Genomic DNA, 42,633 nt, shown 5'->3' with positions numbered 1-42,633 from the left:
TGGCAGGTTACAGGGCAGAAAGGCAGTGTTTACACTGGCACTATCAGGCAAGCAGCATCAGGCACAGACGGGTTCTGTCATACCTGAGTCTGGCAGAAGAAGTCATCCGGCATGAGCCCGGGAAAGTGAGACGCCTGAATATAGTTAACGAGATGAAAAAGCTGGGAAAAGAGTACAGTAATATGGTCATGGTGGCATGACCATATTACTGGGGATCCCTCAGCCCACAGGGAGAGGGAGCAAACACTAAAAACGGCAACGGGTTGCCGTTTTGCTTTTACCTAGAATCGGGTATTCACGCTCATATACCACGTGCGGCCTGGCTCATTATAGGTATAAGCCCCTGCGCCGTACATATAGGCACCCGTCGAGGTATTCCCGGTGGTCTGGGCATTACCCGCACGCCACTGACGTTTGTCGAAGACGTTATCCACGCCGCCGGTCAGGCTGACGTTTTTGGTCACGTCCCACGTCGCGCTCAGGCCAAGGATGCTATACGGGCTGACCTCGTCTTTCTCAGACCCGCTCACCGGCTGACCTTTGTAGTTATACTTCTTCGGCTGCTGCTTGCCGTACCAGGTGAAGGTCGATTGGAGCGACACATCCTGATGCACCTGCCAGCTCAGGGTAGAGTTCAGCGTATACTCCGGGATGATCGACAGACGGTCGCCGGTCTCCTTGTTCTTGCTCTGCAACATGTAGGTGATGTTGTTGGTCCAGTTGATGGTATCGCTGACCGGCACGTTCAGGGAACCTTCCAGGCCTTCAACCACCGCTTTCGGCACGTTCTCCCACTGGTAGATATCGGTGGTGACTTTGCTGGTGGAGGTCTGGCCGATTGGCGCATAGCCCGCTTCAATCTTGTTGCGATAGTCGTTGCGGAACCAGGTCACGCCCGCCAGCCAGCCGTCGCGTTTCCACTCCAGACCAATCTCTTTGTTGATGCTGGTTTCGGCTTTCAAATCGTCGTTACCCATCATGTAGCAGCCCACGCCGTCAGAGCTGGCGTAGCAGCCCTGGCCCTTGCTGTATAACAGGTAGTTCGGGTTGGTCTGGTACAGGCTCGGTGCTTTGTAGGCACGCGCAATACCCATCTTCAGGGTGAAATCATCCCCCAGACCCTGCGACAGGTTCAGGGACGGGCTCCAGTTGTTACCCACGATGGTGTGATGGTCGAAGCGCAGCGCCGGGGTCAGCATGGTGCTGTCGGTCAGCTCCATATTGTTTTCTGCGAACAGGGAGAAAATCTCTGCGGAGGTATACGGGCTGCGATCGTCGCTCATCCCTGGAATGGTCCCGCCCTGCAGGGTTTGCGAGAAGGAGGTTGAATCCTTCATGCGCTGCTGGTTCCATTCGGTGCCCAGCGTCAGGTTCTGGTTGACGATGAAATCAATCGGCAGGTTGATCTCACTGTGCAGCATGACGTCGGCCAGGTCGGTATCGGTGAATTTATCGCTGTTGAACAGCCCCTCGGTTCCTCCGGCCAGCCCTTCACCCAGACGCGAGTTGCGGGTGTGTTCGTACTGCGCCCAGTTGCTGGTGGTAATGCCGTTATCCCAGCCGCCATTCCACGTGACGGCGAAGTTCTGACGATAGATACGGTTGGTCTCTTTACCGTAGTTCTTCTTCACCAGCGCATTGTCGTTGTTGGTGTTCTGGGTATCCCCGGCGTAGAGGTTGTTCTGGCGGCTGTAACCCGCTTCAAACTCCAGAGACTGCATTGGCGCAAAGTCCCAACGCACCACGCCATTGATGTCTTTGTTTTCTACCCCTTCACGGCCTGCAGGCAGGGTGTTGGCATAGGCGCCGGTACGCTCGGACTGATGGCCCTGGTTGATGTCCCACGCATCGGCCTGGGTTTTGTCGAGGTTACCGTACATGCGGAAGCTGAAGTCGCCGCCCAGCGGGCCGCTCAGGCTGAAGTTGGTGCGTTTTGTGGAACCTTCATCCTTGTGTTCAGGCGCGTTCAGATAGGTGTTCCAGGAGCCGTGCCACTGGTCGTCGAATTTTTTGGTGATGATGTTCACCACGCCGCCTGCCGCACCGTTGCCGTAACGCGCGGCGGCCGGGCCACGGATCACTTCGATACGCTCGATCATCTCAGGCGGCACCCAGCCGGTATCACCGCGGGTGTCGCGCTCGCCGCGCCAGCCCAGACGAATCGAGTTGCGGCTCGTGACCGGCTTGCCGTCGATCAGGATCAGCGTGTTTTCCGGGCCCATACCGCGGATATCAATTTGGCGGTTGTTACCGCGCTGGCCGCTGGTGGAGTTACCGGTCAGGTTAACGCCTGGCATGGTGCGGATGATTTCAGACACGTCACGCGCGGGCGGATTTTTACGGATCTCATCGGCGGTAATGGTGGAAACCCCCGGCGCCTGCAAATTCTGCTCGGCGGCGGTGATCACCATGGTGTCTTCATGCTGCGCGGAGGCGGTATTGTCGTCTGCCATGGCAGGCAGCGCGACGCCATAAATCCCTAAATTGACCAGCAAGGCCAGAGAGTGAATCTTCTTATTCATTGGATGTCCCGCTTTTATGGTTTCTTATGAACGCGCTTCCCACAGCGCGGGCATTACGCTATTGCAAATGCAAATAGTTATCAATAATATTATCAATAAAATTTGTCCTGAAACAAAAAAGACTGTTAAACATGAGGTTAGAAGGGTGACGGTGTTAACAACGGGAAGTGAAGCCTGGTGGCAGTCGAAAAACGGCCCGGAATGGGTGCGTGAACAGGGGAAATATCGGGTCACCTTCTGGTGGCGCGATCCGGCGGGAACGCAACACACCTCGGCGGTGAAACGCGTCTGGCTGTATATCACCGGCGTAACCGATCACCATAAAAATGCCCGCCCACAATCCCTCGAACGCATCCCGGATACCGACGTCTGGCAATGGCAGGGCGAGTTCAGCCCCCAGTGGCGTGGCAGCTACTGCTTTATCCCCTCAGAGAATACAGACGATTTTGCACCCGATGTGTTTCACGGTGAGCAGCCGGATCGCCTGGCGCTGCGCGAAGGCTGGCGCAAGCTGTTGCCGCAGGCGATATCCGACCCGCTTAATGCCCAGAGCTGGCGAGGCGGGCGAGGGCATGATGTCTCTGCGCTGGAGATGCCCGACGCTCCGGTGCAGCCCGGCTGGGATCGCCCCAATACGTCATACCGGCAGCCGGTCTGCATTGACTGGCAGAGCAAGCGGCTGGGCAATCGTCGTCGCGTCTGGATATTTACCACCGGCGATGACGATCCGGAACGCCCGCTGGCGGTGCTGCTCGACGGCCAGTTCTGGGCCGAGAGCATGCCCGTCTGGCCAGCGCTGACGGCGCTTACCCTCGGACGCAAACTGCCGCCTGCCGTCTACGTTTTAATCGATGTGATAGATATGGCGCATCGCAATAACGAATTGCCCTGTAACCCCGATTTCTGGCTGGCGGTGCAGGAAGAACTTCTCCCTCTTGTAAAACAATGCACGCCATTCAGCGACCGCGCAGACCGTACGGTGGTCGCAGGCCAGAGCTTCGGCGGTCTCTCCTCGCTTTATGCCGCACTAAACTGGCCGCAGCGTTTTGGCTGCGTGCTGAGCCAGTCCGGCTCTTACTGGTGGCCGCATCGCGGCGGGCAGCAGGAAGGGCTGCTTATCGCGCAACTGAAAGCGGGTGAAAAAACCGCACGCGGCCTGCGCATCGTCCTTGAGGCCGGGCGCAACGAGCCGCTGATTTACCGCGCGAATCAGGCCATTTACGACGAACTGCACACACAGCAGCAGGTTTACTGGCGTCAGGTTGACGGCGGACACGACGCGCTTTGCTGGCGCGGTGGGCTGACGCAGGGGCTGATGACCCTCTGGCAGCCGCTTATTCACTAACGGAGTCTGTATGGAATTCAGCAATCCTTTCGATAATCCGCAGGGGCAGTTTGCTATTTTGCGTAACGATCAGGGGCAGTACAGCCTGTGGCCGCAGCAGTGCGAATTGCCCGCAGGCTGGCGCGTGGTATGCGACGCGCAATCGCAGGACGCATGCCAGCAGTGGCTGGCCGAACACTGGCAGACGCTCAGCCCCTCTAATTATGCGGGGGAGCATGCATGAACCGTCTGCCGCTTGTTGCCGCCCAGCCGGGCATCTGGATGGCGGAGCAGCTTTCCAGCCTGCCGAACGCCTGGAGCGTGGCACACTACACCGAACTGAAAGGCGATATTGACGCACCGCTGCTGGCAAAAGCCATTGCCGAAGGCATGATGCAGGCCGACACGCTGCGCATGCGCTTCACCGAGGATAACGGTGAGGTGTGGCAGTGGGTGGATGCATCAATGACGCTGCCTGAACCGGAAATCGTGAATGCCGGTTCCCATGACGCCGCCGTGGCGCTGATGGACGCCGACCTTAATCAGAACCTTCGTGTCGACAGCGGTCAGCCCCTGGCGTTTCACCTGCTGATTCAGATCGGTCCGCAACACTGGTACTGGTATCAGCGCTATCACCATTTAGTGGTCGATGGCTTCAGCTTCCCGGCGATTACCCGCCAGATCGCCGCGATTTATGCCGCGTGGAAGAGGGGCGAGCCCACGCCTGACTCCCCGTTTACGCCGTTCGCCGGGGTGGTGGAGGAGTATCAGCGCTACCGCGACAGCGAGGCGTATCAGCGCGACGGTGCTTTCTGGGCTGAGCAGCGCAAACAGCTTCCTTCTCCGGTCTCGCTTTCCTCTGCGCCGCTGCCGGGGCGTGCCGCCACCACCGACATCCTGCGCCTGAAAATCGCCGCCGATGGCCGCGCCTTCAGCCAGCTTGCGCAGGCCGCAGGACAGGTACAGCGCACCGATCTGGCGCTTGCGCTGGTGGCGCTGTGGCTGGGCCGTCTCACCGGACGGCTGGACTACGCCGCCGGGTTTATCTTTATGCGCCGCATGGGCTCCGCTGCGCTGACCGCGACCGGCCCGGTGCTCAACGTGCTGCCGCTGGCGGTGAACATTCATCCGCACGAGAGCCTGCCGGAACTGGCGCAGCGCCTGGCAAACCAGCTGAAAAAAATGCGTCGCCACCAGCGCTACGACGCCGAGCAGATCGTGCGCGACAGCGGGCGTGCCGCGGGTGATGAAGCCCTGTTCGGCCCGGTGCTCAATGTCAAGGTATTCGATTATCAACTGGACATCGACGGCGTGGAGGCCACCACCCACACGCTGGCCACCGGCCCGGTGAACGATCTGGAGCTGGCATTGTTCCCGGACGAGCAGGGGGGGCTGAGCATTGAGATCCTCGCCAATAAACAGCGCTACGATGAAACCACGCTGGCCCGTCACGTGGCGCGCCTGAATGCGATGTTGACGCAATTTGCCGCTAACCCGGACCTGCGCTGCGGCGAGGTTGAAACGGTCTCAGAGCAGGAATACCAGCAGCTTACACGCATCAACGATACCGGGCTGGCGCTACCGTCCACCACGCTTGCGGAACTGGTGGCGGAACAGGCGAGCAAAACGCCGGACGCGCCCGCACTGGCGGATGCGCACATCGAGCTCAGCTATCGCCAGATGCGCGAGCAGGTGGTGGCACTGGCGCATCTGTTGCGTGAGCGCGGCGTGAAACCGGGCGACAGCGTGGCGGTGGCGCTGCCGCGCTCGGTATTCCTGACGTTAGCACTGCACGGCATTGTGGAGGCGGGGGCCGCGTGGTTGCCGCTGGATACCGGCTACCCGGACGATCGTCTGCGGATGATGCTGGAGGACGCGAAGCCGTCGCTGCTTATCACCACCGACGAACAGCGTCCGCGCTTTAGCGATCTGTCCGTCGGGACGTTTAGTTACAACACACTATTACCGGCTGCAGAGGCTGAACCGCTGCGGCTGGCGAAGCCGGAGCAGACGGCGTACATCATCTTTACGTCGGGCTCGACAGGGCGTCCGAAAGGGGTAATGGTCGGGCATACCGCCATCGTTAACCGTCTGAAATGGATGCAGGATCACTACCCGCTTACGGCGTGTGACGTGGTGGCGCAGAAAACACCGTGCAGCTTTGACGTGTCGGTCTGGGAGTTCTGGTGGCCGTTTATCGCCGGGGCGAAGCTGGTGATGGCCGAGCCGGACGCGCACCGTGATCCTCAGGCCATGCAGCACTTCTTTGCGCACTATGGCGTCACCACCACCCACTTTGTGCCGTCGATGCTGGCGGCGTTTGTCGCCTCGCTGACGCCGGAAAACGCCGACTGCTGTAAGAGCCTCAGGCAGGTATTCTGCAGCGGGGAAGCACTGCCGACGGAACTTTGTCGCGAATGGGAGCGGCTCACCCACGTGCCGCTGCATAACCTCTACGGCCCGACGGAAGCGGCGGTGGACGTTAGCTGGTATCCGGCATTTGGACCAGAGCTGGCGGCAGTTGCAGGTAACAGCGTGCCGATCGGTTTCCCGGTATGGAACACCGGGTTGCGGATCCTGGATGCGATGATGCGCCCGGTACCGTTTGGCGTGGCGGGCGATCTCTATCTCACCGGCATTCAGCTGGCGCAGGGGTATCTGGGGCGTCCGGATCTCACCGCCAGCCGCTTTATTGCCGATCCGTTCGCGCCGGGCGAGCGGATGTACCGTACCGGTGACGTCGCCCGCTGGCTGGACAACGGCGCGGTGGAGTATTTAGGCCGCAGCGACGACCAGCTGAAAATTCGCGGCCAGCGCATCGAGCTTGGCGAAATCGACCGGGCGATGCTGTCGCTGCCCGACGTGGCTCAGGCGGTGGCGCACGCCTGCGTGTTCAACCAGGCGGCGGCCACGGGCGGCGATGCCCGTCAGCTGGTGGGATATGTGGTTTCTGAATCCGGTTTACCGCTGGATCGCGACGCGCTGCTTGCCTCACTCAGATCGCAATTGCCGCCGCATATGGTGCCGGTGGTGTTACTGCAAATCAGCGCGCTGCCGTTAAGCGCAAACGGCAAACTGGATCGCAAGGCGCTGCCGCTGCCGGAGCTGACCAGCAAAACCAGCGGACGCGCACCGGAAAGTGCAACCGAAATTGCCGTCTCGCAGGCGTTTGCGTCTTTGCTGGGCTGTGCGGTGAACGACATCGAAGCCGATTTCTTTGCCCTCGGCGGCCACTCGCTGCTGGCGATGCGCCTGGCCGCACAACTCAGCCGTACGTTCGCTCGCAAGGTGACGCCGGGGCAGATAATGGTCGCCTCTACGGTCAGCAGGCTGAGTGCTCTGCTGGATTCGCCGATAAGCGACGAGCAGGCACAGCGTCTGGGTTATGAAACCTTGCTGCCGCTGCGCGAAAGCGACGGCCCGACGCTGTTCTGCTTCCATCCGGCTTCCGGTTTTGCCTGGCAGTTCAGCGTGCTGGCGCGCTACCTTAGCCCGCGCTGGTCCATTACCGGAATTCAGTCGCCGCGCCCGGAGGGGCCGATGCAGCAGTGTGCGGATCTGGATGGGGTGATTGAACATCATCTGACTACGTTACGTGGCCGGCAGCCCCATGGGCCGTATTACCTGTTCGGCTACTCGCTTGGCGGCACGCTGGCGCAGGGGATTGCTGCGCGTCTGCGTGAACAGGGCGAAACCGTCGCCTTCCTGGGTCTGCTGGATACCTGGCCACCGGAAACCCAGAACTGGGCGGAAAAAGAGGCCAACGGACTCGACCCGGCGGTGCTGGCCGAAATTGAGCGCGAGCGACAGGCGTTTATCGCCGCCCAGCAGGGGCAGGGCTCCAGCGCGCTATTCAACGCCATTGAAGGTAACTACGCCGACGCGGTGCGGCTGCTCACCACGGCGCACAGCTCGCGGTTTGACGGGAAAGCAACGCTGTTTGTTGCCGAGCGCACGCGAACGATAGATCCGCAGGTGGCGTGGTCGCCGTGGGTAAATGAACTGGAGGTATACAGCCAGGATTGCGCCCATGTGGACATCATTTCGCCGCAGGCGTTTGAGAAGATTGGGCCGGTGTTGCAGAAGATGTTGGGGGAGTGATTTCCCCTCACCCTAACCCTCACCCACGGCGAGGGGGATGGTTTGCGCCCTCTCCCTGTGGGAGAGGGCCGGGGTGAGGGCATCAGCGCGCATGCTTTCCAAGCGGCACCACCAGCGGCGTGCCCGCCACCGGGTCGTCAATAATCATGCAGCGCATGCCGTAGATCCGCTCGATAAGCGCTGGCGTCACAATCTCCTTCGGCGCGCCCTGCGCCACAATTTCGCCGTCGCGCAGTGCAATTAAATGCGTGGCATAGCGGCAGGCCTGATTCAAATCATGCAGCACCGCCGCCAGGGTGTAACCTTGCGTGCGGTTGAGCTCGCTCAGCAACTCGAGCAGATCGATCTGATGGCTGATATCAAGCCAGGTCGTCGGTTCATCCAGCAGCATAATGGAGGTCTCCTGCGCCAGCACCATCGCGATCCACGCCCGTTGACGCTGGCCGCCGGAAAGCGTGTCCACGCTCTGCCGGGCGAGGTCCGTAATGCCCGTTGCCTGCATCGCGCGGTTCACCGCGTCTTCATCTTCCTTGCGCCAGCGGGTAAACAGCGGCTGGTGCGGATAGCGTCCGCGTGAGACCAGCTCCTGCACCGTGATGTCTCCCGGCGTGGTGGCGTTTTGCGCCAGCAGCCCGATGCGCCTGGCCACCTCTTTACTGGCAAAGCGCTGGATCTGCTCGCCGTCGAGGAATACGTGGCCTTCAACCGGCGTCATCAGGCGACTGAGGGTGCGCAACAGGGTCGACTTGCCGCAGCCGTTCGGGCCGATAATCGCCGTGAAATGGCCGTCAGGAATGTTGACGGTTAAGTCATGGGCAACGATTTTTTTGCCGTAACTGAGAGTAAGGCTTTCGCCGCGCAAGCGGGTGGTTGAATCGGTCATTTCTTGCGTGACTCCTGAACGAGCAAGACGATGAGGTAAATCCCGCCAAGGCTGACGGTGACAACGCCCACCGGAAGTTGATAAGGCATAAACAGCCGCTGGGCGCAGAGATCGGCGGCCAACAGTAACATTGAGCCGCACAGCGCCGCCTGGGTTAAGCCCCAGCGGGCCGTACCGCTAAGACGACGCGCAATGTGCGGGGCGACAAGGGCGATAAAGGAGATGGGTCCGGCAATCGCGGTGGAGGCCGCGGTGAGCAACACGGCGACCAGCATCAGCATCAGACGCGAACGCTCAACGCCGACCCCCAGCGCACAGGCGCTGTCGTCACCCATTTCCAGCAGCCGCATGCGCCGCACCAGCAGCAGCGCGGCGATAAACATCAGCAGAATCAATGGCGCGGCTGGCCAGACTTTGCCCCAGGTCAGGCCGTTGAGGGAACCGGCATACCACAGCCCGGCCGACAGCGCCGTTTCCAGCGAAGCCTGCAAGAGCAGCCAGGTATTGAACGCCATCAGCATGGCACGCACGCCGATACCGATAATGATCAGGCGGAAAGTGTCGATACCGTTGCGCCAGGCAAGCAGCCAGATCACCAGCGCGGTCAGTATCCCGCCGGTCATCGCCGTCACGGTGATGGCCGTCAGATGCTGACCAAACAGCACCATCGCGACCAGCACGCCGCTCCAGGCACCGGTGTTGAGACCCATTACATCCGGGCTGCCGAGCGGATTGCGCATCAGCGACTGGAAAATCGCGCCGCTGACGCCAAGCGCGGCACCCACCAGCATCGCCATTGCCACGCGCGGCAGTCGCCACTCCGTCACCACCATCGTGACAGCGCGCGGGGCGCTGCCGGTGAGCGCGTTAAACACCTGGGCCAGATCGAGCGTCACCGCGCCGCTGCACAGGCTTGCGATCGCCAGCATCAGAATGGCGATAACCAGAAGCGAAACGCTGAGGATCAAACGACGAGAGGGGGCCATCATGCGTCACCTCCGCGTTTACGTCGTACCAGGAAGATCAGGACCGGCGCGCCGATAAAGGCGCTTACCACCGAAACGCGCAGTTCGCCGGGAACCAGAAGACGCCCGACAACATCAGCGAACAAGAGCAGGGCCGGGGTGGCCAGCAGCGTCACCGGCAGCGACCAGCGGTGATCGGCCCCCACCAGCCAGCGCGACAGATGCGGCATCATCAGCCCGATAAAGGCAATCGGGCCGACCACCGCCGTCGCGCTGCCGCACAGCACGGTGATGACCACTAATCCCGTCAACTGGGTTCGCGCCACGCGGTTGCCGAGCGCGGTAGCGGTGTCGCTGCCAAGGCTCAGGCTGTTCAGCGCCCGGCTTAAACCGAGTGCCACGGCGGCGGCAATCATCACCGGGATGACCACCACCTTAAGCGTCTCCAGCGTGCGGATATCCAGCGAACCGGCCTGCCAGAAGCGGAGCTGATCGTAAACGTCCGGGTTAAGCAGGGCGATGCCGTTAGATAACCCTTCCAGCACGGCGGCAAGCGCCACGCCCGCCAGCGTCAGGCGTACCGGGCTAAGCTGCCCGCCGCCCTGGCTGCCGGTAAAGGCGACAATCAGCGAGGCCGCCAGCGCGCCGCAAAAGGCCATAACCAGTTGTTCTGAGGGAGAGGTAAACCCGAACAGCGCCGCACCAAGCACAATGGCAAAGCTGGCACCGCTATTCACGCCAAGAATGCCGGGGTCAGCCAGCGGGTTGCGGGTGAGGGTTTGCATAAGTGCCCCCGTAAGCCCCAGTGCGCCACCGGCAAGTAATCCGGCCAGGGTTCGGGGCAGGCGGGCATCCAGCACGATGGTGCAGTCGGCGCTCTGACAGGTACCAAAGAGCGCATCAACAATCACGGAGGCGGGCAGCGGTTTCGCACCAACCAGCAGACTGAGCGCCATCGCAAGGATTAACAGCAGCAATAACACGGGCACGGCAACCGCGCGCACCGCAGAAGAAGAGGAAAACGACATAGCAACATCCATGATTTGATAATGATAGTGATTATCGTTATCTATCTTATTTGGCTATGTTAGCATGTGCGCCCATGGAATGGGTAGAAATAGACTCAAGGTCTTGTCATGAATCAAAAATCCTGGCTGATTAACCTCAGCCTGCTGAAGACGCATCCGGCGTATCGCGCCGTGTTTATCGCGCGTTTTATCTCCATTTTGTCCCTTGGCCTGCTCGGCGTTGCCGTCCCGGTACAGATCCAGACGTTGACGCACTCAAGCTGGCTGGTCGGGCTGTCGGTCACCTTAACCGGCGGGGCGATGTTTATCGGTCTGATGATCGGCGGCGTGCTGGCCGACAGGTACGAACGCAAGAAGCTGATCCTGCTGGCGCGCGGCACCTGCGGGGTGGGGTTTGTCGGATTGTGCCTGAACGCAATGCTGCCAGAACCCTCCTTACTCGCCATTTACGCCCTCGGGCTGTGGGATGGTTTCTTTGCTTCGTTAGGCGTGACGGCGCTGCTGGCCGCCACGCCCGCGCTGGTAGGGCGCGAGAATCTGATGCAGGCGGGGGCAATTACCATGCTCACCGTCCGTCTTGGCTCGGTGATATCGCCGATGGTGGGCGGCCTGCTGCTGGCCACCGGTAACGTGGCGTGGAACTACGGCCTCGCGGCGGCGGGGACGTTTATCACCACCTTAACCCTGCTGCGTCTGCCGCTTCTGCCACCGCCACCGCAGCCGCGTGAGCATCCGCTGAAATCGCTGATGGCGGCGATCCGGTTTCTGTTCAGCAACCCGCTGATTGGTGGTATTGCGCTGCTCGGTGGTCTGCTGACGATGGCGAGCGCCGTACGCGTGCTGTACCCGGCGCTGGCGGGAGAGTGGCAGATGAGCGCCTCAGAGATTGGCGTGCTGTACGCCGCCATTCCGCTCGGCGCGGCGTGTGGTGCGCTAACCAGCGGCAGGCTGGCGCAGAGCGCGCGTCCGGGGTTGATTATGCTGTTGACGACGCTGGCGTCGTTTATCGCGATGGGGTTCTTCAGCCTGATGCCGGTCTGGGCGCTGGGTGTGCTGTGTCTGGTGCTCTTCGGCTGGCTGAGCGCCATCAGTTCTCTGTTGCAGTACACCCTGATCCAGACCCAGACGCCGGAGGGAATGCTCGGGCGCATCAACGGCCTGTGGACCGCGCAAAACGTGACGGGCGATGCCATTGGCGCGGCGATCCTCGGTGGGCTGGGGGCCGTCATGACACCGGTGGCTTCGGCGAGCACCAGCGGGTTTGCGTTAGCCGTTGTAGGTGGGATCCTGTTAATGGTATTAGCAGAATTGCGCCGGTTCAGGCAGGAGGTTGTATTGAACGACGGTGCGGCCTGATGCCCTCACCCCGCCCCTCTCCCACGGGGAGAGGGAGGGAAAATGCCTACTTAAACAATGCATTTAATCTCTCTAACACCAGCATCGCGCTGTAATAATCCAGGCGGAACGTCTCCGTTCCCAGTGCCCATACGCGTTTATTCTTCACCGCAGGCAGGTGAGCCAGCAGCGGGTTGGCGTAAATCGCCTCGACGTCTTTTTGATCGCCGGCAAACAGGAACAGGCCTTCACCGTTCAGCCCGGTAGCCAGATTTTCACCGCCTAACTGGATGATGTCGTGACGTTTGCCCTGACTTTTTGATGTGTGCAGCCCGGCAGGCAGTTCGGCCAGGGTAAAGCCTAACTGGTGCAACAGCTGGCCCTGGGCAGACTCCGCGGTCCACAGGTTAGCGCTGTGCGCGGCGGCAGTGTACACAATGGCGTTCACCGGCTGCGGCGGCAGCGTCATCTGCTGTTTCACCTGCGCGAGTTGTTTATCGAATGCTGCAATGCGTTCGGCGGCCTGTTTTTCCTGTCCGGTTATCGTGCCTAACTGCTTCAGCAGTTCCTGCCAGCTTTTGTCGTCGTAGTTGATGATGAGCGTCGGCGCGATGGCGGAGAGCTGATCGTACAACGCCAGGGCCGAATCTCCGCCGGTCGCGCTAATCAGAATCAGATCCGGCATCTGCGCCGCCACCGCTTCCGCACTCGGCTCGCCAATGTACAGGCGCGCCACGTTGCGCTGTTTCGCAATATCACCCCACTGACGTAAAAAGCCCTGCGCATCCGCCACGCGGTTATTGGGCGTGGTCGCCCCGCTGGCCACTACCGGAGCGTCAATCGCCAGCAATGAGCCGGTCAGGGTCACGCTGGTGGAGACAATGCGCGTGGGTTTGCTCTCCAGGGTATGCACGCCGCGGCTGTCGGTTATCTGACGCGGCCAGTCGGCGGCGATGGCTGAGGTTAGTCCTAAAACAAAACATCCCGTTAAAAGAAGGGCATTACGGCAAACGGCGGGGAATTTCACAACGCGGCATCCTGTTCTCTTTGAAGTTAATGCTTCTCATTTTCATGATTGCGGCGAGGGGATGCAAGCGATACTCGCACAAGATGTTCGCTCTGCGGTTGACACCGGCGCGATGTGGGATTAGGTTAGCCAACGAAAATATAAATGATAATCATTATTGCTTCTTTTATCATTTTATGGAGGATGATATGGATACGTCCCTGGCTGAGGAAGTTCAGCACACCGCGACCACGCTGCCATCAGACAGCTTTTTCTTTATGTCGCCTTACCGCAGTTTTACCACGTCAGGCTGTTTTTCCCGTTTCTCTGAACCCGCCGAGGGCGGTGATAACCCGTCGGGGGCCTTCCAGCAGAAACTGGCTCAGGCTTTCCGCAACGCGAAGGCCAGTGGCATTGCCCATCCCGTGATGGTGGGAGCCATCCCGTTCGATACCCGCAAGCCCTCATCCCTGTTTATTCCGCAGCACTGGCAGACCTTTTCGCGCCCGGCGCGTCAGCAGTCCGCGCGCTATTTTTCCGCTTCCCAGGCGTTGAGCGTGGAAACCCGCACTGAGATCCCGCCGCAGCCCGTGTTTGAAGAGATGGTTGCCCGTGCGGCAGCGCTCACCGCCACGCCACAGGTGAACAAAGTGGTGCTGTCGCGGCTGATTGATATTGCGACGGATAAAACGATTGATAGCGGCGCGCTGATGGAGCGACTGATCGCCCAGAATCCGGCCAGCTTCAACTTCCATGTGCCACTGGAAGATGGCGGCGTGCTGCTGGGCGCGAGCCCGGAACTGCTGCTGCGTAAAGAGGGGACACACTTTAGCTCTCTGCCGCTGGCGGGCTCTGCGCGTCGTCAGCCGGATGACGTGCTGGATCGCGAGGCGGGTAATAAGCTGCTGGCCTCCGAGAAGGATCGCCACGAGCACGATCTGGTGACCCAGGCGATGAAAGCCATTCTGGCACCGCGCAGCCATCATCTCAGCATGCCAGCTTCCCCGCAGCTGATCACCACCCCAACGCTCTGGCATCTGGCGACGCCGGTGGAAGGGGAGGCCCGTGAAAATGAGAACGCCCTGACCCTGGCCTGTCTGCTGCACCCGACGCCTGCGCTGAGCGGTTTCCCGCATCAGGCGGCAAAAGAACTGATTGCCGGGCTGGAGCCGTTCGACCGCGAACTGTTTGGCGGCATCGTTGGCTGGTGTGATAGTGAAGGCAACGGCGAGTGGGTGGTGACCATCCGCTGCGCGCGTCTGCTTAAAAATCGCGTTCGCCTGTTTGCCGGTGCGGGCATTGTGCCAGCCTCCTCCCCGGTGGGCGAGTGGCGCGAAACCGGGGTGAAGCTCTCCACCATGCTCAACGTTTTTGGTTTGCACTGAGGAATCATCATGACCATCCCCTTTACCCGTTGGCCTGAGGAGTTTGCCCGGCGCTACCGTGAAAAAGGCTACTGGCAGGATCTGCCGCTGACCCACATTCTGACCGACCACGCGGAGAAAGATACCGTCGCCATTATTGACGGTGAACGTCACCTGACCTGGCGCGCGTTCAACCAGGCGGTGAATAACCTGGCCTCCGTCCTGCAGGAGCAGGGCGTGCGTCGTGGCGAGACCGCGCTGGTTCAGCTCGGCAACGTGGCTGAGTTTTACATCACCTTTTTCGCGCTTCTGCAGGTGGGTGTGGCTCCGGTGAACGCGCTTTTCAGCCACCAACGTAACGAGCTGAACGCCTACGCCGCACAGATCAAACCCACGCTGCTGATTGCCGACCGCGAGCACGCCCTGTTTGCAGGCGATGATTTCCTGAACCGTTTTGTGGATGAACATCGCTCAGTGCGTGTTGTCCTGCTACGTGGCGATAACGGCGCACATGCCCTGGAGGCGGCCATCGCCCACCCGGCGGCCCATTTCATCCCCAACCCCACGCCTGCCGACGAAGTGGCGTTCTTCCAGCTTTCAGGCGGCAGTACCGGCACGCCAAAACTGATCCCGCGTACGCATAACGATTACGACTACAGCATCCGTCGCAGCAACGAAATTTGCGGTATTACTGCGGATACCCGCTATCTGAATGCGCTACCGGCGGCCCATAACTACGCCATGAGTTCCCCGGGTTCGTTAGGGGTATTCATGGCTGGTGGTTGCGTGGTGCTGGCGCACGATCCGAGCGCCACGATCTGCTTCCCGCTGATTGAACGCCATCAAATTAACGTCACCTCGCTGGTACCCCCGGCGGTCAGCCTGTGGTTGCAGGCGATTGCCGACGGCGCGGGCAATGCGCAGCTTAAATCGCTGAAGCTGCTGCAGGTGGGGGGCGCACGCCTCTCCGCCACGCTCGCCTCGCGTATTCCGGCGGAAATTGGCTGCCAGCTACAGCAGGTGTTCGGCATGGCGGAAGGGCTGGTGAATTACACCGCTCTCGACGATACCCCGGAGCGCATCATCCACACCCAGGGCCGTCCGATGTGCCCGGATGACGAAGTGTGGGTGGCGGACGAGCAAGGCAACCCGCTGCCGCGTGGCGAAACAGGGCGTCTGATGACCCGTGGGCCGTACACCTTCCGCGGCTATTTCAACAGCCCGGAACACAACGCCAGCGCCTTTGATGCCAACGGGTTTTACTGCTCCGGCGATCTGATTGCCATCGACGAGCAGGGGTACATCACCGTGCAGGGGCGCGAGAAAGATCAGATCAACCGCGGCGGGGAGAAGATCGCCGCTGAAGAGATCGAAAACCTGCTGCTGCGCCATGAGGCGGTGATCCACGCCGCGCTGGTGAGTATGGAGGACAGCCTGTTGGGCGAGAAAAGCTGCGCGTTTCTGGTGGTGAAACAGCCGCTGCGCGCGGTTGAGGTGCGACGCTTCCTGCGCGAGCAGGGCGTTGCCGAATTCAAACTGCCGGATCGCGTGGAGAGCGTGGATGCGCTGCCGTTAACGCCGGTCGGCAAAGTCGATAAGAAACAGTTGCGCCTGTGGATCGCTGAACGCGCCCGGGCCTGAGGAACAGAGTATGGCTATTCCAAAATTAACCGCTTATGCGCTGCCAACTGCCGCAGAGTTGCCGACAAGCAAAGTGAACTGGGCGTTTGAGCCTGAACGTGCCGCGCTGCTGATCCACGATATGCAGGAGTATTTCCTGAACTTCTGGGGCGAAAACAGCGCGATGATGCAGCAGGTGGTGGCGAACATCGCCAGGCTGCGCGCGTACTGTAAAGCGCACAACATTCCGGTTTACTACACCGCTCAGCCGAAAGAGCAGAGCGACGAAGACCGCGCCCTGCTGAATGACATGTGGGGCCCGGGCCTGACCCGCTCCCCGGAGCAGCAGCGCATCGTCGCTGAACTGACCCCGGATGAAGCGGACACCGTGCTGGTGAAGTGGCGCTACAGCGCGTTTCATCGCTCGCCGCTGGAGCTGATGCTGAAAGAGACAGGCCGCAATCAGCTGCTGATCACCGGCGTGTATGCCCACATCGGCTGCATGACCACCGCCACCGATGCGTTTATGCGCGACATCAAACCCTTCTTTATTGCCGACGCGCTGGCAGATTTCACCCGCGAAGAGCACCTGATGTCGCTCAACTATGTGGCGGGGCGTTCCGGCCGCGTGGTGATGACCGATGACCTGTTGCCGTCGGTTCCGGCCTCAAAAGCGGCGCTGCGTGAGCTCATCCTGCCATTACTCGATGAAACCGACGAACCGATGGATGATGAAAACCTGATCGACTACGGCCTGGATTCGGTGCGCATGATGGCACTCGCCGCACGCTGGCGTAAAGTCCACGGCGATATCGATTTCGTGATGCTGGCAAAAAATCCGACCCTCGACGCCTGGTGGGCGCTACTCTCCCGCGAGGTGCAGTAATGGTTTTTGATTTCACCAGCAAAACCGTCTGGGTGACAGGGGCGGGTAAGGGGATTGGTTATGCGACGGCGCTGGCCTTTGCCGACGCGGGCGCGAAGGTGACCGGATTCGATCTGGCCTTCCCGCAGGGGAATTATCCGTTTGCTACCGAAACGCTGGACGTATCTGACGCGGCGCAGGTGAGCGATGTCTGCGGGCGCTTGCTCGCCGTAGAGGAACGTCTGGACGTACTGGTCAACGCCGCCGGCATTTTGCGCATGGGCGCCACGGACCAGCTTTCGCAGGAGGACTGGCAGCAGACGTTTGCGGTCAACGTTGGTGGGGCGTTTAACCTCTTTCAACAGACGATGGGCCAGTTCCGTCGTCAGCAGAGCGGGGCGATTGTCACCGTGGCGTCCGACGCGGCCCACACGCCGCGCATCGGGATGAGTGCCTATGGCGCCTCGAAAGCGGCGCTGAAAAGCCTGGCCCTCACCGTCGGGCTGGAGCTGGCGGGCAGCGGCGTGCGCTGTAATCTGGTGTCGCCGGGGTCAACGGATACCGATATGCAGCGCACCCTGTGGACCTGCGACGATGCGGAGCAGCAGCGCATTCGCGGTTTTGGCGAGCAGTTTAAGCTGGGGATCCCGCTCGGGAAAATTGCCCGTCCTCAGGAGATTGCCAGCACGATCCTGTTCCTGGCCTCCGATGCTGCCAGCCATATCACCCTGCAGGATATCGTGGTGGACGGCGGCTCCACGCTGGGGGCGTAATGATCTGGAAACGCCATTTATCGTTAGATGCGCTGAACGCCACCAGCCAGAACACGCTGGTGGCGCATCTGGGCATCGTTTATACCCGCCTTGGCGACGATACGCTGGAAGCGGAAATGCCGGTGGATGCGCGCACCCATCAGCCGTTTGGCCTGCTGCACGGTGGCGCGTCGGCGGCGCTGGCGGAAACGCTGGGCTCGATGGCCGGTTTTCTGATGACCCGCGACGGGCAGAACGTGGTGGGAACGGAGCTGAATGCCACCCATCATCGTGCGGTAGCGCAGGGGACCGTGCGCGGCGTGTGTCAGCCGCTGCATCTGGGTCGATCCAGCCAGAGCTGGGAGATTGTGGTGTTCGACGAGCAGGGACGGCGGTGCTGTACCTGCCGGTTGAGTACGATGGTGCTGGGGTAATTTTGTGCGGGCTGTTGCCCTCACCCTAACCCTCTCCCACAGGGAGAGGGGACGGTGTAGTACAAAATTAGAGCATTGAGACGACGCGTTTAAGTAACCGAATTCGCGGCGCAATGGACGCTTTGTCCAGCCACTCCGCCGGGCTGTGGAAGCCCGCGCCAATCGGCCCTAAGCCGTCAAGCGTGGGGATACCCAGCGCAGCGGTGTGGTTGGCATCGCTGCCGCCGCCAACCGCCTGCCAGGTAATGGCGATGCCTTCCGCTTTACCTGCCGCTTCAACCTGCTGCATCAGTGCCTGAGTCGCAACGCTTGCTGCCATCGCCGGTTTGTGATTGACCCGCGTCAGCGTCGTCGTCACGCCGTCTAAAAAGCCTTTTTCACATAAGGCTTCCAGCGCCTGATTCACCCGGTCGTACTCGTCGTTTTCCCAGAAGCGAACGTCGAGCTCGGCCACGGCGTGGTCCGCCACCACGTTTGCCGCGCTGCCGCCGCTAATCACCCCTACGTTGAGCGTGGTGCCGCGCGACCCGTCGCTCAGCGCATTCAGGGCAACGATGCTGTTTGCCAGCGCAGTGATTGCCGAACGGCCTTTTTCCGGGTCGTTACCCGCGTGTGCCGCCACGCCCTTGAAGGTAAGGTGATAGCCCGCCATACCTTTACGGGCTTTCACCAGAGAGCCATCAGCACGGGCAGCTTCGCACACCAGCACGCAGCGGGAGCGTTGTGCCAGTGCACCGATCCATTCGTGGGAGTATACCGAGCCCGTTTCTTCGTCCGGATTCATCGCGACCGCGATTGCCAGGCGATCTTTATCCGCAGGATCTAGCTCGCGCATTGCCCACAGAATATTGAGCAGTCCGCTTTTCATATCAGACACGCCGGGGCCGTAGAGACGCGTATCGTCCTCGCTCATCGGGCGTTCGGCCACGGTGCCGGGGGCAAAAACGGTATCAAGATGGCCGACCAGCAGCACGTCGAACTGCTCTGCCTGCGGCTTGTTGCTGACGAAGAGGCCCGGGCCAACCTTCTCGCCCAGGTTTACCTGCCCGGTATGCCAGCCTTCGCGTTGCCAGAGTGATTCTAAAATGCCAGCCACGGCAGCAACGCCCGCGATGGTCTGGGTGCCGCAGTCCACGTTCACCAGGCTTTTCAGCTCTTCAATGTAGCGATCCAGATTCATTTCCTTTTCCTTGTAAGCGGTAAGCGCGCGATCGCGCAGGGTCATTCTGGCGAGGTTGAGCGTAAAAAAAATGATACAAATCATCCCGTAAGGTTGAGCCAGGACGAAAAACGCAGAAGTGTGACCGATGACAGCGACGGGGTTGTTTCAGCCTGAAAGTGATCGACTTAACACTGTGGTGTAAATCTCTGGTTTGACCACGCATTATTGCGTTTCAAAGTTGTTAAATTTTACGCGTTGTTCTAGAAACAAAATGTAACATCTCACTGTTCCACAACAACGGACAACAACTATGAACAACTCAGGGAAATACCTTACATGGGCACTGCTTTCCGTTGTGGGAGCTTTTGCCCTGGGCTATATCGCCCTCAACCGGGGGGAACAGATCAATGCGCTCTGGATTGTCGTTGCCTCCGTCTGCATTTATCTGATCGCGTATCGTTTTTATGGTCGCTATATCGCCAAAACGGTGCTGGCGGTTGATGGCACGCGCATGACGCCCGCCGTTCGTCATAACGACGGGCTGGATTACGTTCCGACCGATAAGAAAGTGCTGTTCGGTCACCACTTTGCGGCGATTGCCGGGGCAGGCCCGCTGGTGGGGCCGGTGCTGGCGGCGCAGATGGGCTATCTGCCAGGGATGATCTGGATCCTTGCCGGCGTGGTGCTGGCGGGGGCCGTACAGGACTTTATGGTGCTGTTCGTCTCCACCCGTCGCGACGGCCGTTCGCTTGGCGAGCTGGTGAAAGAGGAGATGGGCGCGACGGCCGGGGTGATTGCGCTGGTGGCGACCTTTATGATCATGCTGATCATCCTTGCGGTGCTGGCGATGATTGTGGTGAAAGCGCTGACCCACAGTCCGTGGGGGACGTACACCGTCGCGTTCACCATTCCGCTGGCCATTTTTATGGGGATCTACATTCGCTACCTGCGTCCGGGACGCATTGGTGAGGTGTCGGTGATTGGTCTGGTGCTGCTGGTGTTCGCCATTATCTCCGGCGGCTGGGTGGCAGAGAGCCCAACCTGGGCACCGTTCTTCGACTTTACCGGCGTACAGCTGACCTGGATGCTGGTGGGGTACGGGTTTGTGGCGGCAGTGCTGCCGGTATGGCTGCTGCTGGCCCCGCGTGATTACCTTTCCACGTTCCTGAAAATTGGCACCATCGTCGGGCTGGCTATCGGTATTTTGATCATGCGCCCGACGCTGACCATGCCAGCGTTAACCAAATTCGTTGATGGTACGGGCCCGGTCTGGACCGGTAACCTGTTCCCGTTCCTGTTTATCACCATCGCCTGTGGTGCGGTGTCTGGCTTCCACGCGCTGATTGCCTCCGGGACCACGCCGAAGATGCTGGCGAATGAAAATCAGGCCTGCCTGATTGGCTACGGCGGCATGCTGATGGAGTCCTTCGTGGCGATCATGGCGCTGGTCTCTGCCTGCATTATCGATCCGGGCGTCTACTTCGCGATGAACAGCCCGATGGCGGTTCTGGCTCCGGCGGGCACCGCTGACGTGGTGGCATCCGCAGCACAGGTGGTAAGCGGCTGGGGCTTTGCCATTACCCCGGATACGTTATCGAGTATCGCCAGTGAAGTGGGTGAGCAGTCGATTATCTCCCGCGCGGGTGGCGCGCCTACGCTGGCGGTGGGCATGGCCTACATCCTTCACGGTGCGCTGGGCGGGCTGATGGATGTCTCGTTCTGGTATCACTTCGCCATTCTCTTTGAAGCGCTGTTTATTCTGACGGCGGTGGATGCGGGGACGCGTGCGGCGCGCTTTATGCTGCAGGATCTGCTGGGCGTGATCTCCCCGAACCTGAAGCGTACCGATTCGCTCCCGGCGAACCTGCTGGCAACGGCCTTGTGCGTGCTGGCGTGGGGGTACTTCCTGCATCAGGGCGTGGTGGATCCGCTTGGCGGTATTAACACGCTGTGGCCGCTGTTCGGTATCGCTAACCAGATGCTGGCAGGGATGGCGCTGATGCTGTGTGCGGTGGTGCTGTTCAAGATGAAGCGCCAGCGTTATGCCTGGGTGGCGCTGCTGCCTACTTCCTGGCTGCTGATTTGTACCCTGACGGCGGGCTGGCAGAAAGCCTTCAGCCCGGACAATAAAGTGGGCTTCCTGGCGATTGCCAATAAGTTCCAGGCGATGATCGACAGCGGTAAAATCCCGGCACAGTATACGGAATCACAGCTGTCGCAGCTGGTGTTTAACAATCGTCTGGATGCCGGGCTGACCATCTTCTTTATGGTGGTGGTCGTGGTACTGGCGTTGTATTCTCTGAAGACTGCGCTGGCGGCACTGAAAGAAGACAAGCCGACAGCGAAAGAGACACCGTATGAACCGATGCCTGAGAACCTGGACGAGATTGTGACCCAGGCGAAAGGGGCGCATTAACCTGTGTGCCGGGTGGCGCTAGCGCTTACCCGGCCTACATTTCTTATCCTCCCTCTCCCTTTGGGAGAGGGCCGGGGTGAGGGAAACAAACGAGAAATGACTTATGTTCGACACCCTTTCCAAAGCAGGTAAATACCTGGGCCAGGCCGCCAAAATGATGATTGGCGTGCCGGACTACGACAACTACGTCGAGCATATGCGCGTCAACCATCCGGACCAGACGCCAATGACCTACGACGAATTTTTCCGCGATCGTCAGGACGCCCGTTACGGCGGCAAGGGCGGAGCGAAGTGCTGTTAACCCTCTTTCGGTAAATAGAGGCTGATCTGCTCCTGTTTACAGCCGTAGATCGCCGCCAGCTTTTCACGGGTGCGCTTTTGCGGACGGGAGTCCAGCGCTTCCAGCTGTGATACGGCAGACTGGCTGATGCCGAGTTTCTCTGCCACCTCCTGCTGGGACATGCCGCGCAGGATGCGCCAGGCGGCCTGCAGGCTGACGTTCTGCCAGGTCATGATGCTGCAAACCTCACCTGGAAGTTCAACGTCATCCAGCTCATCGTGTTCGACTTCAATATCCTCCAGATCGTCGTCGGTTTCGTCGTCGATTTCCGCCATCTGCAGGCACATACGAAAATATTCATCATAGGGAATAACCACGTACTGCGTTTTTCCGTTATCGTCCTTAATTAGCTGAACAGCCATAGGTGGCTTTCTCCTCGTGCAGGTAAGTTGTTGATGTTCTGCGCTTAACGGCCAAAACATAACAATGGTTATCGGGTTCGTCCCGAAGCGTATAGACGATGCGGTAATCGCCAACGCGTAGCCGGTAGTGATCTTCTGTCGCCGATATTTTTTTGATATCGGGCCGGGGAGCCGAGCGGTCATCCAGCTCAACAAGCTTCAACTCAATGCGACGCTGATATCGCTCGTCAATCTTTAAAAATGCCTTCTTTGCCCCATTGGACCAGACAATCTTCATCCGTACCTCCACTGTACGCCCACACAAAGTATAAGGAAATAATAAGACTATTAGATAAATTCCGAATTTCTTATGGGCTACTGTAGAGCGGAGAACAAATGCAAGTAAGCGGCAAAACGCAAACCGTCGAGGCGGTGCGAAAACGCCTCTGCCGGGCGACAGAGGCTTGCAGAAAATGTGCGATCAGGCGTTCAAACCGCCGTCCACATCCAGCCCCGTACCGGAGATCTGTCCGGCGGCCGGGCTGGCGAGGAAGGTGACCGCCGCCGCGATATCTTCCGGTTGCCCGTAATGACCGACGGCAATCATCTGACGCTGGGCTTCTGCCTGTTCGCCGTCCTCCGGGTTCATATCGCTGTTGGTCGGGCCGGGATGCACCAGGTTCACGGTAATACCGCGGGGCCCCAGATCCCGCGCCAGACCGCGCGTGAAGGAGTTAAGCGCGGATTTGGTCATGGAGTAGACGGAGATACCCGGCATCGCCACGCGGTTTGCCAGACAGCTACCGATATTGATAATGCGTCCGCCGTCAGACATGTGTACCAGCGCTTCCTGAGTGGCGATCACCACGCCGCGAATGTTGACGTTAATCAGGGCATCGATATCCGCCAGCGTCATGGACTCCAGCGGGCCGCCGCGGGCGATACCGGCGTTATTGACCAGAATGTCCAGCCCGCCAAGGGTGCGCGCCGCATGGGTGACCGCGTCCTGAATAGCCTCTGCACTGGCGCTGTCGGCCTGAACCGCCTCACTGTGCCGCCCCAGCGCGCTTATCTCATCGACCACGGCCTGGGCTTTATCGACGGACTTTTCATACGTGATAACCACATCGGCACCGGCGCGTGCCAGCGACAGCGCGATAGCACGGCCCAATCCCCGGCTGGCGCCGGTGACCAGCGCTTTCTTACCTGTTAAATCGATCTGCATGATGACCTCGTTGCGAGAGTGGTGAGAATCATCATTAGGTATAGTCGCTCGGCGCGTTTAACGGCTGAAGGATTCCACTTTCTCGAACGCCGCGCGCAGAACATCAGGTGTGAGCGCCACGGGCAAATAGTGAATCGACTCCACCGGGCGCAGGGTGTGATTGATGACCTTGTCCAGTTCGTCACCGTTGTTGATATCCACCTCCAGCTCGCGAAGCCGGGTCGGCAGGTTAAAGCGCTGATACGCGGTGATAAGCTGCGCCAGCACGTCGTCCTGACCGAGCAGGGCGCTTTGCACCAGAATGCCGTAGGCCACTTTGGTGCCGTGCAGGTATTTTTCCGTCTGCGGCAGGACGGTTAAGCCGTTATGCACCGCATGTGCCGCCGCCACGCGTGTATAACGTTCGCCGAGCCCACCGACCATGCCGCCACCGGCAATAATGGCATCCACCACATCCCTGAATGCCTGCGTTGCTTCGCCGCGCTGCTGGTCAGCCAGCGCGTCCTCGCTGCGTTCCAGCAGCACGTCGCGGATAGCCAGCGCGCCGTTAATCCCCAGACGTACGGTCAGCGGCAGGTGTTCAGGCTGCGGTGCGAGTACAACCGCTTCATACCACTTCGCCAGGGTATCGCCGATACCAGCCAGCAGGTATTCCGCCGGGGCGTTAAGGATGATTTGCGGCTCCACCAGCACCAGGAAGTTGGCATCGTCGAAAATTTCAAACTGCAGCGCCTGCCCGGCATCGTTGTACCAGACGGAGAGCGGCGTCCATGCCGCACAGGTAGCGGCGATGGTCGGAATACCCACGAACGGAACGCCCAAACGACGCGCCACGGCTTTGACCGTATCCATCACCGCTCCGCCGCCAACGCCAATCACCACGGCCGCCTCGCTGCCGGATTCATTCACCAGATGGGTGACGTCACGCTCGCTGCAGTGGCCTTTGAACAACAGGTGTTTTGCGCCGGGGGCCGCAAAGCTCTCCGGCAGGTAGGGACGTGCGCCTTCAAGCGCGCGTTCGCCGTAGATCCACACCGCGCGGGAAAGCTGCTCCGGGGTGAAGAAGTCATGCAGATGCGCAAGGCTTCCGGGATGAGAAAAGTAGTTCGCCGGGCCGGGAACGACGCGGATATCGGTGTTGCTCATGGTGTTATCCTTTTTTAGCAAGCGCTAACCCGATGTTATGTCTGGACATCCGGATGGCTAATAATATTTGGCTTTATCTTATGCCTTTTCTGTCGTTGTCAGTCAACCGGAGCTGTGAAAAATTCAATAAATCAAACTATTAATGAGGATCCTACGCGGATGGTTTCCAGTCGCCTTGAGATGCGCGGTATCAGCCTGGCCTTTTCCGGCTTTCAGGCGCTGTCGCGCGTGGACTTTACCCTGAACGGCGGATCGGTGCATGCATTGACCGGGGCTAACGGCGCGGGGAAATCGACGCTGATGGCGGTGCTGTGCGGAACGCACGATCGCTATGAGGGGGAGATCTGCATTAATAACCAGCCGGTGACGATCCGCGAACCGCTCGATGCCAAACGGCTGGGGATCCACCTTGTGCAGCAGGAAGTGGACGTGGCGCTGGTTCCGGGGCTGAGCATCGCTGAAAACATCATGCTCGACCAGCTGGCGCAGCCGGGACATCGCTACCGCTGGCGTGCTATTCGTCAACAGGCGAAGCAGGCGCTGGCGCAGCTCGACGTTACGCTGGACGTTCGCCGTTCCATCGACAGCTGTTCGTTGGCTGAAAAACAGCAGATCCTGCTGGCGCGGGCGCTGTCGCATCACTGCCGTTTTTTGATCCTCGATGAACCTACCGCACCGCTGGATGCCCACGACAGTGAACGCCTGTTCGCGGTGGTGCGGCGTTTAAAGCAGCAGGGCATTGGCGTGGTGTTTATCTCGCACCGCATTCATGAACTGAAAGCCATCTGTGACACCTTAACGGTGCTGCGTGATGGCAAGCTGATTGAGACCGGCCCGATGGCGGATCTCAGCGGTGAAGTGATCGTCGAGAAGATGCTCGGCCACGAACTGAGCGATATCTACCCGCCAGCCCGTCCTGTGCATAGCGACGAGACGCTGCTGCGGGTGGAGGGGCTGCACGACGACGCGTTGCTGAAAGATATCTCCCTGAATCTGCGTAAAGGCGAAATCCTCGGCATTGCCGGGCTGGCGGGCGCAGGCAAAACCGAACTCTGCAAGGCGCTGTTTGGTGCCAGCAAAAGCCGGGTGGAGCGTGGCGAGCTCAATCATCAGCCCTGGAAACCGCGCGATCCGGCCGATTCCGTGCTGCGCGGGCTGGCGCTGGTACCGGAGGAGCGACGCAAGGAGGGGATTTTCATCGACGAGCCGGTGAGCATGAACCTGGCCGTGACGGCAGATAACAGCTTTTCGCGCTGGAGTCTCTTTGGTCATCGTCAGGCGTGGCGCTGGGCGGAAGAGGTGATTGCCCGCGTCGGCGTGCGAACACGCGGGCCGGGGCAGGTTTTACGTCGGCTTTCTGGCGGTAACCAGCAGAAGGTTGCTATTGGCAAATGGCTGCGCAATGACGCCAGCGTGCTGATATTTGACGAGCCGACCAAGGGCGTTGACGTCAAAGCGAAGACCGATCTGTTTCAACTGATCGACGGCCTGGCCCGCGAGGGGAAAGGGGTGATTTACGCTTCGGGCGAATTTGCCGAGCTGGTGGGGCTGTGCGATCGCATCTGCGTGCTCTGGGACGGACGCATCGTGGCGGAAATCCCCGGGGCCGAGGCGCGGGAAGAGACACTACTTTATTATTCAACCGGAGGAACGGCGTCGTGAGCAAAGCCCTTTCAGTGACCGCGGCGGCGTCTGGCCGTCAACAGATTTTCGATTTTCTCTACCGGTGGGGTATGTTGCTCACCGTGGTGGCGCTGGTGGTGGTTTTTGGCCTGGCGTCGGACAGCTTTCTCGACCCGAACAACATCATCAACATTCTGCGCTCGATCGCCATCGTCACGGTGATCGCCATCGGCGTGTCGATTTCGCTGACCGTTGGCGGGTTCGATCTCTCCGTTGGCTCCACGGCGTCGCTGGCGAATGCACTGGTGATTTCGCTCTTCGTCTGGCACGGCTTCGGCACCACCGAATCGATTGTGATCACCCTTGCGCTCTGTACCCTGGTCGGGCTGTTTAACGCCTTTCTGATCGTCATTCTGCGTATTCCGGACATGCTCGCGACGCTTGCCAGCCTGTTCGTGATACAGGGCGTGGCGATGACCTACAGCTACGGCGGGTCAATTACCGAGAACATGGTGCTGCCGAGCGGTGAAATGGCGGAAGGAACCATTCCGGCGGCGTTCGGCCTGCTGGGGCAGGTGCCGACCATCGTCATCATCATGCTGGCGGTGACCCTGCTGGCACAGCTGGGATTGTCACTGACCACCCACGGCCGGCGCATGTATGCCATCGGCGGCAACCCGGAGGCGGCGCGCCTTTCAGGCATTCGCACCACGCGCTACAAGGTCGCGGCCTACGTGCTTGCCTCGCTGCTGGCCGGACTGGGCGGGATTTTGCTGGCCTCGCGCATTGGGTCGTCGCAGGTGAATGCGGGCGGCGGGTATCTGATGGACGCGGTGGCGGCAGCGTGGATCGGCTTTTCACTGGCTGGGTCCGGCAAGCCGAACGCGCTGGGAACGCTGGTGGGGGCGGTCATTCTGGGCGTGCTGTCGAACGGGCTGGTGATGCTCTCCGTACCGTATTACGCCATGGACATTATAAAAGGGCTGGTGCTTGCCGTGGCGCTGGCGATTACTTACATACAAAAACGCTGACAACACAACGGGATAAAAAATGAAAAAGATTGCACTCTCTTTGGTGGCTCTTGGGTTACTCACCTCTCTGCCGGGCTTTGCGGCCACGCCTGCACCGGTTCCGGCGGCCATTGCCAACCACGACGGCCCCATTCGCATTGCGGTGATCCGCAACCTTGGCTCGGATGACAACACCACGCAGTTTGTCGCCGGGGCGATTCAGGAAGGGAAAAAACTTGGCTTTAAGGTCAGCACCTTTTTAAGCAACGGTGACGACGCAAAATTCCAGGACTTTGTTAATCAGGCGATCAGCCAGAAATATGACGGGATTATTCTCTCTCAGGGGCGTGATCCGTATGCGACCGCGCTGGTGAAGAAGGCGGTGGATGCCGGGATTAAGGTTTCGGTGTTTGATACCGCCGTCAATGGCGAGATCCCAGGCGTGACGGTCACCCAGCAGGACGATGCCTCCCTGACGAATCTCTCCTTCGGCCAGCTGGCGAAAGATTTCAACGGCAAGGCCAATATCGTCAAGCTGTGGGTCGCCGGTTTCCCGCCGATGGAGCGTCGTCAGGCGGCGTATAAGGAACTGCAGAAACAGTACCCGAATATCAAAGAGCTGGAGTCTATTGGCGCGGTGTCGTCGGACGTGCAGGGCGATACCGCCAACAAGGTCGGGGCAATTCTGGCGAAATACCCGAAAGGTAAAATCGACGCTATCTGGGGCACCTGGGACGCCTTCAGCCAGGGGGCGTATAAAGCCCTGAAGGAGAATGGCCGCACTGAAATCAAGCTCTACAGCATCGACATCTCCAACCAGGATTTACAGCTGATGCGCGAGCCGGGAAGCCCGTGGGCAGTGAGCGTGGCGGTGGATCCAAAGCTGATTGGGGCAACTAACGTGCGTCTGATCGCTAACAAGATTGCCGGAGAGCCGACGCCTGCGACCTATGATTTTAAAGCAGCGGCGATCCCGCAGGCGCTGCTGACCGCCCAGCCGGGTGCGGTGAACGTGGCGTCGCTGGGGAAAATCATTCCGGGCTGGGGACAGACCGAAGACTTTATTGCGCCGTGGTTTGCGACGCTGGAAGCGAAGTCAAAATAGTACCCGGTAAGGCGCAGCCGCCACCCGGCGAAAGGAGCTAAAGGTGACAACATTACCCACCCCTGAATACAGCCGCAATATGCGGCTGATTGGCCATAGCGACCAGGGCGGTCGCCCGGACGGCGTGCAACTGATGGTGCACCGCGGTTATGCGTATATTGGCCATATGGTGTCGCAGGGCTTTTCGATTGTTGACGTGCGCGACCCGAAAAACCCGAAAGCGGCGGGTTATGTGCCCGCGCCGCCCGGCACCTGGAATGTGCATTTGCAGGCACACGACGATTTGCTACTGGTGATTAACGCCCGGGATCTGTTTGCCGATGCCCGCTTCGCCGATGAAAAGGTCTACTACACCCGTCAGGTAGGGGAGACCGTCAGCGACGTGCAGGACAAAGGCTGGAGCGCCGGGCTGCGCGTGTTTGATATCTCCACGCCGGACAGGCCGCGTGAAATCGGTTTTCTGTCGTTAAATGGCATTGGTATCCACCGCATCTGGTACGTCGGCGGTCGCTGGGCCTATGTGTCGGCGCTGATCGACGGCTTTACCGACTATATCTTCCTGACCATCGACCTGGCCGATCCGCGTAAGCCCGAAGTGGCAGGGCGCTGGTGGTTGCCGGGCATGAATCAGGCCGCAGGTGAACGGCCAGAGTGGCCGGAAGGCAAACGCTACGCGCTGCATCATGCCATTATTGCCGGGGATACGGCATACGGCAGCTGGCGTGACGGTGGTTTAACGCTGCTGGATGTCAAAGATCGCACTCAGCCGAAGCTGATTAGCCACCGCAACTGGAGCCCGCCGTTTGGTGGCGGGACGCATACCGCGCTGCCGCTGCCGGACCGCGATCTGCTGGTGGTGCTCGACGAAGCGGTGCTCGACAACCAGGAGGACGGCGAGAAGTTCATCTGGCTGTTTGATATCCGCGAGCCGTCGAACCCGGTAAGTATCTCCACCTTCCCGCAGCCGGATGAAAGAGACTACGTGGCGAAAGGCGCGCATTTCGGCCCGCATAATCTGCACGAGAACCGGCCGGGAAGCTTTGTCAGCTCCACGCTGATCTTCGCCACCTTTCAGAATGCAGGGGTGCGTGCGTATGACATTTCGAATCCCTACCGCCCGGTGGAAACGGGGGCGCTGGTACCTGCTGCACCTGAAAGGATGATGGATACACGCCCGAATCGCCCGCAGGTGATCCAGTCGTGTGATGTTTTTGTGGATGCGCAGGGAATTATTTACAGCACGGATTATAACGGCGGGTTGTCGGTGATTGAATATTGGGGCTGAAAGGGAATGGGGAACTGAAATATATTTATTAGGTGAATGCTTATATTTATAGATTCTTAAAATAAACGCGCCGACTTTATCTTTAAGTCCTGATACGTACTATGGCTCTTTTTTTATTCAAGGATGAATTTAATGAGCCTGAAAAAATGTGCAGCCTGGTTGCAAATAGCACTGCAACTCCTTCCGCCGTCGTTATTTTCGCTGGGCGCGACGCCCGTCGCCGCGCAGGATAAGGTAGCCGAGCCGCAAACCACCGAGCGGGTAGTGGCACAAACCGCCGTGCAGGCGGGGTCACTGCTGGAGAGCGGCAGTGGCCGTTCTGTCGCCAGCGCAATTACGTCCCAGGCAACAAATACCGCCACGCAGGAAATTGAGTCCTGGTTAAATCAATTTGGTACCACGCGTCTGAATATCGGTACTGATGAGCATTTTTCCATTCAGGACGCGGAGTTAGATCTGCTTATCCCTTTATACGAGCAAAAAACGTCGCTGGTGTTCACCCAATTGGGTGGCCGTCGTCACGACGACAGAAATATCGTTAATGTCGGGTTTGGCTACCGTGAATTTAATACCGCATGGATGTGGGGCGTGAATACCTTTTACGATCGCCAGGTTTCGGCGAATCAGCATCAGCGCCTTGGTGTTGGAGCCGAGCTAGGCTGGGACTATCTGCGTCTTTCAGCCAACGGCTACTACCGTTTAAGCGACTGGATGTCTTCGTCCCGCTATCGCGATTATGACGAGCGCGTGGCGAACGGCTTTGACCTGCGTGCAACCGGGTATCTTCCCGCCTATCCGCAGCTTGGGGCGAACCTCGTCTACGAACAATACTATGGTCAGCACGTCGGGCTTTTCGGTGACGATGAGGACGATCGTCAGAAAGATCCTTACGCCGTAACCGTTGGACTGAGCTATACGCCCATTCCGCTGGTTACCCTGGGTGTAAACCAAAAAATGGGTAAAGGCGAGGCATCGGATACGCAGTTTAACCTTGCGGTCAACTGGGCGCCGGGCGTGCCGCTGCGCACGCAGCTTGATGCGGACCAGGTGGGGGCACGCCGTACGCTACTGGGGTCACGTCAGGAGCTGGTCGATCGTAATAACAATATTGTCCTGGATTACCGTAAGCAGGAGCTGATTTCACTCGCACTGCCAGAAAACATTGCCGGGAATGAAAATGCCCGCCAGACCGTAACCGCGAAGGTTAAAACGAAATACGGGCTCGAACGCATCGACTGGCAGGGTGACAATTTGATACGTAACGGCGGCAAAATCACACCGGGTGCCGATCCGGCCCAGGTGGTGATTACGCTTCCAGCCTGGAAAAATGGCGATTCCAACGCGTATACGTTAACCGCAACGGCCTGGGATAAGCACGGTAACGCTTCTGATACCGCGAGGATGACGGTGAACGTAAACGGCATGGATGTGACCACGCTGCAGCCCAGCCTGACGGCGTCTCCGTCCCGCTTACCGGCGGATGGCACCAGTCAGTCGGTATTAACATTGACGTTAAAAACCGCATCCGGCGAGACCGCAACCGGGCTATCGGAGCGTCTTGGCGCATCGATCACCCTGAAAAATGCCGTTACAGGCACCGCGGCGCCTGTCGCACCGCAAATAAGCGCGTTTCGCGAAACGAGCAGCGGCGTATACAGCGCAACGCTTATCAGCGGAACCGCGCCTGCCACCCTCACCATTCAGACGTTCATCGATGGCAATATTAAGCTTGCTACCGCCTCTGTGACTGAAGAGGCGGTGTCCGAGGTAGTGGAACTTGCATCACTCAGTCCGTCGGCCGTAAGCGCACCGGCAGACGGCGTAACGCCAATTGTCGTTGTGGCAAGCGTTGTCGATCGGTCCGGCAATCCCGTTTCGGGGCAAGAGGTGAAATGGACAGCGGATAACGCTGCGGTTCAGCTGTCTGCTGAACGCACCCTCACCAATGAACAAGGGCAGGCCAGCATTCAGCTCATTAGCCGTGACGTGGTTTCGACGACAGTGAGTGCGCAACTGGCGGACGGTAACCCGCTCTCTACCCCGACGCTAAAATTCGTTGCGGACAAAGCCAGCGCACAGGTGAGATCGGTCAATGTCGATAAAACCCGCATTGTTGCCAATAACAGCGACAGCGTAACGTATACCGCGCAGGTCGCAGATAACAGCAATCATCCGCTTGAAGGCGTGACGGTTAACTGGACGGTGAAGCGGGAAGATGGCACGACCGCAGGAAGCAAAACCTCGGTTACCGACGCTGCCGGAAACGCAACGCTGTCGCTGTCGTCAGCAAAAACGGGCGTTGCCTGGGTTTATGCTGATGTAAATCAGCAGAATGCGGTGAAAGCAGAAGCCGTAACGTTTGTCGCTGACACCAGCACGCAGCGTATCGCCGCCGTGGTGGCCGATAAGCAACAGGCCGTGGCCAACGGCAGCGACAGTATTACCTGGACGGCGCAGGTGCGCGATCTGCAGGGTAACGCCATTTCGGGCGTAGAGGTTAACTGGTCGGCAGATAACCCAGACGTTAAGCTCGCCGCCAGCAGTACGCGGACGGATGCGCAGGGCAATGCCTCGCTGGTGGTTACCTCGCTGAAATCAGGCAACGTTGTCATCACGGCTCAGACCGCTGAAAGCGCCCCCGTTCGTGCTGACAGCGCAACCTTCACGGCCGATCTCACGACCGCGAAAATGACGGAGATGGCCGCCGACAGCGTGACGGCGGTGGCCAATGGCACCGACGGTATCACCGTGCGCACTACCGTTGTGGATGCCAATGACAACCCGGTTGACGGAGCGAAGGTTGGCTGGGCGGTGAGCCCTTCCGGCGCGACGTTATCCGATACGAACAGCGTGACGAATGCATCGGGTGAGGCGAGCGTGACGTTACGTTCTGAAACCGCGGGGGAATATACTCTTCAGGCCACGTTCGGCAATAACACGTTACGTGTGACAAAACTGACCTTCACCGGTGACACCACCACGGCAAAGCTGGCTACCCTCACGGCGGATAAAACGACCGGCATTGTGGCCGACAGCGATACCGTACTGTTAACCGCAACCGTGGTGGACAGCCATCAGAACCCTGTACCAGGCGTTGCCGTTAACTGGAGCAGCAGTGATGCCGCCGATGTGACCCTGACGCCCGTTTCAGCAATGACCAATGCGCAAGGGCAGGCAGAAACGCGCTTCTCATCGCGCAAAGCGGACAAAATCACGGTTACCGCGACGGTGAATGGTAGCGGTCAGACGCTTACTCTCTCCGTGACCGGTAATCCGGCGACAGCGCAATTTACGAGCCTGAGTGCGGATAAAAAAGAGGCGGTGGCTGACGGGAACGCGACCATACGCTGGACCGCCACCGTCGAAGACGCCAACCATAACCCGCTTAGCGGTGTGGATGTGGCGTGGCGTGTAGATAACAGCAGCGTGAAGCTTGCCAGCGCCAGCACAAAAACCAACGAAGCGGGTCAGGCGGTTGTAACGGCGTCAACGACAACGGCCGGAACGGCAACGGTTAGCGCAACAGTTGTCGGTTCAACGGCGGCGATAAACGCGGAGCCGGTAACATTTATTGGCGATGCGACTACCGCCAGGGTTGAGAGCCTCAAGGCCAGTTCTGACCACGCGGTAGTCAACACCGACCGCATTACTTACACCGCAGTGGTGAAAGACGTAAACGGTAATGCCGTCAAAAATGCGACGGTCAACTGGAACACCACGCTTAATACCCTTTCAGCGCAAACCAGTGTGACCAATGGCAGCGGCGTGGCGACCGTGAAGCTGAGTGGCCCGGATACCGGTACGGCAAAGGTGAGTGCAGAGAGTAATAACACCACTAAAACCGATCAAACGGTTGTGTTTATTGCCAGCTATTCAGCCATGTGGAGCGTCACCGGTTCGACAAGCGCATTCAGTACGGGCGCAATATTTGGCTTCCCTTCGCTTGGGTTTGTGGCAACGGGAAGTACGCAGGGGCCGACGTCCCTGGTATGGACCGCAGAAGGTTACAGTACGCTTGTCGTGCCGATGAAGGACGAACAAGGCAATACCCGGGACGTGAAGATTCGCGCGCAGCGCAGATCGGATTGCTCCACCCGTCCGTTCAATGTGGCGGTTCTGTGTAGCAGTTGGGAAACCACAGGCTATAGCGCCAGCCTTAAGTATGTTGAGGCCGATAACCCGGATCTCCCGAGCGGGGTTTACCGGGGGGATATCAAGTTTGCCGGTAAAGACTGGCATTCGTCGTGGTCTCTCGATTACACCGTGACCACCACGCTCACCAAAAACTGATGCAAAAACCTCCCGAAAGGGAGGTTTTTTTAACTGTACTGGCGCACTCTTGCCACCAGCTCTTCCACGCTGTCGATGCGATCGGCAATCACAATCAGCGCTTTACCCAGCGTGATGGCGTGGCGCAGACATTCGTGACGCATCGCGTCGTCCTGAATGGTATCGATGTCCGCGACGTGAGACAGCCCCACACTGCGGCGAATCAGCTCCGTTCCGCAGAAACCAATGGTATCTCTCCAGACCTTTTTCAAAAATTCAGAGGCATAGCCCGGCGCACTCAGCGCGGCATCCCGGGTTTTCTCGTGCGCCAGCGCCTGGAAGCGCTCCGCAAAGGTATTCCATAACGCCTGAATGTCGATCAGACGCTGTTCCCGGGCGGCAGCGGCATCGCGGATGCCTAAATGCCCCGGCAGGCCACAGAAGTTCAGCAGCAGGTTGCCGATGGCGGTGCCCACGTCAAACCCAATCGGGCCAAAGTAACCGAATTCGGCGTCGATCGCTTTCAGGCTACCCTCGGCCACGAAAATCGATCCGCTGTGGATATCCCCGTGCAATAGCGCTTCGGCGTGGGAGAAGAAGCGATGCTTCAGGGAGGCCACGGCAATTTTCAACTGGGTGTCATCGCGCAGGGCGGCGACATCGTTTTCCAGCTCAGCCGGATAGTTGTTGCGCTCGTGGATCTGGTACGGATCGTTAAAGAACAGATCTTCAGTGATCTCGCACATCTCCGGGTTAATGAACTGGGCAACCTGCGCTTTTTTCTGGTGCGGGTGCAGGTAAAAATCGCTGGTGTGGAACAGCGTGTGCGCCAGATACTCTCCCAGTTGACGCGCAGCCTGCGGGTAGGCGTTATTCTTAATCAGCTCCCCGCGCCAGATGCGATGGTCGGAGAGATCTTCCATCACCATGACCGCCAGTTCCGGGTCAAAATGATGAATTTTCACGGTATGCTGCGGGCTGTGCTTGTAATGCTCCACCAGCGTTTGCGCCTCAAGACGGGCGCGGTCCAGCGTCAGCGGCCAGGACTCACCGACGCAGCGAACGTATGGCAGCGCCTGTTTTACGATGATGCGGCTCACGCCCTGAGCATCGAAAATTTTGAAGACCAGATTGAGGTTGCCGTCGCCCACTTCCTGCGCCTCTACCAGTGATGATGGATTATCAAGGCCGCCAAACTGCCTGGCATACTCCACGGCGTCCTGGGCGGTAAAGGTACGGTATTGCGACATTGCCTGCTCCTCACTGATTTGCGAATAAAGACATTTAGACGTCTATACATCTGGATTTCATCCTGACACAATGTGCTACAACAACGCAACAGGGAATTAACGACATGCAGACATTACAGACGACCAGCCTGCGGGTGGCGGATAATCAGCTCTTTATTCTCGACCAACAGGCCCTTCCGCAGGAGAAACGCTGGCTTGACGCCTCAACGGTCGAGGCGCTGGTGGGGCATATTCACGCCCTTAGGGTGCGCGGTGCGCCGCTGATTGGTCTCTCTGCAAGTCTGCTGCTGGCGCTGCTGGCGGAAAAGGGGAAAAGCCGCGACGAGCTGGCGCTGGCGCTGGAAACGCTGCGCGCTGCCCGCCCGACGGCGGTCAACCTGATGAACAATCTCGACCGCATGAAGCAGGCGCTCTGGCAGGAAGATTTCGTTCCGGCGCTGGTGACGGAAGCTCTGCGACTGATTGACGAAGACAGACAGCTTTGTGACGCCATTGCGACAGCGGGCAGCGCGCTGGTGAAGCCCGGTAGCCGCCTGCTGACCCACTGTAATACTGGCGGTCTGGCGACCGCAGGCGTCGGCACTGCGCTGGGTGTTATTGCTCGCGCACATCAGGAGGGCAACGTCAGCAACGTCTGGGTGGATGAAACCCGTCCGTTGCTGCAGGGCGGCAGGCTGACCGCGTGGGAGCTCGGCGAGCTGGGCGTGCCGTATCAGTTGATTACCGACTCCATGGCCGCCAGCCTGATGGCAAAAGGGGAGGTGGATGCCGTGTGGGTGGGGGCAGATCGTATTGCCGCCAACGGCGATGTGGCGAACAAAATCGGCACCTATTCCCTGGCGGTGCTGGCGAAATTTCACGGCATTCCGTTTTATGTCGCCGCCCCGCAAACCACCCTCGACCCGGCGTGCCCGAACGGTGAGGCGATCCCGATTGAGCAGCGCGCGGCCAGTGAAGTAACGGGCGTGGCGGGAAGCTTCGGCGCGGTACAGTGGGCACCGGAAAATGCGCAGGTTTACAACCCGGCGTTTGACGTCACCCCAGCCTCGCTGATTAGCGGCTGGGTACTGGATACGGGCGTGGTCACGCCGGAAGCGGTAGCAAAGGGGAAATTCGCCTGAGTCCGGCTATCCTTGTAAGGGGTTCCCCTGAGAGGACAACATCGTGACGCTCGATCCCGAAACAGACTTAAAACTGGAATGCGTGGTGGATGCACCGCGCGACCTGCTGTGGCTCTGCTGGACGACGCCAGAGCACATCAAAAACTTCTTTATTCCTGCCCCCCATAAAGTGACCGAATGCGACCTCGACCTGCGCGTGGGTGGACGGTTCAATACCGTTTTCGACGTGGACGGGCAAAAAATGGACAATAAAGGTGTTTTCCTGGAAATCGATCCCGGTAAAAAACTGGTCTTTACCGACGGCTATACCGAAGGGTGGAAACCAGCCGAAAAGCCGTTTATGACGGCGATTTTGTTGCTGGAAGATCTTGGGGAGGGCAAAACCCGCTATACGGCGATTGCGCGCCATCCCACGAAAGAAATCCGTGAGCAGCATGAACAGATGGGCTTCCATGAAGGCTGGGGGATCGTGCTGGATCAGCTGGTGGGGTATGTGAAGTCTCTCAGACCCCCTCTCCCTTGAGGGAGAGGGTTGGGGTGAGGGGGAGCATACGGTGATAGTGTTAAAGATGGGGGCGTTTTCTTGTCGCCCTTCTCTGACGAAAAATGGGTGTCCCCTTTTCATCAAAATACCTTTCCGGCCATATCACTTCTGGCGAGATGTTGAGCGCCTGAGCGATTAGCCATTCCCCTTTAGGCCATGGCCGGGAAAGCGCATTTGCCAGTGTAGATGATGATAGTCCAGCCTTACGTGACAAGGCTGCCAGGCTTGTTCCGTGTTTCTTTAGCGCGGCAACGATATCGGCAGGATGCCAGTTTTTATCACGCATTGTGTCCTCCTTACGTAAGTTCGTTACGGGCTCAATTATCCCGTTTTGGGATAAAAAGACAATAGGAGGATATTCGATTTCAGGATATTTGTATGGAATCGGAACAATGGCCTCAGTTTATTCAGATGAATACCAGCGAGTTATCAATTCGTTGAAGAAGGCACGTAAAGAGAAAGGGATTACTCAGACGCAGCTTGCGGAGGCGCTGGGAAAACCGCAGTCGTTTATCGCTAAAGTGGAAAGTGGTGAGCGTAGGTTGGATGTGGTGGAATTTGTGCATTTGGCAAAATTGGTTGGGGCAGATGTGCAGAGGATTATTGCCAGCATTTAATTAATGTGTGACTGCGGAAATGACCACCAGAGCGGTATGTTCCCCCTCACCCCAGCCCTCTCCCAAAGGGAGAGGGAGCAATTTTCATCTATGCCAGACGCGGATACGCATCCGCAATCGCATCACCGGTAAACTGCGCCACCCAGCCCTCCGGATTATCGAATATACGGATGGCCGTAAAGTTTGGCTCTGAGCCCATATCAAACCAGTGCGGTGTGCCTGCTGGCACCGAAATCAGGTCGTTTTTCTCGCACAGCACCTGATACACCTCATCGTCAATGTGCAGGCAGAACAATCCCGCGCCTTCCACGAAAAAGCGCACTTCATCTTCGCCGTGGGTGTGCTCGTTGAGGAATTTGGCGCGCAGCGCTTCTTTTTGCGGGTTGTCGGCGCGCAGGCTGATCACATCCCAGCTCTGATAGCCTTTCTCCGCGACCAGCTTGTCGATGGCATGCTGGTAAGCGTCAATGACCACTTCTGGGGCAGGGTCGCGACCTAAATCACGGTCAGCCGCCCAGCGTTCAAAACGCACGCCTTTGGCGTTGAGCTGTTGGGCGATCTCGGCGGCGTCGGTGCTGTGCCACAGGTGCTTACTGGCGTCTTTATCGGAATAAATGGTTAATGCGCTCATGAAGGGATCTGCTCCGGGTTAATCTCGTCGAACTGGTGAACCTGATGATGGTGGCTTGCACCGTCATCATCACCGCGAATCAGCTGCAGGGTGCGAAAACCGGCCTGTTCAGCGGCGTCCAGCTCCTGATGGATATCCGACAGAAACAGGATCTGCGACGGGGCGATGCCCGTCTGCGCCGCAATATTCTGATAAGACTGCACCTCACGCTTGGCACCAATATGGGTATCAAAGTAGCCGCTGAACAGATGAGTAATATCACCTTCATCGCTGTAGCCAAATAACAGTTTCTGCGCAGCGACGGAGCCAGAGGAATAAACATAGAGATCAATGCCTTGCGCTTTCCATTTTTCCAGCGCGGGCAGCACGTCCGGGTAGAGATGGCCGGTAAAGTCGCCGTTGACGTAACCGTCGTGCCAGATAATTCCCTGCAGGGCCTTCAGCGCCGTCGATTTACGGTCTTCATCCATAAAGGTGAAGAGGGTATCGATAAGATCGCTGACGCTGGCGTGCGGAGCGTCGATTTCATCGCGCAGGTTGTCCAGAATCGATTTGACCGGCTCTGCGTACTGCTGGGCGGTGACGAAGGCCGCCAGACGCTCACGCGCATAAGGGAACAAAACATCATGGACAAAACGGATATCGCTGGTGGTTCCCTCAATATCCGTCACAATCGCGCGAATCATATCTTCTCCAGTTGTCGTAAACGCATTTCGCATTCAAATAAGAATTCTAATCCTTCCAGATGACGGCGGGCTTCGGCCACATCACGTCCCCAGCAGGTTAAGCCATGGCCGCGCAGAAGAAAACCATAATTAAGCGGGCGCTCCTGCGCGTAATGGGCGATTCGCGAAGCGAGGGCGTCTATATCCTGGTCGTTATCGAATACCGGAATGGCAACCGTAGCCAGATGCGTGGTCTGCCCGGTGAGGGATTTTTGCATTTCAAAGCCGCTGATGTGCAACTCCGCCTCTTTCACCAGCCGCGAGAGCACCGTGGCGTTCACCGTGTGGACGTGCAGTACGGCGTTGGCCTCCGGGAACAGGCGATAGATAAGCGTGTGTAACCCGGTTTCGGCCGAAGGTTTACGGCCAGAGGGGGCGCGATTGGTGGCGATCTCCACCTGCAGAAAATCATCCGGCGTGAGGCTGCCTTTGTCTTTGCCGGATTCACTGAGCCAGCACAGGTTTTCATCCTGACGTACCGACATGTTACCGCCGGTGGCGGGGGCCCAGCCTTTGGCGCCAATCCAGCGGCAGGCTTCGACCAGTTGCGTGAGTTGCAGGTTGTCTGTCATTTCCTTTTACCCTCTCGGTCAGGAATATTCATATTGTTTAGACGTCTAAGCGTCTTGATTGCCAAAGACTAACATCGTGTTATAGTGGCAGCAACATAAGTATTACAAGCAGGCACCCCACAATGAGCAATAACGCATTGATTCCGCAAAGCAAACTTCCCAACCTGGGCACCACTATCTTTACGCAGATGAGCGCTCTGGCCCAGAAGCACAACGCCATTAACCTCTCGCAGGGGTTCCCGGATTTTGATGGTCCAGGCTATTTGCAGGAGCGTCTGGCCTGGCACGTTGCCCAGGGGGCGAATCAGTATGCGCCGATGACCGGTGTGCAGGCACTGCGTGACGCCATTGCGGATAAAACGGCGGAATGCTATGGCTATCAACCGGATGCCAACAGCGACATTACGGTGACGGCAGGTGCGACTGAAGCGCTGTATGCGGCCATCACCGCGCTGGTTCGCGCGGGCGATGAGGTTATCTGCTTTGACCCAAGCTACGACAGCTATGCGCCTGCCATCGAACTGTCCGGCGGCGTGGTGAAGCGCGTGGCATTACAGCCGCCGCATTTTCGCCCCGACTGGCAGGCGTTTGCTGCGCTGCTGAGCGACAACACCCGGCTGGTCATTCTGAATACACCACACAACCCGTCGGCGACCGTGTGGCAGAAGAGCGATTTCGCCGCGCTGTGGCAGGCCATTGCGGAACATGAAATTTATGTCCTGAGCGACGAAGTGTATGAGCACATCTGCTTTGCCGGGGAAGGGCACGTCAGCGTGCTGGCCCATCCGCAGCTTCGCGAGCGCGCTGTGGCGGTGTCGTCATTCGGTAAAACCTATCATATGACCGGCTGGAAGGTGGGATACTGCGTGGCGCCGGCGGCCATCAGCGCGGAGTTGCGTAAAGTGCACCAGTACCTGACGTTTGCGGTGAACACGCCAGCCCAACTGGCGCTGGCCGATATGCTGCGCGCTGAGCCTGAGCATTACCGTGAGTTGCCCGAGTTTTACCGCGCACGCCGGGATCGGTTTGTGAGTGCCCTGAGTCAGAGCCGTCTGGAGATCCTGCCGTGTGAAGGCACCTATTTCCTGCTGGCCGATTACAGCGCCATCTCCGATCTGGACGACGTCAGTTTTTGCCAGTGGCTGACCAAAGAGGTGGGCGTGGCGGCGATCCCGTTATCCGTCTTTTGCGCCGATCCCTTCCCGCATAAGCTGATTCGTCTCTGCTTTGCGAAACAGGAATCGACGCTGCTGGCGGCGGCAGAACGTCTTAACGCGCTTTGATTATTTGACCGTCCAGGCTTCTGAATAACGTCGGTCTGCAAAGAGTTCCAGCAGACCGTTGATTTGCTTGAGGCGTAATACCTCGTCGCTATCCATTCCCAGTTCCTGACTGATTCTCTCGTCGTCCCAGCCAAGCTGCACCAGCTCGCGGACGATATCGGACATCGCATTAATTTGATGGCGGCCGCGCGCCCGATTGTGGCGAATGGTGGCCGCTATCCGGTCGAACTTTTTCTGCCGCTCTTTACGCAGACAGGTGACAGGCAGATAGCCTTTAAGCTGGCGTTTCAATACCGCCCGGTTGGACCCAATTTCATGCCGATGGAAGCCGTCGACAATTTCATAATGCCGGGCCTCACTTTCCGTCACTACAATGGGTTGGGTAAAACCGTCCATCTCCAGGGATTTACAGAGCAGCCGTTTTTCCGGCGGGGCAACGTTGTTGGGGTTGTAATCGTTCGCGGTAATCTCGTCCTGTTTGATCCACAGCACGCAGTCGACAGGCTGTTCGCGAAAAGGGCTATTTTCATGGATAGCCTGGCGAAAGGCGTTAATGGCTTCAATGCGTTTATCTTCGGGAAGAGACTGAAGATAATTTTTCATCTCGTTAATTAATTGCTGCTGCATAAGATCCCCCACTCCTTGCGTTTTGATTTCATCCGTTCGCTGTAACGCTGGTAATGCCTGGGTTTGTTCGGACTGAATGACAGCGCCCGGCACCAGTAGTCATTATTGAGTAATACCTTGCACACGCGTCGCCAGGACGGGATATCTTTGGCGCCGATATCGCCCTCCTGGGTGTCGGGAATATCGGCCATGCCTCTCTTCTGATACCAGTGCAAATAGATCGCGATTTTATTGCGGTAATGTTCCGCGGTGGTGTGCGGCATGCTGTCGAGAAGCAGCATGGCGTATTCCCGCCAGCTGAGCGCGTCGGGTTTCAGAATTTTGCGGTGGCCATAGAAATGATTGTCCTGCCCCGCGTAGACCCCGCCACTGTGCACGCCGTTTACCCGCTCACACATCGCCGCCCAGCGTTCGGGCTCCACAACATGATAGAGCCACAATCCCTGACGCTGCTCCGGGCCAAAGGGTTCACAGATGCGCATATAGCGCGGCGGCACGCCAGCCTGAAACATCAGGTCGTAAAGCGGGTTATAGCACCCGCCCGTTTTCGCAAACCAGGTCCAGATATCGGCGGTTTTCCAGTCATAAAGCGGATAGACATACCAGGCGTGCCCGCCGGGGGCGACGGTGGTCCAGGGTTTGTCATCGGCAAAGCGCTGCTTTCGTGCGTTGGCGATCGTCAAAAAGCGATTGTAGGATTCATCGGCACGAATGCCGATCATCATTGCTGCCGGGCGCCTTTTGGCAAACCAGTCGGAAAATTCACGAACAAAGGCCTCGAAGGTCATGCCGGGCTGGTAGAACGAGAAGTAATCTGGATCGGTTACCGCCTCTTCCGGGGGCGTGCGTACCCAGTTTTTACCCGGCTCCCAGCACTGCCATTCGGGCTGGAACTGTGAAAGTGAATTTTGCGTGGTCAACGGGAGCGCTACCCACCAGCATTTTTCAATCACATCGGCGTATTGTGCGATCATGTTATTCACATGCTGAATGGTACAGGTGAACTGCGCTTCCCAGTCGATAAATAACAGACAGATTTTCTTTCCCATTTTTCGGGCCTGCCGGGCTGTTAAATGGAACATAATGGTGGAATCTTTTCCGCCAGAAAATGAAACACAGACCCTTGTATCTTATACACATCT

General features: G+C 58.8%; 36 protein-coding genes and 2 pseudogenes. 21 read left to right on the top strand and 17 right to left on the bottom strand.

Features of this window, described 5'->3' with window-relative positions:
* Window positions 1-200 (top strand): annotated as a pseudogene (locus APU11_RS28685) (IS4 family transposase); the annotation flags it as partial.
* Window positions 201-281: 81 nt separating this feature from the next.
* On the opposite strand, the gene APU11_RS19955 reads toward APU11_RS28685, so the two are convergent.
* Window positions 282-2,522 carry a TonB-dependent siderophore receptor gene (locus APU11_RS19955; RefSeq protein ID WP_058650476.1) on the bottom strand — a complete coding sequence of 747 codons (2,241 nt, stop codon included), beginning with the start codon at window positions 2,520-2,522 and terminating at the stop codon, window positions 282-284.
* A gap of 16 nt (window positions 2,523-2,538) precedes the next feature.
* Between APU11_RS19955 and fes the strand changes: the two genes are divergently transcribed.
* The 3 genes from fes to entF are packed head-to-tail and all read left to right on the top strand — an operon-like array spanning window position 2,539 to window position 7,947.
* Window positions 2,539-3,867, top strand: coding sequence for an enterochelin esterase (gene fes / locus APU11_RS19950; RefSeq protein ID WP_155687005.1), 1,329 nt, complete (start codon window positions 2,539-2,541; stop codon window positions 3,865-3,867).
* A 10-nt stretch (window positions 3,868-3,877) separates the two neighbouring features.
* Entirely contained in the window at window positions 3,878-4,090 is a 213-nt protein-coding gene (locus APU11_RS19945; RefSeq protein ID WP_058650478.1) for an MbtH family NRPS accessory protein, read from the top strand.
* Window positions 4,087-7,947: an enterobactin non-ribosomal peptide synthetase EntF gene (gene entF, locus APU11_RS19940; protein WP_058650479.1), complete on the top strand. Its 3,861-nt coding sequence runs from the start codon at window positions 4,087-4,089 to the stop codon at window positions 7,945-7,947. The genes APU11_RS19945 and entF overlap by 4 nt, the downstream gene beginning before the upstream one ends.
* A gap of 82 nt (window positions 7,948-8,029) precedes the next feature.
* Here the strand turns inward: entF and fepC are convergent, their stop codons facing one another.
* Genes fepC through fepD form a run of 3 tightly spaced genes read right to left on the bottom strand, consistent with a single transcriptional unit; the run spans window position 8,030 to window position 10,823 of the window.
* Window positions 8,030-8,830: an iron-enterobactin ABC transporter ATP-binding protein gene (gene fepC, locus APU11_RS19935; protein ID WP_058650480.1), complete on the bottom strand. Its 801-nt coding sequence runs from the start codon at window positions 8,828-8,830 to the stop codon at window positions 8,030-8,032.
* Window positions 8,827-9,819, bottom strand: coding sequence for an iron-enterobactin ABC transporter permease (gene fepG, locus APU11_RS19930; protein WP_044158800.1), 993 nt, complete (start codon window positions 9,817-9,819; stop codon window positions 8,827-8,829). The genes fepC and fepG overlap by 4 nt, the downstream gene beginning before the upstream one ends.
* Window positions 9,816-10,823 (bottom strand): Fe(3+)-siderophore ABC transporter permease, encoded by a 1,008-nt coding sequence (fepD, locus tag APU11_RS19925; RefSeq protein WP_058650481.1) that lies wholly within the window; start codon window positions 10,821-10,823, stop codon window positions 9,816-9,818. Before fepD ends, fepG begins: the two co-directional genes overlap by 4 nt.
* Before the next feature lie 108 nt (window positions 10,824-10,931).
* Here fepD and entS point away from each other — a divergent pair, with 108 nt between their 5' ends.
* Window positions 10,932-12,179, top strand: coding sequence for an enterobactin transporter EntS (gene entS / locus APU11_RS19920; RefSeq protein ID WP_058650482.1), 1,248 nt, complete (start codon window positions 10,932-10,934; stop codon window positions 12,177-12,179).
* Between the two features lie 46 nt (window positions 12,180-12,225).
* Here the strand turns inward: entS and fepB are convergent, their stop codons facing one another.
* The gene (fepB, locus tag APU11_RS19915; protein WP_058650483.1) at window positions 12,226-13,185 is read right to left on the bottom strand and encodes a Fe2+-enterobactin ABC transporter substrate-binding protein; all 960 of its coding nucleotides are present in this window, start codon (window positions 13,183-13,185) and stop codon (window positions 12,226-12,228) included.
* Between the two features lie 188 nt (window positions 13,186-13,373).
* On the opposite strand from fepB, the gene entC reads away from it, so the two are divergent.
* From entC to entH, 5 genes are read left to right on the top strand one after another with little or no spacing between them, the layout of a single operon-like run.
* Window positions 13,374-14,549, top strand: coding sequence for an isochorismate synthase EntC (gene entC, locus APU11_RS19910; RefSeq protein WP_038418883.1), 1,176 nt, complete (start codon window positions 13,374-13,376; stop codon window positions 14,547-14,549).
* A 9-nt stretch (window positions 14,550-14,558) separates the two neighbouring features.
* Window positions 14,559-16,169 carry a (2,3-dihydroxybenzoyl)adenylate synthase EntE gene (entE, locus tag APU11_RS19905; protein ID WP_058650484.1) on the top strand — a complete coding sequence of 537 codons (1,611 nt, stop codon included), beginning with the start codon at window positions 14,559-14,561 and terminating at the stop codon, window positions 16,167-16,169.
* A gap of 10 nt (window positions 16,170-16,179) precedes the next feature.
* On the top strand, window positions 16,180-17,034 hold the full coding sequence (locus APU11_RS19900) for an isochorismatase (protein ID WP_020684613.1): 855 nt from the start codon (window positions 16,180-16,182) through the stop codon (window positions 17,032-17,034).
* Window positions 17,034-17,786, top strand: a complete 753-nt coding sequence (entA, locus tag APU11_RS19895; protein ID WP_058650485.1) for a 2,3-dihydro-2,3-dihydroxybenzoate dehydrogenase EntA — start codon at window positions 17,034-17,036, stop codon at window positions 17,784-17,786. The genes APU11_RS19900 and entA overlap by 1 nt, the downstream gene beginning before the upstream one ends.
* Window positions 17,786-18,199, top strand: a complete 414-nt coding sequence (entH, locus tag APU11_RS19890; RefSeq protein ID WP_020684615.1) for a proofreading thioesterase EntH — start codon at window positions 17,786-17,788, stop codon at window positions 18,197-18,199. Before entA ends, entH begins: the two co-directional genes overlap by 1 nt.
* Before the next feature lie 67 nt (window positions 18,200-18,266).
* On the opposite strand, the gene APU11_RS19885 is transcribed toward entH, so the two are convergent.
* On the bottom strand, window positions 18,267-19,379 hold the full coding sequence (locus APU11_RS19885; protein WP_058650501.1) for a M20 family metallopeptidase: 1,113 nt from the start codon (window positions 19,377-19,379) through the stop codon (window positions 18,267-18,269).
* 292 nt (window positions 19,380-19,671) lie between these two features.
* On the opposite strand from APU11_RS19885, the gene cstA reads away from it, so the two are divergent.
* Window positions 19,672-21,777 carry a pyruvate/proton symporter CstA gene (cstA, locus tag APU11_RS19880; protein ID WP_058650486.1) on the top strand — a complete coding sequence of 702 codons (2,106 nt, stop codon included), beginning with the start codon at window positions 19,672-19,674 and terminating at the stop codon, window positions 21,775-21,777.
* Window positions 21,778-21,880: 103 nt separating this feature from the next.
* Window positions 21,881-22,078, top strand: a complete 198-nt coding sequence (locus APU11_RS19875) for a YbdD/YjiX family protein (RefSeq protein WP_013097627.1) — start codon at window positions 21,881-21,883, stop codon at window positions 22,076-22,078.
* On the opposite strand, the gene APU11_RS19870 is transcribed toward APU11_RS19875, so the two are convergent.
* From APU11_RS19870 to APU11_RS19855, 4 genes are all read right to left on the bottom strand, one after another.
* Complete coding sequence (locus APU11_RS19870; RefSeq protein ID WP_023621328.1) at window positions 22,075-22,479, bottom strand: helix-turn-helix transcriptional regulator; 405 nt, start codon at window positions 22,477-22,479, stop codon at window positions 22,075-22,077. The genes APU11_RS19875 and APU11_RS19870 overlap by 4 nt on opposite strands.
* Window positions 22,460-22,756: a type II toxin-antitoxin system RelE/ParE family toxin gene (locus APU11_RS19865; protein ID WP_029882114.1), complete on the bottom strand. Its 297-nt coding sequence runs from the start codon at window positions 22,754-22,756 to the stop codon at window positions 22,460-22,462. Before APU11_RS19865 ends, APU11_RS19870 begins: the two co-directional genes overlap by 20 nt.
* A 183-nt stretch (window positions 22,757-22,939) precedes the next feature.
* Window positions 22,940-23,683: a 3-oxoacyl-ACP reductase family protein gene (locus tag APU11_RS19860; protein ID WP_013097624.1), complete on the bottom strand. Its 744-nt coding sequence runs from the start codon at window positions 23,681-23,683 to the stop codon at window positions 22,940-22,942.
* 57 nt (window positions 23,684-23,740) lie between these two features.
* Window positions 23,741-24,829 (bottom strand): oxidoreductase, encoded by a 1,089-nt coding sequence (locus APU11_RS19855; RefSeq protein WP_058650487.1) that lies wholly within the window; start codon window positions 24,827-24,829, stop codon window positions 23,741-23,743.
* A 159-nt stretch (window positions 24,830-24,988) separates the two neighbouring features.
* Here APU11_RS19855 and APU11_RS19850 point away from each other — a divergent pair, with 159 nt between their 5' ends.
* From APU11_RS19850 to APU11_RS19830, 5 genes are all read left to right on the top strand, one after another.
* Window positions 24,989-26,491 carry a sugar ABC transporter ATP-binding protein gene (locus tag APU11_RS19850; RefSeq protein WP_058650488.1) on the top strand — a complete coding sequence of 501 codons (1,503 nt, stop codon included), beginning with the start codon at window positions 24,989-24,991 and terminating at the stop codon, window positions 26,489-26,491.
* The gene (locus APU11_RS19845) at window positions 26,488-27,483 is read left to right on the top strand and encodes an ABC transporter permease (RefSeq protein WP_040020577.1); all 996 of its coding nucleotides are present in this window, start codon (window positions 26,488-26,490) and stop codon (window positions 27,481-27,483) included. Before APU11_RS19850 ends, APU11_RS19845 begins: the two co-directional genes overlap by 4 nt.
* Window positions 27,484-27,502: 19 nt before the next feature.
* Window positions 27,503-28,567, top strand: a complete 1,065-nt coding sequence (locus APU11_RS19840; protein ID WP_029882119.1) for a sugar ABC transporter substrate-binding protein — start codon at window positions 27,503-27,505, stop codon at window positions 28,565-28,567.
* A 43-nt stretch (window positions 28,568-28,610) separates the two neighbouring features.
* A complete protein-coding gene (locus APU11_RS19835; protein ID WP_072200471.1) occupies window positions 28,611-29,852 on the top strand; it encodes an LVIVD repeat-containing protein in 1,242 nt (413 codons plus the stop codon).
* Between the two features lie 132 nt (window positions 29,853-29,984).
* The gene (locus tag APU11_RS19830; protein ID WP_058650490.1) at window positions 29,985-34,142 is read left to right on the top strand and encodes an Ig-like domain-containing protein; all 4,158 of its coding nucleotides are present in this window, start codon (window positions 29,985-29,987) and stop codon (window positions 34,140-34,142) included.
* A 29-nt stretch (window positions 34,143-34,171) separates the two neighbouring features.
* Here the strand turns inward: APU11_RS19830 and mtnK are convergent, their stop codons facing one another.
* The gene (gene mtnK, locus APU11_RS19825) at window positions 34,172-35,371 is read right to left on the bottom strand and encodes an S-methyl-5-thioribose kinase (RefSeq protein WP_057072251.1); all 1,200 of its coding nucleotides are present in this window, start codon (window positions 35,369-35,371) and stop codon (window positions 34,172-34,174) included.
* A gap of 104 nt (window positions 35,372-35,475) precedes the next feature.
* Between mtnK and mtnA the strand changes: the two genes are divergently transcribed.
* On the top strand, window positions 35,476-36,492 hold the full coding sequence (mtnA, locus tag APU11_RS19820) for an S-methyl-5-thioribose-1-phosphate isomerase (RefSeq protein WP_038418891.1): 1,017 nt from the start codon (window positions 35,476-35,478) through the stop codon (window positions 36,490-36,492).
* Between the two features lie 43 nt (window positions 36,493-36,535).
* Window positions 36,536-37,015 (top strand): SRPBCC family protein, encoded by a 480-nt coding sequence (locus tag APU11_RS19815; RefSeq protein ID WP_058650491.1) that lies wholly within the window; start codon window positions 36,536-36,538, stop codon window positions 37,013-37,015.
* Window positions 37,016-37,055: 40 nt separating this feature from the next.
* Here APU11_RS19815 and APU11_RS19810 read toward each other — a convergent pair whose 3' ends face one another.
* Window positions 37,056-37,322 (bottom strand): helix-turn-helix transcriptional regulator, encoded by a 267-nt coding sequence (locus APU11_RS19810; protein WP_058650492.1) that lies wholly within the window; start codon window positions 37,320-37,322, stop codon window positions 37,056-37,058.
* Between the two features lie 106 nt (window positions 37,323-37,428).
* On the opposite strand from APU11_RS19810, the gene APU11_RS19805 reads away from it, so the two are divergent.
* The gene (locus tag APU11_RS19805) at window positions 37,429-37,653 is read left to right on the top strand and encodes a helix-turn-helix transcriptional regulator (protein ID WP_058650493.1); all 225 of its coding nucleotides are present in this window, start codon (window positions 37,429-37,431) and stop codon (window positions 37,651-37,653) included.
* A gap of 88 nt (window positions 37,654-37,741) precedes the next feature.
* On the opposite strand, the gene APU11_RS19800 is transcribed toward APU11_RS19805, so the two are convergent.
* From APU11_RS19800 to APU11_RS19790, 3 genes are read right to left on the bottom strand one after another with little or no spacing between them, the layout of a single operon-like run.
* Window positions 37,742-38,284 carry an acireductone dioxygenase gene (locus APU11_RS19800; RefSeq protein ID WP_029882124.1) on the bottom strand — a complete coding sequence of 181 codons (543 nt, stop codon included), beginning with the start codon at window positions 38,282-38,284 and terminating at the stop codon, window positions 37,742-37,744.
* The gene (gene mtnC, locus APU11_RS19795) at window positions 38,281-38,970 is read right to left on the bottom strand and encodes an acireductone synthase (protein WP_038980999.1); all 690 of its coding nucleotides are present in this window, start codon (window positions 38,968-38,970) and stop codon (window positions 38,281-38,283) included. Before mtnC ends, APU11_RS19800 begins: the two co-directional genes overlap by 4 nt.
* The gene (locus APU11_RS19790) at window positions 38,967-39,581 is read right to left on the bottom strand and encodes a methylthioribulose 1-phosphate dehydratase (protein ID WP_013097612.1); all 615 of its coding nucleotides are present in this window, start codon (window positions 39,579-39,581) and stop codon (window positions 38,967-38,969) included. The genes mtnC and APU11_RS19790 overlap by 4 nt, the downstream gene beginning before the upstream one ends.
* Before the next feature lie 122 nt (window positions 39,582-39,703).
* Here APU11_RS19790 and APU11_RS19785 point away from each other — a divergent pair, with 122 nt between their 5' ends.
* Entirely contained in the window at window positions 39,704-40,864 is a 1,161-nt protein-coding gene (locus APU11_RS19785; RefSeq protein WP_029882126.1) for a pyridoxal phosphate-dependent aminotransferase, read from the top strand.
* Here APU11_RS19785 and APU11_RS19780 read toward each other — a convergent pair whose 3' ends face one another.
* Window positions 40,865-41,491, bottom strand: a complete 627-nt coding sequence (locus APU11_RS19780) for a ParB/RepB/Spo0J family partition protein (protein ID WP_013097610.1) — start codon at window positions 41,489-41,491, stop codon at window positions 40,865-40,867. It abuts the gene before it with no gap.
* Window positions 41,476-42,618 (bottom strand): annotated as a pseudogene (locus APU11_RS19775) (DUF3440 domain-containing protein); the annotation flags it as partial. The gene APU11_RS19780 and the pseudogene APU11_RS19775, both read right to left, overlap by 16 nt.
* Window positions 42,619-42,633: the final 15 nt, after the last annotated feature.

This window comes from Enterobacter sp. 50793107 (assembly GCF_001463365.1).
Taxonomy (GTDB): Bacteria; Pseudomonadota; Gammaproteobacteria; order Enterobacterales; family Enterobacteriaceae; genus Enterobacter; species Enterobacter cloacae.
The sequence above is the reverse complement of the archived record's forward strand: the minus strand, read 5'-3'. Positions and strand labels throughout refer to the sequence as shown.

Excerpts from the sequence above, each read along its gene's own strand:
- entH (WP_020684615.1), top strand. The coding sequence starts at position 17,786 with ATGATCTGGAAACGCCATTTATCGTTAGATGCGCTGAACGCCACCAGC.
- entC (WP_038418883.1), top strand. The coding sequence starts at position 13,374 with ATGGATACGTCCCTGGCTGAGGAAGTTCAGCACACCGCGACCACGCTG.
- fepC (WP_058650480.1), bottom strand. The coding sequence starts at position 8,830 with ATGACCGATTCAACCACCCGCTTGCGCGGCGAAAGCCTTACTCTCAGT.
- APU11_RS19945 (WP_058650478.1), top strand. The coding sequence starts at position 3,878 with ATGGAATTCAGCAATCCTTTCGATAATCCGCAGGGGCAGTTTGCTATT.
- APU11_RS19785 (WP_029882126.1), top strand. The coding sequence starts at position 39,704 with ATGAGCAATAACGCATTGATTCCGCAAAGCAAACTTCCCAACCTGGGC.
- cstA (WP_058650486.1), top strand. The coding sequence starts at position 19,672 with ATGAACAACTCAGGGAAATACCTTACATGGGCACTGCTTTCCGTTGTG.
- entF (WP_058650479.1), top strand. The coding sequence starts at position 4,087 with ATGAACCGTCTGCCGCTTGTTGCCGCCCAGCCGGGCATCTGGATGGCG.
- APU11_RS19860 (WP_013097624.1), bottom strand. The coding sequence starts at position 23,683 with ATGCAGATCGATTTAACAGGTAAGAAAGCGCTGGTCACCGGCGCCAGC.
- entS (WP_058650482.1), top strand. The coding sequence starts at position 10,932 with ATGAATCAAAAATCCTGGCTGATTAACCTCAGCCTGCTGAAGACGCAT.
- APU11_RS19850 (WP_058650488.1), top strand. The coding sequence starts at position 24,989 with ATGGTTTCCAGTCGCCTTGAGATGCGCGGTATCAGCCTGGCCTTTTCC.
- APU11_RS19875 (WP_013097627.1), top strand. The coding sequence starts at position 21,881 with ATGTTCGACACCCTTTCCAAAGCAGGTAAATACCTGGGCCAGGCCGCC.
- mtnK (WP_057072251.1), bottom strand. The coding sequence starts at position 35,371 with ATGTCGCAATACCGTACCTTTACCGCCCAGGACGCCGTGGAGTATGCC.
- APU11_RS19885 (WP_058650501.1), bottom strand. The coding sequence starts at position 19,379 with ATGAATCTGGATCGCTACATTGAAGAGCTGAAAAGCCTGGTGAACGTG.
- APU11_RS19855 (WP_058650487.1), bottom strand. The coding sequence starts at position 24,829 with ATGAGCAACACCGATATCCGCGTCGTTCCCGGCCCGGCGAACTACTTT.
- APU11_RS19805 (WP_058650493.1), top strand. The coding sequence starts at position 37,429 with ATGGCCTCAGTTTATTCAGATGAATACCAGCGAGTTATCAATTCGTTG.
- mtnC (WP_038980999.1), bottom strand. The coding sequence starts at position 38,970 with ATGATTCGCGCGATTGTGACGGATATTGAGGGAACCACCAGCGATATC.
- fepD (WP_058650481.1), bottom strand. The coding sequence starts at position 10,823 with ATGTCGTTTTCCTCTTCTTCTGCGGTGCGCGCGGTTGCCGTGCCCGTG.
- fepG (WP_044158800.1), bottom strand. The coding sequence starts at position 9,819 with ATGATGGCCCCCTCTCGTCGTTTGATCCTCAGCGTTTCGCTTCTGGTT.
- APU11_RS19840 (WP_029882119.1), top strand. The coding sequence starts at position 27,503 with ATGAAAAAGATTGCACTCTCTTTGGTGGCTCTTGGGTTACTCACCTCT.
- APU11_RS19955 (WP_058650476.1), bottom strand. The coding sequence starts at position 2,522 with ATGAATAAGAAGATTCACTCTCTGGCCTTGCTGGTCAATTTAGGGATT.
- APU11_RS19790 (WP_013097612.1), bottom strand. The coding sequence starts at position 39,581 with ATGACAGACAACCTGCAACTCACGCAACTGGTCGAAGCCTGCCGCTGG.
- APU11_RS19810 (WP_058650492.1), bottom strand. The coding sequence starts at position 37,322 with ATGCGTGATAAAAACTGGCATCCTGCCGATATCGTTGCCGCGCTAAAG.
- entE (WP_058650484.1), top strand. The coding sequence starts at position 14,559 with ATGACCATCCCCTTTACCCGTTGGCCTGAGGAGTTTGCCCGGCGCTAC.
- APU11_RS19900 (WP_020684613.1), top strand. The coding sequence starts at position 16,180 with ATGGCTATTCCAAAATTAACCGCTTATGCGCTGCCAACTGCCGCAGAG.
- APU11_RS19865 (WP_029882114.1), bottom strand. The coding sequence starts at position 22,756 with ATGAAGATTGTCTGGTCCAATGGGGCAAAGAAGGCATTTTTAAAGATT.
- APU11_RS19830 (WP_058650490.1), top strand. The coding sequence starts at position 29,985 with ATGAGCCTGAAAAAATGTGCAGCCTGGTTGCAAATAGCACTGCAACTC.
- APU11_RS19800 (WP_029882124.1), bottom strand. The coding sequence starts at position 38,284 with ATGAGCGCATTAACCATTTATTCCGATAAAGACGCCAGTAAGCACCTG.
- APU11_RS19870 (WP_023621328.1), bottom strand. The coding sequence starts at position 22,479 with ATGGCTGTTCAGCTAATTAAGGACGATAACGGAAAAACGCAGTACGTG.
- fes (WP_155687005.1), top strand. The coding sequence starts at position 2,539 with ATGGTTTCTTATGAACGCGCTTCCCACAGCGCGGGCATTACGCTATTG.
- mtnA (WP_038418891.1), top strand. The coding sequence starts at position 35,476 with ATGCAGACATTACAGACGACCAGCCTGCGGGTGGCGGATAATCAGCTC.
- entA (WP_058650485.1), top strand. The coding sequence starts at position 17,034 with ATGGTTTTTGATTTCACCAGCAAAACCGTCTGGGTGACAGGGGCGGGT.
- APU11_RS19780 (WP_013097610.1), bottom strand. The coding sequence starts at position 41,491 with ATGCAGCAGCAATTAATTAACGAGATGAAAAATTATCTTCAGTCTCTT.